At 36.3% G+C, this 57,671-nt stretch carries 52 protein-coding genes, 3 pseudogenes and 1 other annotated feature (1 of these 56 running past the window's edge); of the genes and pseudogenes, 37 read left to right on the plus strand and 18 right to left on the minus strand.

The annotated features are described in order from the left end of the window. Positions 1 to 209: 209 nt before the first annotated feature. A complete protein-coding gene (locus SAY88_RS09285; protein ID WP_332631261.1) occupies positions 210 to 962 on the plus strand; it encodes a phosphatase PAP2 family protein in 753 nt (250 codons plus the stop codon). A 195-nt stretch (positions 963 to 1,157) separates the two neighbouring features. Here the strand turns inward: SAY88_RS09285 and SAY88_RS09290 are convergent, their stop codons facing one another. The 4 genes from SAY88_RS09290 to SAY88_RS09305 all read right to left on the minus strand — a co-directional run bounded on the left by SAY88_RS09290 (position 1,158) and on the right by SAY88_RS09305 (position 5,287). Continuing rightward, positions 1,158 to 1,805 (minus strand): ThuA domain-containing protein, encoded by a 648-nt coding sequence (locus SAY88_RS09290; RefSeq protein WP_332631263.1) that lies wholly within the window; start codon positions 1,803 to 1,805, stop codon positions 1,158 to 1,160. Between the two features lie 12 nt (positions 1,806 to 1,817). Continuing rightward, positions 1,818 to 2,537, minus strand: a complete 720-nt coding sequence (locus tag SAY88_RS09295) for an SDR family oxidoreductase (RefSeq protein WP_332631426.1) — start codon at positions 2,535 to 2,537, stop codon at positions 1,818 to 1,820. A 388-nt stretch (positions 2,538 to 2,925) separates the two neighbouring features. After that, the gene (nspC, locus tag SAY88_RS09300; protein WP_332631266.1) at positions 2,926 to 4,053 is read right to left on the minus strand and encodes a carboxynorspermidine decarboxylase; all 1,128 of its coding nucleotides are present in this window, start codon (positions 4,051 to 4,053) and stop codon (positions 2,926 to 2,928) included. A 1-nt stretch (position 4,054) separates the two neighbouring features. Continuing rightward, positions 4,055 to 5,287: a saccharopine dehydrogenase family protein gene (locus SAY88_RS09305; RefSeq protein ID WP_332631269.1), complete on the minus strand. Its 1,233-nt coding sequence runs from the start codon at positions 5,285 to 5,287 to the stop codon at positions 4,055 to 4,057. Positions 5,288 to 6,113: 826 nt separating this feature from the next. Here SAY88_RS09305 and SAY88_RS09310 point away from each other — a divergent pair. Beyond that, the gene (locus SAY88_RS09310; protein ID WP_332631270.1) at positions 6,114 to 6,827 is read left to right on the plus strand and encodes a 5-formyltetrahydrofolate cyclo-ligase; all 714 of its coding nucleotides are present in this window, start codon (positions 6,114 to 6,116) and stop codon (positions 6,825 to 6,827) included. Between the two features lie 95 nt (positions 6,828 to 6,922). Here SAY88_RS09310 and SAY88_RS09315 read toward each other — a convergent pair whose 3' ends face one another. Beyond that, positions 6,923 to 7,768, minus strand: a complete 846-nt coding sequence (locus SAY88_RS09315; protein ID WP_332631273.1) for an AraC family transcriptional regulator — start codon at positions 7,766 to 7,768, stop codon at positions 6,923 to 6,925. A 372-nt stretch (positions 7,769 to 8,140) separates the two neighbouring features. Between SAY88_RS09315 and SAY88_RS09320 the strand changes: the two genes are divergently transcribed. The 3 genes from SAY88_RS09320 (at position 8,141) to SAY88_RS09330 (ending at position 9,983) form a co-directional block, all read left to right on the plus strand. Continuing rightward, complete coding sequence (locus SAY88_RS09320; RefSeq protein ID WP_332631276.1) at positions 8,141 to 8,326, plus strand: hypothetical protein; 186 nt, start codon at positions 8,141 to 8,143, stop codon at positions 8,324 to 8,326. 120 nt (positions 8,327 to 8,446) lie between these two features. Beyond that, positions 8,447 to 8,932 carry a GNAT family N-acetyltransferase gene (locus SAY88_RS09325; protein WP_332631279.1) on the plus strand — a complete coding sequence of 162 codons (486 nt, stop codon included), beginning with the start codon at positions 8,447 to 8,449 and terminating at the stop codon, positions 8,930 to 8,932. 265 nt (positions 8,933 to 9,197) lie between these two features. Further along, the gene (locus SAY88_RS09330) at positions 9,198 to 9,983 is read left to right on the plus strand and encodes a class I SAM-dependent DNA methyltransferase (RefSeq protein WP_332631280.1); all 786 of its coding nucleotides are present in this window, start codon (positions 9,198 to 9,200) and stop codon (positions 9,981 to 9,983) included. A gap of 190 nt (positions 9,984 to 10,173) precedes the next feature. On the opposite strand, the gene SAY88_RS09335 is transcribed toward SAY88_RS09330, so the two are convergent. Next, positions 10,174 to 11,361 carry a cystathionine gamma-synthase family protein gene (locus SAY88_RS09335; protein ID WP_332631281.1) on the minus strand — a complete coding sequence of 396 codons (1,188 nt, stop codon included), beginning with the start codon at positions 11,359 to 11,361 and terminating at the stop codon, positions 10,174 to 10,176. A gap of 583 nt (positions 11,362 to 11,944) precedes the next feature. Continuing rightward, positions 11,945 to 12,667, minus strand: coding sequence for a DUF421 domain-containing protein (locus SAY88_RS09340; protein WP_332631284.1), 723 nt, complete (start codon positions 12,665 to 12,667; stop codon positions 11,945 to 11,947). Positions 12,668 to 12,961: 294 nt separating this feature from the next. On the opposite strand from SAY88_RS09340, the gene SAY88_RS09345 reads away from it, so the two are divergent. The 8 genes and pseudogenes from SAY88_RS09345 to SAY88_RS09380 all read left to right on the plus strand — a co-directional run bounded on the left by SAY88_RS09345 (position 12,962) and on the right by SAY88_RS09380 (position 18,800). Beyond that, the gene (locus SAY88_RS09345) at positions 12,962 to 13,369 is read left to right on the plus strand and encodes a GNAT family N-acetyltransferase (protein WP_332631286.1); all 408 of its coding nucleotides are present in this window, start codon (positions 12,962 to 12,964) and stop codon (positions 13,367 to 13,369) included. Positions 13,370 to 13,546: 177 nt separating this feature from the next. After that, a pseudogene (locus SAY88_RS09350) lies at positions 13,547 to 13,919 on the plus strand (iron chaperone). Between the two features lie 524 nt (positions 13,920 to 14,443). Next, complete coding sequence (locus SAY88_RS09355; protein WP_332631288.1) at positions 14,444 to 15,370, plus strand: macrolide 2'-phosphotransferase; 927 nt, start codon at positions 14,444 to 14,446, stop codon at positions 15,368 to 15,370. A 504-nt stretch (positions 15,371 to 15,874) separates the two neighbouring features. Continuing rightward, positions 15,875 to 16,423, plus strand: a complete 549-nt coding sequence (locus SAY88_RS09360; protein WP_332631428.1) for a GNAT family N-acetyltransferase — start codon at positions 15,875 to 15,877, stop codon at positions 16,421 to 16,423. 192 nt (positions 16,424 to 16,615) lie between these two features. Beyond that, positions 16,616 to 17,068: a MarR family winged helix-turn-helix transcriptional regulator gene (locus SAY88_RS09365; RefSeq protein ID WP_332631291.1), complete on the plus strand. Its 453-nt coding sequence runs from the start codon at positions 16,616 to 16,618 to the stop codon at positions 17,066 to 17,068. 25 nt (positions 17,069 to 17,093) lie between these two features. Then, the gene (paiA, locus tag SAY88_RS09370) at positions 17,094 to 17,609 is read left to right on the plus strand and encodes a spermidine/spermine N(1)-acetyltransferase (protein WP_332631293.1); all 516 of its coding nucleotides are present in this window, start codon (positions 17,094 to 17,096) and stop codon (positions 17,607 to 17,609) included. 20 nt (positions 17,610 to 17,629) lie between these two features. Then, a complete protein-coding gene (locus SAY88_RS09375; protein WP_332631295.1) occupies positions 17,630 to 18,241 on the plus strand; it encodes an FMN-binding negative transcriptional regulator in 612 nt (203 codons plus the stop codon). Positions 18,242 to 18,356: 115 nt separating this feature from the next. Then, positions 18,357 to 18,800, plus strand: a complete 444-nt coding sequence (locus SAY88_RS09380) for a hypothetical protein (RefSeq protein ID WP_332631297.1) — start codon at positions 18,357 to 18,359, stop codon at positions 18,798 to 18,800. 69 nt (positions 18,801 to 18,869) lie between these two features. Here the strand turns inward: SAY88_RS09380 and SAY88_RS09385 are convergent, their stop codons facing one another. Further along, the gene (locus SAY88_RS09385) at positions 18,870 to 19,823 is read right to left on the minus strand and encodes an arsenic resistance protein (protein ID WP_332631299.1); all 954 of its coding nucleotides are present in this window, start codon (positions 19,821 to 19,823) and stop codon (positions 18,870 to 18,872) included. A 326-nt stretch (positions 19,824 to 20,149) separates the two neighbouring features. After that, positions 20,150 to 20,371 (minus strand): hypothetical protein, encoded by a 222-nt coding sequence (locus tag SAY88_RS09390; RefSeq protein ID WP_332631301.1) that lies wholly within the window; start codon positions 20,369 to 20,371, stop codon positions 20,150 to 20,152. Positions 20,372 to 20,699: 328 nt separating this feature from the next. Here SAY88_RS09390 and SAY88_RS09395 point away from each other — a divergent pair, with 328 nt between their 5' ends. The 5 genes from SAY88_RS09395 to SAY88_RS09420 all read left to right on the plus strand — a co-directional run bounded on the left by SAY88_RS09395 (position 20,700) and on the right by SAY88_RS09420 (position 23,558). Next, entirely contained in the window at positions 20,700 to 20,873 is a 174-nt protein-coding gene (locus SAY88_RS09395; RefSeq protein WP_332631303.1) for a Fe3+ hydroxamate ABC transporter substrate-binding protein, read from the plus strand. A 95-nt stretch (positions 20,874 to 20,968) separates the two neighbouring features. Further along, a complete protein-coding gene (locus SAY88_RS09400; RefSeq protein WP_332631305.1) occupies positions 20,969 to 21,508 on the plus strand; it encodes a DUF7010 family protein in 540 nt (179 codons plus the stop codon). Positions 21,509 to 21,583: 75 nt separating this feature from the next. Further along, positions 21,584 to 22,105 (plus strand): GrpB family protein, encoded by a 522-nt coding sequence (locus SAY88_RS09405; RefSeq protein WP_332631307.1) that lies wholly within the window; start codon positions 21,584 to 21,586, stop codon positions 22,103 to 22,105. 233 nt (positions 22,106 to 22,338) lie between these two features. Beyond that, positions 22,339 to 22,899: a sugar O-acetyltransferase gene (locus SAY88_RS09410; protein WP_332631309.1), complete on the plus strand. Its 561-nt coding sequence runs from the start codon at positions 22,339 to 22,341 to the stop codon at positions 22,897 to 22,899. A 263-nt stretch (positions 22,900 to 23,162) separates the two neighbouring features. Next, complete coding sequence (locus tag SAY88_RS09420; protein ID WP_336821704.1) at positions 23,163 to 23,558, plus strand: sugar O-acetyltransferase; 396 nt, start codon at positions 23,163 to 23,165, stop codon at positions 23,556 to 23,558. Between the two features lie 59 nt (positions 23,559 to 23,617). Here the strand turns inward: SAY88_RS09420 and SAY88_RS09425 are convergent, their stop codons facing one another. Then, positions 23,618 to 23,806 carry a BshB3 potential contributor to bacillithiol synthesis gene (locus SAY88_RS09425; RefSeq protein ID WP_332631313.1) on the minus strand — a complete coding sequence of 63 codons (189 nt, stop codon included), beginning with the start codon at positions 23,804 to 23,806 and terminating at the stop codon, positions 23,618 to 23,620. A 143-nt stretch (positions 23,807 to 23,949) separates the two neighbouring features. Next, entirely contained in the window at positions 23,950 to 24,483 is a 534-nt protein-coding gene (locus tag SAY88_RS09430) for a GNAT family N-acetyltransferase (RefSeq protein WP_332631314.1), read from the minus strand. A gap of 628 nt (positions 24,484 to 25,111) precedes the next feature. Here SAY88_RS09430 and SAY88_RS09435 point away from each other — a divergent pair. Further along, positions 25,112 to 25,663, plus strand: a complete 552-nt coding sequence (locus tag SAY88_RS09435) for a hypothetical protein (protein WP_332631316.1) — start codon at positions 25,112 to 25,114, stop codon at positions 25,661 to 25,663. A 139-nt stretch (positions 25,664 to 25,802) separates the two neighbouring features. Here the strand turns inward: SAY88_RS09435 and SAY88_RS09440 are convergent. Next, positions 25,803 to 27,131: pseudogene (locus tag SAY88_RS09440) on the minus strand (6-phospho-beta-glucosidase). A gap of 213 nt (positions 27,132 to 27,344) precedes the next feature. Here SAY88_RS09440 and SAY88_RS09445 point away from each other — a divergent pair. From SAY88_RS09445 to SAY88_RS09470, 6 genes and pseudogenes are all read left to right on the plus strand, one after another. Then, positions 27,345 to 28,106 (plus strand): MurR/RpiR family transcriptional regulator, encoded by a 762-nt coding sequence (locus SAY88_RS09445; protein ID WP_332631318.1) that lies wholly within the window; start codon positions 27,345 to 27,347, stop codon positions 28,104 to 28,106. Between the two features lie 179 nt (positions 28,107 to 28,285). Then, on the plus strand, positions 28,286 to 28,822 hold the full coding sequence (locus SAY88_RS09450; RefSeq protein WP_332631319.1) for a MarR family winged helix-turn-helix transcriptional regulator: 537 nt from the start codon (positions 28,286 to 28,288) through the stop codon (positions 28,820 to 28,822). A 17-nt stretch (positions 28,823 to 28,839) separates the two neighbouring features. Beyond that, positions 28,840 to 29,046 (plus strand) — a binding site (T-box leader). A gap of 47 nt (positions 29,047 to 29,093) precedes the next feature. Continuing rightward, positions 29,094 to 30,337, plus strand: a pseudogene (gene tyrS, locus SAY88_RS09455) (tyrosine--tRNA ligase). Positions 30,338 to 30,457: 120 nt separating this feature from the next. After that, entirely contained in the window at positions 30,458 to 31,291 is an 834-nt protein-coding gene (locus SAY88_RS09460) for a hypothetical protein (RefSeq protein WP_332631321.1), read from the plus strand. Positions 31,292 to 31,646: 355 nt separating this feature from the next. Then, positions 31,647 to 32,627, plus strand: a complete 981-nt coding sequence (gene trhO / locus SAY88_RS09465) for an oxygen-dependent tRNA uridine(34) hydroxylase TrhO (RefSeq protein ID WP_332631322.1) — start codon at positions 31,647 to 31,649, stop codon at positions 32,625 to 32,627. A 505-nt stretch (positions 32,628 to 33,132) separates the two neighbouring features. Next, the gene (locus SAY88_RS09470; protein ID WP_332631324.1) at positions 33,133 to 35,058 is read left to right on the plus strand and encodes a PTS mannitol transporter subunit IICBA; all 1,926 of its coding nucleotides are present in this window, start codon (positions 33,133 to 33,135) and stop codon (positions 35,056 to 35,058) included. Positions 35,059 to 35,176: 118 nt separating this feature from the next. Here the strand turns inward: SAY88_RS09470 and SAY88_RS09475 are convergent, their stop codons facing one another. Together SAY88_RS09475 and SAY88_RS09480 are read right to left on the minus strand one after the other, a co-directional pair. Further along, positions 35,177 to 36,103: an AEC family transporter gene (locus tag SAY88_RS09475; RefSeq protein ID WP_332631326.1), complete on the minus strand. Its 927-nt coding sequence runs from the start codon at positions 36,101 to 36,103 to the stop codon at positions 35,177 to 35,179. A gap of 218 nt (positions 36,104 to 36,321) precedes the next feature. Next, positions 36,322 to 37,182: a LysR family transcriptional regulator gene (locus SAY88_RS09480; protein ID WP_332631329.1), complete on the minus strand. Its 861-nt coding sequence runs from the start codon at positions 37,180 to 37,182 to the stop codon at positions 36,322 to 36,324. A gap of 505 nt (positions 37,183 to 37,687) precedes the next feature. On the opposite strand from SAY88_RS09480, the gene SAY88_RS09485 reads away from it, so the two are divergent. The 3 genes from SAY88_RS09485 (at position 37,688) to SAY88_RS09495 (ending at position 42,083) form a co-directional block, all read left to right on the plus strand. Then, positions 37,688 to 38,842 carry an iron-containing alcohol dehydrogenase gene (locus SAY88_RS09485; RefSeq protein WP_332631331.1) on the plus strand — a complete coding sequence of 385 codons (1,155 nt, stop codon included), beginning with the start codon at positions 37,688 to 37,690 and terminating at the stop codon, positions 38,840 to 38,842. Positions 38,843 to 38,854: 12 nt separating this feature from the next. Beyond that, positions 38,855 to 40,540 (plus strand): ATP-binding protein, encoded by a 1,686-nt coding sequence (locus tag SAY88_RS09490; protein ID WP_332631333.1) that lies wholly within the window; start codon positions 38,855 to 38,857, stop codon positions 40,538 to 40,540. A gap of 76 nt (positions 40,541 to 40,616) precedes the next feature. Next, the gene (locus tag SAY88_RS09495; RefSeq protein ID WP_332631335.1) at positions 40,617 to 42,083 is read left to right on the plus strand and encodes a sigma-54-dependent transcriptional regulator; all 1,467 of its coding nucleotides are present in this window, start codon (positions 40,617 to 40,619) and stop codon (positions 42,081 to 42,083) included. Positions 42,084 to 42,150: 67 nt separating this feature from the next. On the opposite strand, the gene adh is transcribed toward SAY88_RS09495, so the two are convergent. From adh to SAY88_RS09510, 3 genes are all read right to left on the minus strand, one after another. Further along, positions 42,151 to 43,671 (minus strand): aldehyde dehydrogenase, encoded by a 1,521-nt coding sequence (gene adh, locus SAY88_RS09500; RefSeq protein WP_332631337.1) that lies wholly within the window; start codon positions 43,669 to 43,671, stop codon positions 42,151 to 42,153. A 65-nt stretch (positions 43,672 to 43,736) separates the two neighbouring features. Next, positions 43,737 to 44,897, minus strand: coding sequence for an iron-containing alcohol dehydrogenase (locus tag SAY88_RS09505; protein ID WP_332631338.1), 1,161 nt, complete (start codon positions 44,895 to 44,897; stop codon positions 43,737 to 43,739). Between the two features lie 834 nt (positions 44,898 to 45,731). Continuing rightward, on the minus strand, positions 45,732 to 46,670 hold the full coding sequence (locus SAY88_RS09510; RefSeq protein WP_332631339.1) for a substrate-binding domain-containing protein: 939 nt from the start codon (positions 46,668 to 46,670) through the stop codon (positions 45,732 to 45,734). Positions 46,671 to 46,866: 196 nt separating this feature from the next. On the opposite strand from SAY88_RS09510, the gene modA reads away from it, so the two are divergent. After that, the gene (gene modA, locus SAY88_RS09515) at positions 46,867 to 47,616 is read left to right on the plus strand and encodes a molybdate ABC transporter substrate-binding protein (RefSeq protein ID WP_332631433.1); all 750 of its coding nucleotides are present in this window, start codon (positions 46,867 to 46,869) and stop codon (positions 47,614 to 47,616) included. 2 nt (positions 47,617 to 47,618) lie between these two features. Beyond that, entirely contained in the window at positions 47,619 to 48,281 is a 663-nt protein-coding gene (modB, locus tag SAY88_RS09520) for a molybdate ABC transporter permease subunit (protein ID WP_332631436.1), read from the plus strand. 431 nt (positions 48,282 to 48,712) lie between these two features. Here the strand turns inward: modB and SAY88_RS09525 are convergent, their stop codons facing one another. Beyond that, positions 48,713 to 49,654, minus strand: a complete 942-nt coding sequence (locus SAY88_RS09525; RefSeq protein ID WP_332631340.1) for a nuclease-related domain-containing protein — start codon at positions 49,652 to 49,654, stop codon at positions 48,713 to 48,715. Between the two features lie 316 nt (positions 49,655 to 49,970). On the opposite strand from SAY88_RS09525, the gene SAY88_RS09530 reads away from it, so the two are divergent. The 7 genes from SAY88_RS09530 to SAY88_RS09560 form a co-directional block, all read left to right on the plus strand. Further along, positions 49,971 to 50,879 (plus strand): AraC family transcriptional regulator, encoded by a 909-nt coding sequence (locus tag SAY88_RS09530; RefSeq protein ID WP_332631341.1) that lies wholly within the window; start codon positions 49,971 to 49,973, stop codon positions 50,877 to 50,879. 36 nt (positions 50,880 to 50,915) lie between these two features. Beyond that, positions 50,916 to 51,794 carry an AraC family transcriptional regulator gene (locus SAY88_RS09535; RefSeq protein WP_332631342.1) on the plus strand — a complete coding sequence of 293 codons (879 nt, stop codon included), beginning with the start codon at positions 50,916 to 50,918 and terminating at the stop codon, positions 51,792 to 51,794. A 464-nt stretch (positions 51,795 to 52,258) separates the two neighbouring features. Next, on the plus strand, positions 52,259 to 53,242 hold the full coding sequence (locus SAY88_RS09540) for a sugar phosphate isomerase/epimerase family protein (RefSeq protein WP_332631438.1): 984 nt from the start codon (positions 52,259 to 52,261) through the stop codon (positions 53,240 to 53,242). A 66-nt stretch (positions 53,243 to 53,308) separates the two neighbouring features. Beyond that, positions 53,309 to 54,511 (plus strand): Gfo/Idh/MocA family protein, encoded by a 1,203-nt coding sequence (locus tag SAY88_RS09545; RefSeq protein WP_332631344.1) that lies wholly within the window; start codon positions 53,309 to 53,311, stop codon positions 54,509 to 54,511. Positions 54,512 to 54,774: 263 nt separating this feature from the next. Then, positions 54,775 to 55,749 carry a sugar ABC transporter substrate-binding protein gene (locus tag SAY88_RS09550; RefSeq protein WP_332631346.1) on the plus strand — a complete coding sequence of 325 codons (975 nt, stop codon included), beginning with the start codon at positions 54,775 to 54,777 and terminating at the stop codon, positions 55,747 to 55,749. Positions 55,750 to 55,983: 234 nt separating this feature from the next. Continuing rightward, entirely contained in the window at positions 55,984 to 57,423 is a 1,440-nt protein-coding gene (locus SAY88_RS09555; protein WP_332631347.1) for a sugar porter family MFS transporter, read from the plus strand. Between the two features lie 159 nt (positions 57,424 to 57,582). Then, on the plus strand, positions 57,583 to 57,671 hold the 5' portion of the coding sequence (locus SAY88_RS09560; protein WP_332631349.1) for a sugar phosphate isomerase/epimerase family protein. The gene runs 775 nt beyond the window's last position; only the first 89 of its 864 coding nucleotides appear in the window; it begins with the start codon at positions 57,583 to 57,585; the stop codon falls past the right edge of the window.

Consider the following 57,671-nt stretch of genomic DNA (forward strand, 5'->3'; position numbering starts at 1 on the left):
AGAGCATCATGAGAAGAGTGAAGCCCCAAACAGCGAAGGAGGAGTTGGGAAAAGAGCATCATGAGAAGAGTGAAGCCCCAAACAGCGAAGGAGGAGTTGGGAAAAGAGCATCATGAGAAGAGTGAAGCCTCAAACAGCAAATAAGGAGTTGGGAAAAGAGCATCATGGGGAGGATGAAGATCCACACAGTGTAGGAGGAGTTGAGAAGCGTGCATCATGAGGGAGTTGAAATCAAGTGCATAAACCGAAAAAAGTATCTAACAATACATAGATACCTTTTCTTTTGGCAGGTGTTTATCATTGAATGTAAAGTTATTTTTGAAGCTTCTTTTTTAGGTGTAGTACCATTACTCAGCTTTATTGTCCTTACATATTTTGTTATGACCGAAACAACCCTTCGAATAGATGAAGAAATCATAACCTATGTTCGTACACTTAAACACCCTATTGTAACAAAAGGAATGAAAGCATTAAGCTTTGTTGGAAATACATGGCCCGTTATTATCATCTCCATCTTATTGCTCTCACTTATTTATAAGCTATATCGAAAACGAGATGAAGTCATTTTGTTCATTATTGTGTCGCTCGGGTCAACTGGAATCAATCAACTATATAAATATTCGTTTAAAAGAGAGCGACCTTTATTCGAGCCGCTCGTAATGGAATCAGGTTATAGTTATCCAAGCGGACACTCTATGGCTGCCCTTACTTTGTATGGAATTGTTACGTTTTTATTTTGGAGGCATATTAAAAGCGCGCTTGGGCGAACTTTGTTAGTCATCTTTAGTACAGTTATGATCCTTGCTATTGGGACAAGCAGGGTTTATCTCAGAGTGCATTTTCCAAGCGATGTGTTAGGAGCTTATTTATTAAGTGGCTTTTGGCTCTTTTTGACAATTTGGGTTTATCAATACATAAAAGAAAGGCAACACAATCGAAAAATAAAGAGGGACTTCGCATAATCAGTGAATAAGGTTCTGTATTGTTCAGGGGACGACCAATTTAATAGTCAGGATATGTGACTTAATTAAATTCTGAATCCTCCCAGAAAAAAGAGCAAAGATGATTGAATTTCATCCTTACTCTTTTCTTAGCTATGTTTTATTAGTTAATTAAAAAGGAGAGAAGGGGAAGGACCTCAATCCCATCCTAGTATCCTATTTTGATAACGTCCAAAGTATTTTTTCTACTAATAAATTCGAGACTTTTTTGTTCAACATGCCTTCCTTTGTATGGGCTGGAGTAAAGCAGCAAACCTTACCTTTTTCATAGAAATGCTTCCAGCCTGCGATAGAATCGCCATCAACACCTGTACTCCAAAGGTCGACTTCTGTGTTTTCTACATCACAGTGGACAAAATACTGCTCATCGGTAAGGAGGAATGTATTTCCCCCGCTCTTTTCATTTTCCTTCAACATGTATGTAACCTCTTGAAGTCCCGGTGGGTGATAGTCAAAAGATCCTCGTAACATTTGAATATAATTGCTTTCCCGTTTATATCCAGCCATCCCAGCATGCCAAGCTAGCACACTGCCTCCTTCTTTAACGTAGGTGGCAAGCTTCTGGTCCAATTCTTCTGTTAACCAAGTAATGACGTGTTCATCCTTAGGGTTTAGTTGATTCATTTTTGCATTGACCAATAAGTCGGGTTTCTCATCTAGAGCTTTGGAAACTTCCTCGTGAGTAATATACTGAAGGTGAACGTCTTTTTTGTTTGGCATTCTGTCAATTGCAGCTTCCAAACCAACTTTGGCATCATCTCCAGCATGCCAGTAATCGCCTACTAGTGCTATGATCCTAATCAATTTTATCTCTTCTTACCAGTTTAGTTTATTTCCTTGATAATCAATGTACATGTGTTCATTTATCGCAGGGGATTTTAAAATTTGCTCCATAATCCCAGTCGCTGATTCGATAGCATCAATCGTTGCATCAGGATTAAAGTCACCAAAAATATACGTCTTCACATAACCTGGATGGAAAGCTAATACTTTGATTCCATATTCCGCTAATTGGTTTTGTAAGATCGTTAATTGCATATTTAATGCAGTTTTTGACATGCAATAGCCATACTCTTTCTTTCTCCAAGAATCTGCTAAACTCCCAGCTTCTGAAGAAATATTTGCTAGGATCTTACTATCACCTTTCATTAATAATGGAACGACAGACTTGGATACACGTAACGGGCCTAAGGCATTGGTGTTATAATGAGCTATCATATCGTCATAATTAAACTCTCCGAATATATCTTCAGAGCGATCCTTATAAATAGCAGCATTGTTAATCAAAATATCTAATTGGCCGGCATGCTCTTTAATATAGTCCGCGGCCTGATCCACAGATTGCTGATCGGTAACATCTAATGTAAAAATATGTAAATCATCACAATGATCCTTCTTTAATTCATCAAGCTCAGTCCAATCCGTCATGTATCGACCAGCAAAAACTTTGAAATTAGATTTCAAGAAAACCTTTGACAGAGCTAAACCTAACCCTCTATCTGCGCCTGTTATATAAATTGTTTTTCCATTGAGTATGAAACCTCCTGCATTTTAAGTAAGTGCTTTCATCTGTGTAAAATTCTCCATTGATTACGGTAATTCCTTGTGGTTTTTAAGAATAGTAGGAAGTGGAGAAGAAGAATGGTCTAAAGGTTAATTAATAAAAAATAGTACTCGAAAATAAGAAAGTTCAGGTGTAACACTTATTGAATATATTTATAAACAGATAAGTTTTATGATTTAAATTCGGAAAAGAACGTAACGAACGTCGGAGATAGCAGGCACATGGAAGGGGGATGTTTATAATCGATTATTTATTTAACACAGCCAAAAGAAAAAGAACCAAATTCTCTTATAAGAATCTGGTTCTTTCAGATCTAATCTTTGAGGGGGACGACTATTGTGAGATCGTGCTTCCAATTAATTACGCAAGTCTCACCTTAAAGTCCTCATAGCCAAACTCACGCACAATACGGTAATCTCCATCTTTATCTTTCAGAGCAATCGCTGGTAATGGCATTCCGTTAAAGGTTGTGTTTTTCACCATTGTGTAGATCGCCATATCTCCGAACACTAATCGATCTCCGCTTTTTAATGGGTCGTCAAATGAATATTCTCCAATCACATCACCAGCAAGACATGTTTGTCCACCTAGTCGATATGTAAATGACTTTTCGCCTTTTTCACCTGATCCTAGAAGAGGAGGGCGATAAGGCATTTCAAGTACATCTGGCATATGACATGTAGCAGACGTATCAAGGATGGCAATATCCATACCGTTTTGAAGGGTATCAAGAACCGTTGTAACTAGATATCCAGCGTTTAGTGCAATCGCTTCTCCAGGCTCAAGGTATACTTCTAAATCGTATTTCGTTTGCATTCTCTTAATACATTCTTCTAATAATGAAATGTCATAATCTTCTCTAGTAATGTGATGGCCGCCGCCAAAGTTGATCCATTCCATTTGTGATAGCCAAGGGCCGAATTTTTCTTCAATTGCATTCAGCGTTGTTTCTAAATCGTCAGAGTTTTGTTCGCAAAGAGTGTGAAAATGAAGCCCAGAAACACCATCAAGCAACTCTGGACGAAAGTTCTTAATCGTAACACCAAAGCGGGAACCAGGAGAGCATGGATCATAAATCGCATGCCCAACCTGTGTAGAGTGCTCAGGATTGATACGCAAGCCGACTTTTTTACCAGCTTGAAGTACTTTGTCCTTAAACTTTTCTACCTGCGAGAAAGAGTTAAAGATAATATGGTCACAATATGAGATGATTTCGTCAATCTCATCATCACGATAAGCTGGGGCAAAGACATGATTTTCTTTCCCAAATTCTTCATGACCAAGTCTTGCTTCATATAACCCGCTTGCTGCTGTCCCGCTTAAATACTTCCCAATAAGGGGGTACATCGTCGACATCGAAAAAGCCTTTTGTGCAAGGATGATTTTCGCACCTGTCCGCTCCATGACTCCGTTTAAAGTCTTTAGGTTCTTTTCCAGAAGACTTTCATCTACTACATAACAAGGTGTTGGTAATTCTTCAAAACGCATCTTAACGTACAGTCTCCGCTTCTTTGATCGGCTCATTATCGACAAGTTCTGGGTTTAAGCTTTCTTTCCAAGGTAAGCCCCACTTGTTTAATGCTTCCATAAATGGATCTGGATCGAATTCTTCAATATTATAAACGCCAGCTTTATTCCATTTTCCAGTCAAAATCATCATAGCACCGATCATGGCAGGAACACCTGTTGTATAAGATACTGCTTGTGAGCCTACTTCATTGAAGCACTCTTGGTGGTCACATACGTTGTAGACGTAGTATGTCTTTTCTTTTCCATCTTTTTTCCCTTTGAAAATACAACCGATGTTTGTTTTTCCTTTTGTACGTGGGCCAAGAGTAGATGGATCAGGTAGTAATGCTTTTAAGAATTGAAGTGGAACAATTTCTTTCCCTTCATATTCAATTGGCTCAATTGAAGTTAAACCAACATTTTCAAGACATTTTAAATGAGTTAAGTAGCTCTCGCCAAATGTCATGAAGAAGCGAATACGTTTAATGCCAGGGATATTGACAGCAAGAGATTCAAGCTCTTCATGATATAATAAGTACATATCTTTTTCCCCGATTTCTGGAAAGTTGTAGACACGTTTGATTTCCATTGGGTTCGTTTCTACCCATTCGCCGTTTTCCCAGTAACGTCCGTTTGCAGAAACTTCACGGATGTTGATCTCAGGGTTAAAGTTCGTAGCAAAAGGATAGCCATGATCGCCTGCGTTACAGTCAAGAATATCGATGTATTCAATTTCATCAAAGTGATGCTTTAGGGCATGTGCTGAAAAGACACCTGTTACACCAGGATCAAATCCGCTTCCTAAAAGAGCAGTGATTCCAGCTTTTTCAAAACGCTCGCGGTAATCCCACTGCCATTTGTATTCAAACTTTGCCGTATCTTCCGGCTCATAATTCGCTGTATCCAAGTAGTGCGTTTTTGTTGCAAGGCAAGCATCCATAATTGTTAAATCTTGATATGGCAACGCTAAGTTCATAACGATATCTGGCTTTACCTCTTCAATTAATGCGATTAATTCATCAACATTGTTTGCATCAACTTGTGCAGTCGTAATTTTCGTTTTCCCGCCATCAAGTTTCGCTTTTAAATCATCACATTTTGACTTTGTACGACTTGCAATACAAATTTCTTCAAATACCTCGCTGTTTTGAACACATTTGTGGATGGCTACAGATGCCACTCCACCACAACCAATAATAAGCGCTTTTCCCATTATCCTATCTCCTAACTAAATAAATTTTACAAATGGAAGAGAAGTCTTAATAAACTCTTAGAATGTCTATACCCAAAGATTTTATGGGTATAACCTATCAAGAAACGTTTGAACAACAAAAAGCAAGTGCCAAACGCATGATTGCGCACAACACTTGCTAAGATATTAATAGTCATAAATATTAAAAAGCATAGGAATTCCTGACAAACGTCATCTGAATACGTCTGCTACCATAAAAGTCCAAGAACATTATGATAGAAAGCTCTTTAATATTTCAAATATCTTAATTGGATCAGAGTCTATATAGCAAATAATTACTTTTTAGCACTCTTATTGACCGTTTCACAAGTTGATGTGCAAAATGCACTGGTTGTAAAGTAACCAACTTATAAAATTTGAGCTTTTAACTCAATCAATAAGGCAACTAAGTTGCCAGTCGGCTTTGACCAGCTGTCCGTATGGCTTTAACTTACCGTTTGTAAGTGGTCAAAATTATCTGCTTGGAAAGACCTGATTTCAGTAAAATTTAGCTCTCCAAATAATGCTTCTCTAGCGTAGCAACATCTAATCAAAATATCAATAGGGATATTGAAAAAAAATAAAAAAATCCAACTGGGAATTTTATCCATTTAAAGCGTAAGTATTGCACAACTTGTTAATGGAACAAGTGATCATATATAGTTAAAGCTAGTCGTCTAAATGTTTGACGGCTAGCTTTATCTTTAAAATCATCCTGATACCAGCAATCGAGTTTCATTTTATTCATTCAAATTTCGTGGCTGGGGTTTTATTTTTTATAAATTATACTTAATGGTAGGTGTATTTAATGGTAACTAAGCAAGAAATTCGCGAGTTGAAATGGGAATATCTAACAGAGAATAAATTAGGGAGATTTCCCTTTCCATTACAAAATCGCATTCCAAATTTCAAAGGTGCAGAAAAGGCGGCGAATTTTGTAACAACTATGCCTGAATATGAAAAAGCAAAAGTAATTAAGGTTAACCCAGATGCTCCTCAACTACCAATCAGAGCACAAATTCTAAAAGACGGAAAGCTCCTACTCGTGCCTACACCAAGGCTAAAAGCTGGGTTTATCATGATCAGGCCAGAATGGGTTCCTGCTGGTGAAGAAAGAAAGGCAGCTAGTCTTTCTCACATGAAATCATACGGAAGAGAAATTGCGCTTACTGAAGTTCCAAAAATTGATCTATTTTTCGTTGGCTCTGTTGCGCTACATAAAGACGGTAGAAGAATTGGTAAAGGCGAAGGGTATGCAGATAGGGAATATGCCATTATGCGAGAACTCGGGAACCCGGATGTTCCAGTAATAGGCACTGTCCATAGTGCACAATTAACAGATGTCGATATACCAAGGGATCCGTTTGATCTAACAGTTGACTGGATAGCAACTGAAGACGAATTAATCAAAACCAACTCCCCTTATAAGAAGCCAACAGGAATCCAGTGGGAATTAGTAACTGAAAGTGAATTTGAAGAAATGCCTGTATTAAAAGAGATATGGGAGCTTACAAAAGGCTAACTTTTCTTTTTAAAAAAAGGTGGAATTGTCCTGCCCTTTTAAACAATTACCAAAATAACACAAGCCTAATTCCATTGGAACTAGGCTTAGCATTGTTACTTCTTAACCACAGGTATCCAAATTTCACTCTTCTCCTCTTTGCTTGCTAGTATTTCTGGAGCTTCTGCATGCTCATACCCAGAAGAAGGGAACCACTCTGAATATATTCGTCCCCACATATCTTGGACTCGATCCCAATCTCCTTCTATCTCGAATACAGCCCATGAGAGAGCAGGAATGTGTAGTTCGGCAAAATGAAGGGGAGATTCCTTTGTAGTTGCAGCGGCAATATAATAATCCAGTTCCCCCTGGTTTGTTTGGTCATCTGAAAAATTTGCGCAAACATTAAGCAAACCACGAGGTTCGATATTGGAGATTTGTTCAATCTCATTGATTGTGTGATCACTTATGGTTTCCCACATCTCAACAATCTCAGGATTCGTTCCACCCGGAACTAATTTGATCTTGTTTTTTACTCCTACTATTTTAAATGCACCCATTTCTTCCAAACGGTAATTCAATTCGGTTCCTCCCTTTATAGTTAATTGGAAGGTCATGCGAGGATAAGCTTTTAGTGAATGTCCATTCGCCCTAGCTTCTGATGGAGTGACTCCATGAAGGTTGAGAAATGCCCTCGCAAAGGAGTCGGGTGAATGGTAGCCATATGTGATTGCTACATCAATAACCTTCATGTTCCGGTCTTTCAAATCAAATGCTGCAAGTGTGAGGCGTCTTCGTCGAATGTATTCCGAAAGTGTCACCCCGGCAAGAAATGAAAACATTCGTTTGAAATGATATTCAGAGCATTGTGCTAACCTCGCCACTACTTTAAAGTTAATCTCGCCTTTTAAATGTGCTTCGATGTAGTCAATGGCTCTATTCAAGTTTTCTAGCGAATCCATACCGATGACCTCCCTTTCACAAAAAGAGTAACAAAATATCCATCTAGCAACCCGATCTTTCGTGCACAAATATGTAGGGTTATTATTTTAACATAATCTGATGTTGAAAAAGTGACATATGTGAAACCTGCTTCTTCTAAAAGCGTATATATAAGGTAATAAAAAGGGGGGAAAGGCACCCAATGGCAGCCCAAAATAGGGCCAGTAGAGAGGTGCGTTTTTTTCTTTAAGAGTTTTGTTTCCTTTTATACCCATTACTGGGACTGGGAATGTTAATATGAATAGAGTAGATCACACTTTTATGGGAGCTCATTATTTCACCTCTAAGTTCAATAGAGTTATTGAACTTAATTTGAAAGTTGGTGCTTGAATATGAATAAAAAAACAAGAGCGAAGATTGGATTAATAGGATCACTGATTATTTGTCTCTTTGGGGTATATCGTTTACTAGTAGAATTTCCAATTGATATTTCTCTAGTTGCTGTTCCAGTAGCATTTGCAGTTTCAGGGTTTATAGGTGTTATTACTAACCTTAAAACTTTAAAAAAAATTGAATGAGTCTATTTCCATTTTGTTTTAAAGAAGCAGCATTAAATTTTATTAGTTAATAAAAAACTAGCATTCTAACTAAGTGAAATTATAATATAATTCCAAAAAAAGTTGTGAGGGGGAACTTATTTGAATGTTATCATTCGTGAGATGCACCATGAAGATATTCATCAAGTACAAGATGTGGCGAAAACAACATGGAATATAACTTATGAAGGAATCATTCCTCTAGAGGTGCAAAAGAATTTCTTAAAAGCAGCTTACAATGATGAAAGGATGAAACACCGCTTAGAACACTCTGTTCTTCTTGTAGCCGAATCCAAGTGTAGAGTTGTTGGCTTTGCTAATTTTTCTACAGTAAGAGAAGATGGAAAAGTTGAGTTAGGTGCAATTTATGTATATCCAGATTATCAAGGCAAAGGAATTGGTTCAGCTTTGTTACAGCAAGGAATGAACGAGTTAGATGGTTTAAAAGAGATTTATATAGACGTAGAAAAGGAAAATGTGATAGGGAAGGTCTTTTATGAAGCAAAAGGCTTTGATGTTGTTAAAGAGTTTGAAGATGATTTCGATGGACATATTTTAAAAACAGTGCGAATGGTTTTAAAAGTCTAAGCTACCGGTGTGCGTTGATTCAATAAGGGGTGGCACTTATTCTGGCGTAGGTATTGTACTAGCAAGTCAGTTACTAAAAAAAGGCTTAAAAGTTAGCCTAAGTTACGAGAAACAATGGTACATATAATAGCATCATTTTTCATCAATTAAGTGCAATCCTTGAATAAGCATTGGATTGCACTTTCTTTAGTAAAGAAGCGGAAAAATTGAAGATGAGTAACTGGTTCTTTAGGAAGCAAATTAATTTTCTTTAAGGAGAGTTTTAATGACTGATAAAACGACATTAGATAATTTTGAAGAATATAATGACCCTATTTTATACGATAAGGAAAATAATATATATCTAGAGGATATTATTTTTTTAGAAAAATGGGCATCAAGAACAGAAGGACTAATTATTGATTTAGCTTGTGGTACAGGTAGAGCAACTATACCTTTAGCAAAGAAAGGATACAAACTAATAGGCGTGGACCTTCATAAAGGTATGCTAAATGAAGCAAGAAAGAAAACGTCTAATCTAAATTTACAAATAGATTGGATAACACAAGACTGCTCTAAGTTAGATTTGAATGTAAAAAGTAAGTTAATCTATTCCGTAGGTAATTCGTTTCAACATTTCCTCACAAATGATGCTCAAGATGGGTTGTTAATGTCAGTTAACAGGCATTTAGAAACTAAAGGGATATTTATTTTCGGTACAAGATTTCCAAGTGCGGAGGAATTATTTCAACCGAGTAAAGAGGAATATTGGAAGACTTATATAGATACGGAAACTCAAAATAAAGTAGATGTATATACGATTTGTAGCTATGATCCCTTAAATCAAGTGCAGCATAATACAACAATTAGAAAATTTAAAAATATGCATGAAGAGGTAATCAATGAAGTAAGGACAAGTATAAGCTTACGTTATGTATTTCCTAAAGAAATGGAACGGATTTTAACTGTTCATGGTTTTGAAATAATCAATGTTTACGCAGATTGGAATGAAACTCCTCTAACAGAAGATAGTTATCAAATGATTTACGTTTGTAGGAAAATTACAAGATAAATAAGTATTTTAGTTTTTTGTTGAAATGGGGAACGTTTATGAAATAAGAGCAGTTGCTTCTTTACCGAAAAAAATAACAGCCAATCAGATCTAACCTGATTGGCTGAAGGTTATTGCTTATAAAGATAAGGAATGTCCTGAGCTGTACCCGTAATAAGTATTATTTATTGAAAAAATTAGCTTCCCTTTCTCAAATAAAGCTTAAAGCATCTTTTAAATCATCAAGTAAATCATCGACTTCCTCAATCCCTACCGAATAGCGAACAAGTCCCTCTGGTATTCCTAATGCAGCGCGCTCTTCGGGGGTATTTTCAATATGGCTTGTTGTTCGAGCTGGACCTACTGTTGTTTCGACTGCACCAAGGTTAGCGGCCTTATTCGCAAATTTTAATCTAGGTAAAAATTTGCGAACCGAATCTAACTCTCCTTTAACAGCAAAGCTTAACATTCCACCGAAGCCCCGCATTTGCTGCTTAGCAATCTCGTGATTAGGATGTGTTTTTAATCCAGGGTAAAATACTTTATCTACCTTTTCGTGTTTTTGTAAAAAGCGTGCAATCTTCTCGGCACTTTGACATTGCTGTTTAACCCTTAAATGTAGCGTTTTCATTCCACGTAATAGTAAATAGGCAGCCATAGGATCAAGACTAGCACCGTTTATTTCACGATAATGAAAGATTCTTTCTATTAGAGTCCTATCATTACTACAAACTACCCCACCTAGTGCATCAGCGTGGCCTCCTAAGAACTTAGTCGCACTATGAATGACTAAGTCAACACCGAATTCAATAGGGTTTTGAAGGATAGGGGTAGCAAATGTATTATCGACAAATACAAGGGCGCCAATTTTATGAGCGACTTTGACCATTCGTTCGATGTCTGTAATTTTTACTGTCGGATTTGTAGGGGTTTCTAAGTAAAGAATTTTGCACCCTTTTTTCACTTCAGCTTCAAGGGTTTCGTGATTTCCTGTTTCGCAAAGGGTAACGTCTATGTTAAGTTTTGGGAGAAATTCTGAGAAAATCTTATTCGTTCCACCATACGTGTCTTTTATAGATACAATACGATCTCCTGGTGACAGCACTGTGGCTAAAGAGTTACTAATTGCAGCCATGCCAGTTGAAAAGCTAGTGACCGCTTGGGCATTCTCTAAATTTTTCACTTTGTCTTCAAAAGCTTGAACAGTTGGATTCGTGTTTCTTCCATAAATATGACCAGGCTTTTTACCAGTGGCAACTTGGAACCAGTGATCAATGTCATCATACCCGAATGAGACGCTATGGACAACTGGTACTTGTGTTGCTCCATGTACTAGGTAGTCTTTTTCTCCTGCCCAAACTGATCGAGTCCCCAAACTAACATGTTCTTGCCTTTTCATTGCAATCACTCCTTCGAAAAAGTAAAAGCTTCATAATTGGTAAGAAACTACTTTGCTATAAAGTCAATTCGTGAGGAAAGTGAATATAGCAAAACCAATTTCGGGTTAGGGGCTGGTTTTTGCCATCACTATCCTCACGAACGAACTCATAAAAAATAGGGCTTACAAATGGTAAGCTCTATTTTTATAAAAGCTGAATTCTATAAAAACGATATATATTCGTTGCTTTTTTTACAGGTTGAGAAGCAAGTTTTACTTAATATTAAATTTACTAATATGATATATCTTATTGCCTTATAAGTGTTCTTACCAATATAGAAGATAGATAATTTCTATGCTGAAATGAGATTGAAATCAATAAACCTTAGAAACAAGAGTAGTATTAAACTTAGTAAAATCAAATAAATAAAAGCAACCGAAAATTAATTGATATTTCGGTTGCTAATGCTTATCTGTTATTCAAAGATTCATGGGCACTGATAAACACAAAATAAAGCTTTCAAACAGCGTTGTTTTCTTGCCAAAAAGTCGCATTAATTTGTCTGGGATTAATCTTAGATGCGCGGTATTATTTAAATTTCTTTTAAACAATACTTTTCTTAGTATGACCACTTACAAAAATTCGTTTACTTCTACCATCCAAAGTTAGTAAGAATATTTCTTTAATACTTTTAAATCCGTGGCTTTCAGCTTGCCCCTGTAGCCATGCAGTAGTAAGGCCTAACTTTTCTAAATTTGCATAGTTGATCTTCCCTTCTAAGATAAGTACCGAAGGATATCCTTTCTCAGGGGGAGCTTTCATCATATCGTTAGGTGTTAAAGAGTCATATTTGGATTTTTTTATAACGCTAATCTGTCCATTAGGTTCTAAGATGGCATAATCAATCTCCGTTAAATCGCTCGCTTGGTTTAGTCTTAAATCCATCATAAGTGATTCAACCGTAATTTTTGCTTTACGCATTTCGTCTACCAAAATGTGGCCTTTATTAATGATAATAATTGGTTCCGCCTCTACGATACGCCTTATCCTTGCGTTTTTAAGAGCTAAGTAAGATAAGGTAAGGTGTAACCCAGCAATAAATGAAGCAGCAGCCAAGGGACCGCCGAGCGCAATATCTCCACTTGATAAAGGTTCGCCAACTACATCCCCTATAATAACTGCAAAAATAAAATCAATGGGATGAAATGAAACCATCGAGCGTTGACCTAGGATTTTTACTACCATAAAAATGTAAATATATATAATAGTAGCTCGTATGATAAATCCGTATATAGGCAAATCCTCTGCACCATTCCAAACCTCCACAACTTCCCCTTCTTTCTATTTAATTCATATTATTACCACCATGTCCCTTTTGCCCTTTTCTATACCAAGCAACTAAAGAAATTATCTTCGTAATTCAGGTAACGGGCTGATTTCTAGAAATAAGGTGGTAGAGGGTGTTTGAAAAGATATTAAAGTAAGCATTTAATTGTTAAAAATGATATTATTAAACCATTAAAAAATGAGAACAGAGAAAGAAAAGATGGTAACTGGAAAAGTATACAATCCTGTTGTGCTAAAATTATCAAAGGAAGGAAGAGAAGACAGGAAGGGAATATGGAAACCACGATTAGAAAAGTTGATAAGCAACAAGTGTGGGAATTAAGGCATCAAGTTATGTGGTCAGATAAACCTTTTGATTATATAAAATTAGAAGATGATGATTTAGGTTTTCATTTTGGTCTTATTAAGGAAAACAAATTGATTTCTGTTGTTTCACTTTTTATAAACAATGAAGAAGCCCAATTTAGAAAATTTGCAACTCTTCAACAGGAACAAGGGAAAGGGTATGGAAGTGCCTTGTTAGATTTTGTATTGAAGGAAGCGAAGATCCGTGGCGTCAAGAGAATTTGGTGTAATGCCAGAAAAAATAAGGTTGATTTTTATAGAAAGTTTGGTTTACAAGAGAGCAAATCCAGCTTTATAAAAGACGGGAAATCCTACGTTATAATGGAGAAATATTAGTAATTAATAATTAGTGGCTACCTTATAATTGAAGCAACTCCAGTTAAGGTTTTGGAAGTTCTTACTGAGCCGATATAGCAGAAAATCAACTACAATTGTAGTAATACCACCACTTAGTTTGTTTCGCTACGTGAATCGATAGCGGAACGTGGTAATTTTTTTAGGAGGGAACACAAAATGGAAGTCTTTGAAAAATATTTAGCAGGTATCGATAACCCTGACCATCGTGACCGATCAGAAGAAAATTTTGACGTGGGTTGCAAATGAATTCCCAAATTTGGAACCACAAATCAAGTGGAATACTCCTATGTTTTCCGATCACGGCACATTTATCATTGGCTTTTCCACAGCGAAGCATCATATGAGCGTTTCACCCGAAGAAGTAGGAATTGCGCACTTGGCTGATGACATTGCACAAGCAGGCTACAGCGCTACCAAAGGATTGTTTCGAATTCCGTGTAAGGAGCCGGTGAATTACGAATTGCTCAAGAAAATGATTAAATTTAATATTGAGGATAAAGCAGAATATACGAAATTTTGGCGGACATAGAAAAATTGGGGAAATGGTTACAGAAAACTAAAATAAGTTTTAGAGCCTTTTTTAATGCTGATTTTGAGTGTTTTATTCTTGATATATACTGATAAATAAGGTATAGTTTTGTTACATTATTGAAAGGAGGGTTATTAAAAATGATGCATGCAGGAAGATTACGCCAGAAAACTTTGAACAATAAGTAACTTAATATGTTCAAAGGCTCTGTTTTCATAAAGCAGAGTAAACGGGAGTAGTCTGCACATTTTTAATAATCTTCAACGGGAAAGTATACACTTTTTTATGTGAAGAAGGCAGAATACATCTGTCTTTTTTTCGTATGTCTTTTTTTGCTTACACAAAGAAGACGTCTATTGGATATAGCCTCGTTTACTCGTAACCACAGACAGTAGCCGGTCTGTGGTTTTTTGGTTACATTCCTTTAAATTCCACAAAAAAGGGAGTGTGAAAATGGAACAAAGATTGAAACTGATTTATTAATTGGACGACAACTATAAAATGAATATTTGGAGGGAATGAACATGAATACACTTAAAGTTAAACAATTAGCAAATTTTAAAGAACTAGATATTTTAGAAGACACGATAAAAATCAATGAGTCTGGTGTTGACTTTCGAGTAGCACATGCCAAAGATCAAAACGGAGATAAATGGATACTCAGGATTCCACGTAGACCAGAATCTATGAGACATTCCATACAAGAGAAAAAAGCGTTAGAACTCATTCATAATTATGCAAGCTTCGAAGTTCCCGATTGGTCTATCTTCTCAGAGGACTTAATTGCCTATAAACAACTAAGTGGAGTTCCGGCCGCTACTGTTGACATTGAACAACAAGGGTATGTATGGAGTTTTGATGAAACCAATGTACCATTTGAATATTATCAATCATTAGGAAGAGTTTTAGCCGATTTACACTCATTACCTCAACAAGAATTTAAAAATTTCGGTGTGGAAATTCTTAGTGCTAATGAGTTAAGGGTATCCATGAAACAGCGAATGGAACGGGTGAAAGAACAATACGATGTCAATCAAAATTTATGGGACCGCTGGCAATCATGGCTAGCTGAAGATTCTCTTTGGCCATCTCATGTAGGGGTAAAACATGGAGACCTCCATCCAGGTCATACCTTGATTGATAAGGACAATTATGTAACTGGCTTAATTGATTGGACAGAAGTGGGGATAGCTGATGTGTCTGTAGATTTCATGTCGCATCACCTACTCTTTGGTAGAGATGGACTAACTAAGCTAATCGACGCTTATGACAACGCAGGGGGAAAAACTTGGTCAAGAATGGATGAGCATATTGTCGAACTTCTTTCAACAAGTGGCATCACTGTTGCCGAATACGCTAATGTCTCAGGTATGAAAGACATGCATGATGTAGCTGCACAAATGCTTGCAAGTGAAAGTTATCTTGGCTACTGTCACACTATGCTAGAATGATTGAAGGTGATTCAGAATGAAGTGGGAAGATGTGTGTCAGGCATTCCTAGACAGGGATATTCAATAGTGGCTGTTCAAACTTAAATAAATGAAAATAGTAATTTCTTATGATGCCCTTCACAAAAGTGATGAATGATAAAACAAAATAGAGAAGATAGGGAAAAGTCCTTCATAAAGCTGATGAATGACAAAACAGACTAGAAATACAGGGGAAAAGTCCTCCATATAGCCGATGAATGACAAAACAGAACAGAAATACAGAGGAAAAGTTCTTCATAAACCAATATGAATTATTTATATTGTGGATAGCCACTTCTTCAACTAATGAATGCGTTCCTGCATAAAACAGGGACGCATTTTCTTTTTGTGACACACAAAAGGAAGTTAATGTTAAACTCAAAACAACGATGATGTAAGTAACGAGCAGATCTTTTTAATATGAAGGAGAATGTGGAAGTGAACAGGTTTCTTTACAAATCTTTAATAAATAAGAGAGGGGAAAGTATGTTTTATTTTAAAATTAATGATAATTCTGAATTACGTTTGTTAGAACTAAGGCATGCAGATAATCTTTTCAAGTTAACAGATAAGTCAAGAGATTATCTCAGGGAATGGCTGCCTTGGGTTGATTCCACAAAAGAGATTAGCAATTCAAAGGAGTTTATAGAAGGTACACTTAAGCAATTTAGTAATAATAATGGCTTTCAAGCTGGTATTTGGTATAAAGGCGAATTAGCCGGAGTAATAGGGCTACATGGTATAAACTGGGCTAATAAATCAACTGCAATTGGATATTGGTTAGGTGAAGGATTTCAAGGTAAAGGGTTAATGACCAGTGCTTGTAAATCAGTTATAGATTATTGTTTTAATGAACTGAATTTAAAAAGAATAGAAATTCGTGCAGCAACGGAAAATCATAAAAGCCAAGCTATTCCTGAAAGGCTTGGCTTTCAAAAAGAAGGTTGTATAAGAAGTTCTGAATTTTTATATGATAGATATGTTGATCATTTTGTATTTGGTTTAATAAAAGAAGATTATAACCGACTTATATAACAAAAGAGTGCGTTGATTAAGATAATCAACGCACTCTTCAACTCTGTGGCAACTGCATGACCTAGAAGATTAATGCAATTACTCGACATTTTTATATTGTTTTATTGTTGTAAATACAACAATAAAAGGTTAAATTTAACATGTGGCATCTATGTTGCATTTGCAACATAAATCTATGCTGAGGAGGTAATTATGAAGGAAATTCTTCGTGAAATTGGAATGATAGCAAGGGCATTAGATTCTATAAGTAATATAGAATTTAAAGAATATGACTTAACAAAGGGGCAGTATTTGTATCTTGTACGGATATGTGAAAACCCAGGAATCATTCAAGAAAAGTTAGCTGAGATGATAAAAGTAGATCGAACAACAGCAGCGCGTGCTATAAAAAAACTTGAAATGTTTGGCTTTATTGAAAAGAAAGAAGATAAACATAACAAAAAAATCAAAAAACTTTTCCCAACAGAGAAAGGAAAACATGTTTTTCCTTTTATAAAAAGAGAAAATGATTATTCCAATACCGTTGCATTAAAGGGATTTTCCGAAAGAGAAGTGGAAGCCATTTTCGATCTTCTTCAAAGAGTAAGAAAAAATATAGAGAAAGACTGGGAATTTGTAAAAAAGGGAAACAAGAGAAATTATTGATTATTGAAAGGGGCGATGTACGAAGATGACTGAAATAAAAAAGTGCAACCGTGAAGATTTACAAATACTCCAAGAAATAAGTATTGAAACATTCAATGAAACATTTAAAGATCAAAATTCACCTGAAAATATGAAAGCCTATCTGGAAAAAGCATTTAATTCTAAACAATTGGATAATGAATTATCCAACCTTTTCTCGCAATTCTTTTTTGTTTATTTTAATAGAGAGGTTGCTGGTTATTTAAAGGTTAATACCAATGACGCTCAGTCTGAAGAAATGGGTGATGAATCACTTGAAATTGAAAGGATTTATATAAAGAACAAATTTCAAAAACATGGGCTTGGTAAATATCTGCTAGATAAAGCTATGAAAATTGCGGTGGAACGTAATAAAAAGAAAGTTTGGTTAGGCGTATGGGAAAAAAATGAAAATGCTATTGCTTTTTATAAAAAAATGGGGTTTGTTCAAACTGGAGCCCACTCTTTTTATATGGGTGATGAAGAACAAGTGGACTTTATTTTGACCAATACACTCAAATAACTTTTTTGGAAGGTATTCTTATGTATATTCCCTCATATTTTAAAGCCACAGAAACAATGAATTACGAGATTATGAAAGAATTTAGTTTTGCGACTCTTTTTTCAGAGCATAATGGAATGCCTTTTGCAACTCATTTACCGTTACTTTTGAATAAGGAGAATACATACTTATATGGACACTATGCTCGTCCAAATCCTCAGTGGAAAGATATCGAAAATCAAACCGTTCTAGCTGTTTTCCACGGTCCTCATTGTTATATCTCCCCATCCTGGTATGAGACGAATAAAGCAGTACCAACTTGGAATTATGTAACCGTTCATGTTTACGGAGAAGTCGAGCTTTTAGAGGATGAAAATGAGTTAATGGATTCCTTACATGAATTGGTAGTGAAATATGAAACTCCTGACAGTTCATACAGTTTGAGAGATGTGGATCCTGAGTTCCTCGCTGGCATGAACAAAGGAGTTCAAGGTTTCAAAATAAAAATCAATAAGATAGAAGGAAAAGCTAAACTAAGTCAAAACCATTCATTAAAGCGACAAGAGCTAGTAATTAATCAACTAGAACAAATTTCAAATACTGATGAGCAACAGATTTCTTCATTAATGAAGGCAAATCTAAAAAAGCATTAGTTTCATGTTATTTACGAACGAGAGCGATGATTGAAAACAAAATAGTTTTTAAGAGGGGAGATTCATCAGTTTCCTTTTCGTATGTTAAAGTAATTATTGGAAGGAGGATGTGGAGATGAAAAGTTTAGTTCCGATTTCACTATTATTATTAACTCTGTTGCTTTCTGCGTGTTCCGATGAGGAAGTTATTAAGCACGATTATTTATTTACAGGAGAAGGACAATATTGGGAAGCTGAGTACATTTATGAAGGAACAGAGATATGGGGAGAAGAAAATAATAGAACTACCTACTCACATGAAAAAAAAGATACATTTGTACTTACATTTAAAGGTTCTTTAGATGAAATGCAATCAATAAAAAATCTTGATTATTCTTATCAAACATCAGCTGGAGGAAGTAGTGTTAGCAGGGAGTTTGACCAACGGCCTAATGATATTTCATTTAGAACAAGTGGTGGAGGCACTGGAGCTAAAATCAACAAAGATGAAACCATACCTGTAATTGTTAAATGGAATGGTTCTGAAGAATCATTTGAGCTGATAAATAAAGCAGATTAAAAAACAAGTCTTTTTTATCTATCAATATGATAGCACACATCAGTAGATAAGATTGATGTGTGCTAGTTTTTATGTACTTTTATTTTTAGAAATAAATAATAAAAGTTGAGTAAAGATAGCCAGAATAGGCAATTCCAATAATGGTCCTATAACTAATGTCAAAGATATTAATGGTTGGTCTGGAAATGCGGTCATAGCAATTGCTAAAGCGATTGGCGAATTTCTTGCTAAAGTTGTTAAGCTTAAACTTGTTTTGTCGGAGTTCGGGAATTTCATAAGCTGTCCAATTTTCTGACCAACGAAGAAGTTTACAATAAAAAATAACAGAATAGGTATGGTAATTTGCCACATTAAATCTAAATTATCAAGCAATAATTGCCCTTGTGAAGCAAACATAGCAACGATAGCAAGACTTAGAAAAATAATCGGTAATACGCTGAGATTGGATAAAAGATTATCTCTTAACTGCTGCTTATTTTTTAAAAACATTTTTGTTAGAAAAGCTAAAACTAATGGTATAAATAAAACAATTAAAATACTTTCCATTAGAAATGAAAGCTCTTTAACTCCTGTTGTTCCACCAAAAATAAGAAGATAAATAGGTAGCATAATGACTTGTAAGATTAAGTTTAAAGGTAAGATTGCCGTTGATAACGCAACATTTCCTTTTGCTATCCCTGTAAAGATTAAATACCAGTCAGTGCATGGTGTAACCATAAGCATAATAAATCCAATATACAATGCTGGGTTATCACCTAAAAATACCAGTGCCAGTAGCCATGCTAGGAGAGGTGTCCAGACAAAGTTTATAATGACTGAAGTGTAAGTAAACTTGATGTTTTTAAAAGCTTTTTTTATTTCTTCAATAGGAATTTGTAAGAAAATAATATAAAGCATCGCTACTAATAAAGGAACAATAAAGCTTTCAGCATTAGCTCTTATAAATTCTACTTGCCCTATACCTATACCAGTAATTACAGCTAAGAAAATAATAAGAGTATATAGTTTTTCAAATAAGTTCATTGTATAACACAACCGGCTAAAAATAATTTAATGCATATGTAATTTTACCATAGTTTTATTACAGTAAGTTTTGCTTATGGAAATAACGGTGCGAATAATAGACCAGATTCATAGGTTTTCCACGCTTGAAGTATAAATAATGAAATGGAAAACGGAGCTTCGTCTTTTAAAACCATACTAAATAGAATGGTTTTAACTACAGCAATAATTTATTAAGACAAACCCAACAAGCTAAGGGAAAATTCCAGGGTTCGGTAAGAATTGCCCTTACTTCAATAGTCATTTATTACGGTCATTGACAACTATTTTAAGGCTTTATTCCATACCTATTTTAATTTAGTGAAAATTTTTCCATTATTTAACTCACACCAATCTAATTCGGGATAAGTTTCCTTCTTTCCATATTTTTTATAAAAAGCTTCCTTATTTTCGAATACTTCCATTAAACCTTTTTCTAGTAAGGTTAGCATTCGATAAGTATTTAATTCGAAAACATTAGAAATAGCTATCAATTCACCTATATGAATATTATTGGTAATATCTTTCATTATGTCCTCTCCTTATAGAAAAGATCCAATGTGGCTCAACGACACATGCCTTCCTCTAACTGTTGTAGTGGATCGTGGAGTCGTCCAAGGTTCTTATCATCCATGATCACCATAATCAAATCTAATTAAAACATCTTAAAGTATTCACCAAAAGTGTCGAAGTTATTAGGATAATAATTACAAAAAATACATAAAGGTATGTCTTTCCAAAATAAGCGTTCGGTCATAAATGATGGGTAAAGTTTTTTGCGTGCAGGGTAGTTTAAGAAACTTTTAATAAAGGATTTACGTATAGGTAGTTAGAAGGTTTTTTGGGAGGGAGTTTTTAATGTTATGGAGTAAACCAAGCTGTACTTTTTGTGAAAAAGAAATAAAAGGGGATGACGTAGTTCTTGTGAAAATACGTTATCCAAAGCAAAAAGGCCTCACTGAAATTAAGGCAAATTTAAGAAATGAAGGCAAATTTATTTGGGAGGAGTGTTTTAATAGTCAATCAAAATAAACCTAATTAATCTAACGGATGTGATAGCGCATTAAGCCGTCAAAAGTCTCATTCAACACATTGCAGAATGCATAATAGAAAGTAGGGAGAAAAAATTGGAATTAACAAAAATTAGAAATGAACTATCTGTAAAAGGCAAAAATGGAATTGGATTTTTATTTTCTGCTGTTGTGATTTGGTCAATCATTACAATAATATTTTTACAACCAATAGAAATACAACAAAAAAATATATATATGTTATTTTCAACAGGTTTAATGTTTCCATTATCGGTTGGAATTTCTTCGTTAATTCGGGCGGATTGGAGACTTAAAAATAATCCATTAGGTGATTTAGGTTTATATCTCAATCTGGCTCAAATTATTTACTTTCCTATCCTTTTTTGGGGGATAGCAAGAATTCCAAATGATGCTATCATATTTTTTGCAATAATAACTGGGGCACATTTTTTTCCTTACGGGTGGTTTTATAATGCTAAACCTTTTTATATAATGGCACCAATAATCTCCATTGTAATAATGTTTTTGGGGTTATTTTTAAACGGAGAAGATTTATGGTTAATCCCATTATCTATGATAGTACTTATTCTGTTTTTGATTTTTTGGCTCATCTTAGACTATAAGAGGAAACCTTAAAGGCTATCTTGGACCTATGGTTAATAGATAGCATTTTACTGAGAGGCATTTTAAATGAAGAAAAGGGGGGGGATTTTGAGAAAGGTTGAAGTATGTTCATACAATGAAAAATGGGCTTTAATGTTTGCGGAAGAATCCGAAAAACTGAATCTCATTTTCGGAAGTGAAATTGTAGCCATTCATCACATTGGTAGTACTTCTGTTCCAGGTTTAAAAGCCAAACCAATAATCGACATTATGCCTATTGTTAAAGACATTCACATCGTTGAAAAATATAATGAAGAGATGCGAGACATCGGATATGACCCCAAAGGTGAGAACGAAATACTTGGACGAAGGTACTTTCAAAAAGGTGGAGACAATCGCTCCCATCACGTTCACATTTATCAGGTTGGAAGTTATGAAATAAAACGACATTTAGCTTTTCGAGATTACTTGCAAAGACATCCAGGTTTAAAGAAGAGTTATGGTGAGTTAAAAGAGAGATTGGCACAGCAATTTCCCTATGATATTAAATCGTATATAAATGGAAAGGAATGTCTTGTAAGAGAAATAGAAGTAAAAGCACTGGACTGGTATAAAGAAAATCAAAAATGAATCTGATAATGTTAGGCTTGAGTCAATGAGGAACAGCGCTCTTTCATTATTGTACAAAGAACTAAAGGAAGTAAGAAAAAAGAGTTGAACTACTTCACGAGATAAAGAGTTTTATTATTAAGAAAGTAGGAGAATAAGGTAGAGTACGAGTGCCTGGAATGCTGTTATGTAAACGATCATTCAAATGATATCATTACAGTAGTGTTTAATAAACCTAGATGGGAGACTTTGTAATGAGAACGGAAAAAGAAAAAATGTTAGCTGGAGAAATGTACAACCCTGCTGACCCAGTATTACTAAAAGAACGTGAGGAAGCAAGAAGAAAAGTTAGAATTTATAATCAAACATTAGAAACTGAAGGAGAAAAACGGACTAAATTATTAAAGGAATTACTTGGTTCAACTGGAGAAAACGTGTATATGGAGCCAAACATTAGATTTGATTATGGCTATAACACCTATGTAGGCGAAAACTTCTTTGCGAACTTTGACTGTACGATTTTAGATGTTTGCGAAGTACGGTTTGGGGATAATTGTATGCTTGCACCTGGAGTACAAATCTATACAGCGACACATCCCATAAACCCAACTGAACGTAATTCTGGTAAAGAATACGCAAAACCGATTACATTTGGAAACAATGTATGGATTGGTGGAAGTGTAGTCGTAAATCCAGGAGTAACAGTAGGAGACAATGTTGTTATCGCATCAGGTGCAGTAGTTACTAAAGATGTACCAGATAATGTTGTAGTAGGTGGTAATCCAGCCAAAGTAATTAAAAAGATTGAAATGTAAAGCTAATGTACTAAAGGGAGCGCCTGTTTCAATAAGGAACAGCGTTCTTTCATTATTCTGCTAAGGGTGCTTTAGCCTTAACAAAAACCAAAATAAACTAAAATAGGGGGAGAAGCTATGGGAGGTAATAGGAAAGAAAAAATTTATTATGAACGAGGAACAGGGGAACTAAAAAAAAGAACATTCGCGCACACAAACTTATTAAAGAATTTAATCATGTTGAAGTTGAGGAAGATGGAAAGAGAGAAGAGATTATTAGAAACTTGTTTGGAAGTGTAGGCAACAACCCAAGTATTGAGCATAATTTTCATTGCGACTTAGGCTATAACATTCATGTTGGTCAGGACTTTTACGCTGGCTATAATTGTACTATTTTAGATATGGCTGAGGTAAGAATTGGTGACAGCTGTATGTTAGGTCCTAATGTTGGAATCTATACTGCTGGTCATTCACTTGAATCTACAGGCAGGAATAAAAGTGGATATGCTATACCCATTAAAATCGGTAACGATGTCTGGATTGGGGGAAGTTGTGTCATATTAGCTGGAGTTGATATTGGTGAGAATTCAGTAGTTGCTGCTGGTTCTGTTGTTACCAAGGATGTCCCTGCTAATGTGGTTGTAGCCGGAAATCCAGCGAAGATATTAAGAAGTATTTAGGGTTGATGGATGCAAAGAGCAGGAGGGATTTCTTACCCGCTCTTTGCATTTTGTACGTATTACATAACAAACACCCACGCTAGCACTAAAATCACAGCGATAATGGGAATAAGTGCAAGATACATGATTAATTGATTATTGATACTTCGATTACTGCTATAGTTGGAGTCTTCAGCTCTTGTCAGTGATAATGTAATGACTAGAGCTGCGATACACACAATTGCAACTAATATAATTAAAAAAGTCATACGTCCTCCCCTGGCAACTTCTCTAATAAATTATCTTACAGTTAAAATAATTAAAATAAAACCATTTTATTTTGCTCCATTTTCTCATCTACTTTTTTATAAGAACTGAGAGAGCTTCTTTAAATTTCAGCATTTAGCAAGCATTACTCGGAAAAAGCTTTTGTATACTGAACGATACCATGCACATTTTTAAGAGAATGATCAGTTAATTCTAGAGCCATGAATACGTCATCAGGCACCTCAAATGGAGCTATTATATTCCATAAGCTAGCTGGTTTAAAACCAAATTTGGGATAATAGTCTTTATGTCCTAAAACAATAACGGAACGAAACCCGTGCTCCTTTGCTTTTTTTAACGCAGCATGAATTAACTGATTCCCAATTCCCTTTTTCTGATACTTAGGTAAAACAGAAACTGGAGCAAGTGCCAAAGAATCGACAGCGGCATCAGCGTCTATGATTTTTATTTTAGATAATAGAATATGCCCTATTATGTCGTGGCCTTTATTTGATGCGACTAATGAAAGTTCAGGAATAAATGCTTCTGATTTTCTAATCTTATTTACAAGTACGTGTTCTTTTTTATTGCTATATTCTTCATGTGAAAAGACTTTTTTAACCATTTCTTCAGTCATATGATAATCTTTAGTGAGCTCTTGTCTAATTAGAATTTCCATTTATAGTCTCCTGTTCTTTAGTTAAACGTTTCTTTATCCTATAAATGGCACCTCTTAATGTACTAGTCATTAAGAAAGGTTTACGCACCAAGTTCTAAACATAAGTTAAACAAACAAAAATCTCCATTTTAGTATATTTTTATTTTATAAAGTGATGGTGTAAAGGTCAATCTCAATATTTTACTACCTGTTAAACAAAGTAGGCAGAAATCCTTCAAATAGAGGGGGAATCTTGTTTAATTTTTGAAGAATCGAAAGTTAGTTGAACAAGCTATAATACTAATGAAGTACAAAACAAGGTGGAAAAGCTGGAAAAAAGTCTTTCATAATGCTGATGAAGGACAAAACAACGTGAAAATGCAGGAGAAAAGTCTTTCATAAAGCCGATGAAGGACAAAACAATACAGGAATGTAGAAGAAATGTTCATCATTAATGTATTAAAGTTCTCTTTTTAGTATGATAGAAAGTTTTAACAAAAAAATGTGAAGGGATTCACTTATGGTAACGAGCAATTGATTTAATATCAGTGTTGTCGTTAAGGAAGCCTTATAAATTGCTCACGAATGTTTAGAACAGCGAAGAAGGAAATGGTAAAATGAGTTATCGTTATACATAGGAGATGATCAGATGGAAGAACAAGTTCAAAGGTATTTTGCCGATTTAGAATCAACAGACAAAGAAACTCAATATCAGGCTTACAAGAATATATTAACTCTAGCAGAAAAAGAAGTTGACTGGGCATATGAAGTTTGGGATCAACTAGTACAAGATCTAACCGATCGCGACCATCATAAAAGATCTCGAGCAGTACAATTTCTTTCTTATTTAGCGATAAGTGATCCAGAAAAACGAATGCTTACGGATTTTCCAGCAATATGGGGGGTGACAAGAGATCCTAAGTTTGTCACTGCAAGACATAGCTTGCAATCGATCTGGAGAGTAGGATTAGCTGGGGATGAACAACTTGGATTAGTAATGAGCCACTTTGCTACTCGTTTTAACGACTGTGTAGAGGAAAAGAATTATACGTTGATTCGATATGATATGATCCAAGGTCTTAGAAACTTATACGATGAAGTAAAGAAAGAAGATATTAAACAAAAAGCCCTAGATTTAATAACTAAAGAAGAAGATAGTAAATACCAAAAGAAATATGCAAGTGTATGGAAAAATGCATAGGAATCCATTCATTTCATTTATGAGTACCTGACGCTGTACAAGGACAGGTCCCCCTTTCTTTAAGAAGTGGCGGACGGTCCCTTGTTGATCTAGTGTACATATATGGATAGGTCTTTCATGATTAGCATTCAGATGTTGTTTATGCTTCTACTTTTTGAAAAAACTGAGGTAAATGTTCTTTATGAGCTTCTAACATCTCATTGACAATTTCCTTGGCAATTGAATCAGACGGAGTTAGGGGATTGATCGTTAAAGCAAGAATGGCTTTTTCGTAATCTCCTATAACGGCAGCTTCTGCTGCTACTCTCTCAAATGATTTAATTTGCTGTACTAACCCTTGAACTTGTACAGGTAGTTCTCCTACGACAATTGGTTTCGGACCATCTTTTGTAATCATACAACTCACTTCTACGGCCGAGTCGGATGGAATGCCAGTAATCGCCCCATTATTTTGTGTATTAACTGGTTGAATATCGCGCTTATCATTATAGATAGAAGAAATTAATCGAACGGCTGCGTCACTATAATACGCTCCTCCACGTTCCTCGAGCTGTGGTGGTTTAATAGCTAGATCGGGATCTTTATAAAGCTCAAATAGTTCTTTTTCCAGCTTTTGTACAACTTCAGCACGTGTTTCTCCGTTTTCATAGTTTTTTAGTTCTTTTTCGAGCATTTGATCTTTTTTGTAGTAGTACATGTGATATGGACAAGTTAGAACATTTAAAGAGCGAATAAACTCGGGTTCCCAACCTAATCCGTCAATGTTTTTCACAAAGCTGCTATTTGCTAGATCTGTTAATAGATCTATGACCTTATCTTTTACACTGATTCCATCAACGTAGACATCTAAGCCGTATACCATATGATTTAGTCCAGCAAAGTCAATTCGAATTCGGGAGTGATCTACATCTAATAATTTTGCTACGCCCATTTCGATTCCAATTGGAACATTACATAGACCTACAACTTTTTTGATATTCGAATAACGTAATACGGCCTCAACAACCATACCAGCAGGGTTTGTAAAGTTAATTAACCATCCATTAGGACATAACTCTTCTATATCTTTGCAAATATCTAATATTACAGGTATCGTACGTAAGCCTTTGAATAATCCGCCCGGGCCATTTGTTTCTTGTCCAAGGACTCCATACTTTAAAGGAATTCTTTCATCTTTTGAACGAGCATCTAACAATCCTACTCGAAATTGAGTTGTGACAAAGTCCGCATCTTTTAAAGCTGCTTTTCGATCGAGAGTTAAATGCACGTCGATTGGTAGACCAGCTTTTTCAATCATACGTTTTGCTTAGTTTCCAACAATTTCTAATTTCTCTTTTCCTTCTTCTATATCTACTAACCATAATTCTCTTACTGGTAATTCATCATATCGTTTAATAAAACCTTCTACTAACTCAGGTGTATAACTCGATCCTCCGCCAATCGTTACAATTTTAATTCCTTTTGTCATTTTACTAGCACCTCCATAAGGATTTGTTTAATAAACTTTATAAGTTGATTCTATCTAGACAATGGAAGGGAGTAAATACATGTAGAGTATCTAGAGTTTTATAACAAGGAAAGGAACTTGTTTCACCTATGTAACACTATGTTTCCTTAAGTAGTTATAGTAATATGACATAAAAGAGGGTACTATCTAGTTGATCTTGGAGGTGGGATATACATGTTTACAGCTGAAATAATTGCATCATTAAATGAATTAGAAACATCCTTGTATAACTATATTATGAAAAATGAAGATAAAGTGGCGTATATGCGAATTCGTGAACTAGCAGATGAAACTCATGTGTCGACTTCGACCATTTTGCGTTTTTGCAGGAAGATGAATTGTGACGGTTTTTCAGAGTTTAAAACAAAACTGAAGTTACATTTGAAAGAGAATAAAAAGACTACGATTAAAAACATTGAACATTCGTTAATGGATTTTTTCGAGAGAATCTCACAGGGTAATATAGAAGAGCAGATTATGAAGGCAGCTTATTTACTAGCAAAAGCGAATAATGTCATCTTTATCGGAACAGGGAGCTCAGGTATTATGGCTGAATATGGGGCAAGATATTTTTCAAGCATAGGAAAATTCTCCATGTACATAAAAGATCCATACTTTCCCATTCATGCAAAATTACTTTCCGATAGTGTCGTACTTGCTTTATCTGTATCAGGAGAAACCCCTGCCATCATTACGCATATTAACCAACTAAAAGGGCAGGGAATTGAAGTCATTAGTATCACAAATAGCAAACACTCAACGATTTCTAAAATATCTGATATAAATATTCCATATTATGTAACAGAAGAGCGATTTGAAAATTCGCTTGGGATTGTAACAGAACCACAATTTAAGTATTCGGATATAACGACACAAGTACCAGTTGTTTATATTTTGGAATCAATTGCTCGTGAGGTTTATAAGGTAAGTAATTAAAAAATAATAAGCATTGGAGAAGTTAAGGCCAATGCTTAGTTGCTTATTAAAAACACATAGGTGATTCGTCATACAGGATCTAAGTTAACAGTTATAACAAACGCCAATCATTCTACTCTAGAAATCTCTTTGTTGCATCAGTTTATTTTTTTGCTAATATCGTTTCATAGCTAACGATTATGAAAATTAAAGGGGGAGTTACTATTCATTCATTTAATGAAGAGGGGGAGTTACTTCCTGAAGAGAAAGATACAATTAACCTCTTAACGAAATTGCCAATGGACTCACTAAATTTGGATGCAATAGCGGTTGTAACAAACATCTACCGAATTGCTCAGGGGTTAAGAAATAAAATGGGACGAGAGGTTTTATCTGAGTATGGTTTATCTTGGACGTCCTTTTCGCTGCTTTATGATTTATGGATCGGACAGTCGATCGAAACCAAAAAATTAGCAGAATCAGCTGGAGTAACGAAAGCAACGGTTAGTAATATTACGAAGACCTTGGAACGAAAAGAACTCTGTTATCGGAAAGTAGACAACAGAGATCGAAGAATTACCTACGTAATTATTACTGAAAAAGGAAGAAGAATTATGGAAGAGTTATATCCATTGTTCCATAAAGGTGAAGTAGAAATTGTTTCTAGCCTTTCTGTTAATGAGCAAAAAAACATCTCAGCACTATTAAGGAAAGTCATAAAAGAAAATCAGTTTTGACTTAATAAGTGAATATCATACAAGTATAGACGGGAAACCAAGTAGTCGTTATCTCCCTGTTTCAGAGAGTCGGTGGTTGCTGCGAACCGACACAAAGATAACACGAAATACATCCCCTGAGCTTTCTTTGTCATGGAGGCAAAGACGGACGAGCCGTTATTCGTTAAGTGGAAGAAATGATTCTTCAACAAGGGTGGTACCGCGTGCAAAACCACGTCCCTTTTATGTTAAGGGATGTGGTTTTTTATATTTATTTTTGGAGGAATGGAAAATGAACGACGTAATGAAACAACTAACAGAAGCACAAATAGCTGAAGTAAAGAGACAAATGGATATCTACACACAAGGTGTACAACATATTATTCCAGTGGAAGAGTTGGAAACAAAAGTGGCAAAATCCGTACTGGAAAATCGACCGATTAAATCAAATTAGGATTAGATCCATCAGCTCCAGATGTGCACCTTGGTCATACGGTTGTTTTAAAGAAAATGAGAAAGTTTCAGGAGAATGGGCATATCATCCAACTGTTGATTGGGGACTTTACAGGAAAGATTGGAGATCCAACAGGGAAATCCGTCGCTAGAAAACCATTAACAGATGAAGAAGTAACGTACAATGCCAAAACATACTTCGAACAGTTTGGAAAAGTGGTTGATATGGAAAAAGTTGAACTTCATTACAATTCAAAATGGTTATCAAAACTAAATTTTGAAGATGTGATTCAATTAGCTGGCAAAATCACAGTTGCGAGATTAATGGAAAGGGATGACTTTGAAGAAAGAATCGCTCTTGGCAAACCCATTTCGCTACATGAATTCTTCTACCCATTGATGCAAGGATACGATTCTGTCGTATTAGACTGTGATATTGAACTTGGTGGGACGGATCAGCATTTCAACGTACTGATGGGAAGACATTTTCAAGAGAAGTTTGGCAAAGAAAAACAAATTGCTATCCTCATGCCGTTATTAGAAGGACTTGATGGTGTGGAAAAGATGTCAAAATCAAAGAAAAACTACATCGGGATTGATGAAAGTCCACAAGAAGTGTACGGAAAAGCGATGTCGATTCCAGATAATTTAATGAAGAAATACTTCGAGTTAATTACTGACTTCTCTCCTGAACAACTTAACACCATCAAGAAAGAACTGGATTCAGGGGAACTGCATCCTCGAGATGCAAAAATGCTTCTTGGGAAAACGATCGTACGAATGTACCACGGAACAGAAGCAGCAGAAAAAGCAGAAAAACAATTTATCTCAGTCTTCCAAAAAGGAGCAATTCCTGATGAGATGCCAGTCGTTGAATGGAGCGGCATTAAGGAAATCCCGGTATTGGATTTTCTAGTAGAGCTTGATTTGCTACGTTCAAAAAGTGAAGTTCGCCGAATGATTGAAAATAGGGGAGTAAAAATAAATGGAGAAAAAATAGAAGTTACAGGATTACGTGTATCTCTTACTGATGGATTAGTCGTACAAGTTGGGAAGCGGAAGTTTGTGAAGGTGAAAGTGTAATGTGATGGTAATGGTAATGGTAATGGACCGGATAGAGTTAATAGCAGCTCAAAAGCAGGACGTATTTTTTCTCCTCTAAGTTGAAAACTAAAATAGGAAAATCAACTTAAGGAGAACAATGTGAATAACAAGAGAGATGCCAAAACCAAATCGTATTATATAGGTCTAATTATCATTCATATTCTACTTTTGAGTATGACTCTTACTAAAAAGAAAGACAGGAAAACGATTTTTCTTACATTATTATCTATCGTTGGATTCGCTTTTCACTTTGAATATCCTCTTTATATCTTAAAAGCTTATAGATATAGAACAGGGATACTTAATACAAAAGAAAAAGATAACTCATTTGGGTCCGTTTTATCTCAAGCTTTATTTGTTCCTTCTGTAGCCATATTCATATCAGCTTTCCAATTGGGTTGGAAAGTGAAAATATTGTTTACATTCTACTTTGTATTCATTGAAAGACTATTTATAAAAGTAAAGATTTTTAAAAATAACTGGTGGCATACCTCTTTTACGGCATTTGCTATATGTACCTTTTTTTTTGTAAGTGATGTTTGTTATAAGGGGATTAAAAAAAGTAATAAGTTGTTCTCGAACTTGACTTTGTACCATTCCATTCACCTCACTTATATGAGCTTATTATTTTCAGCTTCGTTATTTGGAATGTTTAGATTTACACCGACTTCCAACACAACACAGCCTTGGTATGAACACTATTCTTTTACTAAGGTGTATCTTGTGATTGAGACAGTCATTTCAACGTTTATATTAGAGCGGAAGAAGAAATGGTTGAAAGTATTGCCTCTATTCATAATTGTTATTGTTGACAGGTTTCTTTTGAAAATGGATCGCTTAAAAGTGAAAGGGAGCTATTGGCTTGGTTTGTTTCCAATAAGAATGATAGCTCATTTATTGTCATTTCAGTTGCAAAGATGGATAAAGAAATGAAATGTTAAATGAGCTCCTTTTTCTCAGATCAAATACAAAGAACTGTTGATACTGTCTTATTAAGCCAAGCAATATAGGGTGGTGCACCCCTTAAACAGTTTAAAAAGTAATAATCTGTTTAAGGGGTTTCTATATGTTTAATTAACTCAAAATCATTGGTAAACTTAGTTGCATTTTTCACGGCTATGTGTTGTAATTGAGATATATTTTTTATACTTTTATGTATAAAAAGTTCCTTGGTGTAACTTATAGGCGAATAATTCAAGGTGAATAGTTGTTTTAGCAACTATTTTTTTATTGTACCCTTATGGAAAAGGGTCTTTAGATTAAATTAGAAAGCATAGGTGAGAATAAAATGAACCATTCATATAGAGTGTTACTGTACTACATGTATGTACCAATTGAAGATCCAGAGACGTTCGCATCAGATCATTTAAACTTCTGTAATGACTTGGGTCTAAAAGGTAGAATTCTCGTTGCAGCAGAAGGTATAAACGGAACGGTGTCAGGCACGATTGCACAAACTGAAAAATATATGCAAACAATGAAGGCTGATCCACGTTTTGCTGATATGGTGTTTAAAGTGGATGAAGCTGATTTGCATGCGTTTAAAAAGATGCACGTTAGACATCGTGAAGAGCTTATTACACTGCGATTAGAGGATGACGTTAATCCGCTTGAAACAACAGGAAAATATTTAAAGCCTTCAGAATTCTATGAAGCTATGCAAGATCCAGAAACAATCGTCATTGATGCTAGAAATGATTACGAATATGATTTAGGACATTTCCGTGGAGCGATTAAACCAGAAATAACGAATTTCCGCGAACTTCCTGATTGGATTAAAGAAAATCGAGATAAGTTTGACGGGAAAAAGATCTTAACTTATTGTACCGGCGGGATTCGCTGTGAAAAGTTTTCTGGATGGCTAGTGAAAGAAGGCTTTGAGGATGTCTCTCAATTACACGGAGGGATTGTTACGTACGGAAAAGACCCTGAAGTTCAGGGGAAATTGTGGGATGGACAGTGTTATGTATTTGATGAGCGCATAAGTGTCCCTGTTAATCAAACCGAACACGTCATCGTTGGAAAAGATCACTTTACAGGGGAACTGTGTGAACGATATGTAAACTGCGGTAATCCTGAATGTAATAAAAAAATCATATGCTCAGAAGAGAATGAACATATTTACCTACGTGGCTGCACACATGAGTGTCGAGTACACCCAAGAAATCGCTATGTAGAAGAGAACAATTTGTCTGAGGAGCAAGTTAAAGATAGGCTTTCTCTATTAGGTGAGGAATTAGAAAACAAGGAACTAGAGGTCCTTTCATAACATGTGACGCATGGATTTTCGTAATTGAAAATCTCATGCGTTTTTTTGTTGTATAAACTCCCTCGTTTTGTTATTAGGTTAGCCATAGAAGCAGAAGAAAAGTTCGATCCCTTATTTTTATCACCTATTAATTGGTGATTATTTTTAGTGTTGAAAGTGAATCGAAACGGAAGAGTGCTTCATGTAGAGGATGAAGCCCGAATTGAAAGTGAATCGAAACGGAAAAGTGCTTCATAAAGAGGATGAAGCCCGAATTGGAATCGAATCGAATAGGAAAAGTGCTTCATGCAGAGGATGAAGCACATTTAAGACCGGCGCCAATTGGAAAAAGTCTTTCATAAAGAATCCCCCGATTGATAGACGTATACCTATAATTTTGTCTAGTATAACAGTGGCAAATTGAGAAACAATAGGTTTGTCATTCAACTGTGACTAAGATCGTTTTCATTGGCAATAATAATCGTTTTGTTAAAATCTTATCATTTTTACTGAAAGGAAGAAAAGAATGGCTCAATCAAATATTAAAGTTGCAGTTCAGAAATTCGGTAACTTCCTAAGTTCTATGGTATTGCCTAACATTGGTGCTTTTATAGCCTGGGGATTGATTACGGCATTATTCATTCCTACTGGTTTTTTTCCAAATGAAAACCTCGCCCAATTAGTCGGACCTATGGTAACTTATTTATTACCTCTATTAATTGGTTATACAGGAGGTAAATTGGTTCATGATCAGCGTGGTGGGGTTGTAGGTGCTATTGCTACGATAGGTGTGATCGTTGGTGCGCCTGATACTCCAATGTTCTTAGGTGCCATGGTGATGGGACCTCTTGCGTCATACGTTATTAAGAAGTTTGACCAAGCAATCGATGGGAAAATTAGATCTGGATTTGAGATGCTCGTTAACAATTTCTCTGCTGGTATTATTGGTGGGATCATTGCGATTCTTGCATTCTTAGGTATTGGTCCTTTAGTTCAATCATTTACACAAGTACTTGTCGCTGGTGTTGACTGGTTAGTGGATGCGGGATTACTTCCTATAACAAGTATTTTAATTGAACCTGCTAAAATTCTGTTTTTAAATAACGCGATCAACCATGGTGTTATGACACCAATCGGCTTAGAACAGGTTCAATATGCTGGACGTTCGATTCTCTTCCTACTGGAAGCAAATCCGGGACCAGGTCTTGGTGTGTTATTAGCATATTTACTGTTTGGAAGAGGAACGGCAAAACAATCCGCGCCGGGAGCAGCAATTATTCATTTCCTTGGTGGGATTCACGAGATTTACTTCCCGTATGTGTTGATGAAACCAATGCTAATTATTTCTGTTATCCTTGGTGGAATGAGTGGCGTTTTTACTCTTGTACTTCTAGGCGGAGGCCTAGTGGCACCAGCATCTCCGGGTAGTATTATAGCGATAACCGCTGTTACTCCACCAGAGGGAATGGTGTATGTAGCCAACTTCGCAGCAGTGATCGCAGCGATAGTTGTTTCCTTCATTGTATCTGCTATCGTGCTTAGAACAGGCAAACAAACAGAAGAAGATATTAACGAAGCTACAAAGAAAATGGAGCAAATGAAAGGTAAGAAGAGTTCTGTTGCAGGGAATGTAACTGGAAAAGCTACAGGAAATAAAGGTGTTTTGCCTGAAGATGTTAACAAGATCGTTTTTGCTTGTGACGCAGGAATGGGATCAAGTGCGATGGGGGCTTCACTTCTGAAAAAGAAAGTGAAAGAAGCTGGCCTAGATGTATCAGTAACAAATACAGCGATAAGTAATATACCAGCTGATGCTCAAGTTGTTATTACGCAGGAAGAATTGACGCCTCGAGCACAGAACAAGCTGCCAAGTGCCTATCACATCTCAGTTGATAACTTTTTATCAAGTCCTGAATACGATAAGCTAATTGCAAGCTTGCAAAATGGAGTAACAGAAGAACAGGCTGAGCTGGTTGAAGAATCTGAGAAAGATGCTGTAGGTGTAGAGCCTAATATGGCTGAAGATGATGATTTGTTACTTGAAGAAAACATCTTTATAGGTAAAGAATTCAAAACAAAAGAAGAAGCAATTCGTTTTGCTGGAACAGCGTTAGTAAAAGCTGGTTATGTTGAGGAGAGCTATGTAGATGCAATGATTGAACGTGAAGAGATCACATCTACTTATATGGGTAATAATGTAGCTATTCCACATGGCACAGAAGAAGCTAAGAAAGCAGTCATCAAATCAGGTTTTACAGTTATCCAGGTGCCCAATGGGGTAGATTTTAACGGGGAACAAGCAAAATTGATCTTCGGAATTGCGGGGAAAGATGGGACACACTTAGAGATCCTTTCAGGTATTGCCGTGATTTGTTCAGAACAGGCAAATGTTGATCAAATGGTACAAGCCAAAACTGCTACAGAACTAAAGGATATCATTAATAGTAAATGATCTACGGGAAAGGCGGGTTCTCCTGCCTTTCTATTCTGTTTTAAACTCTACGAAATATTTTGATAAGGAATGATAATGAAGCAAACCGTTCATCTTAGCGTAGAACGATTCGAAAAATTCATGGAAAAAAGATCTTCGCTAAATAAACGACGCTTGTCACTGTAACCATACTAAACACAGTAGACACTAGAACGGTTTGTGCCGCGTACTCTGGGTGATTGCCGTACTCTAATGCAAAGATTGAGCTGTTTCTAGAAGTAGGGAAAGCACTTGCAATAAATAACGCCTGTGCTGTCGTTCCTTCAAGATTAAGCATAAGAATTACGATGATCCCAATACAAGGCGATAGAATAAGACGACCTATTAAACTCAAAATCAAAGGCTTTGAAAATCGATAAATTTTAATAAAGGCACTTTGCGCTCCAAGTGTAATAAGGGCGATAGCAAGAAACGCATTCGCAATGTTTTCAATCGGTGTCCAAAGATAACTTGGAATGGTAATCGCAAAGGCTTGCAGAACAACGGCTAGCAAAAAGGCATAAATAACAGGATTTTTAAGAAACAGTCCTATTGCATGAATTCCTTTTTTCTCGGCTGACACAGCATTGAATAAACCATATGTGAAGGTAAGGAGATTTTGGAAAATCATGACTATGATTTGTACCGTTAATCCCAGTGGGTTATGCTGAAAAACAAGTTGGCTAATCGGAATTCCAAAGTTCCCATTATTGCTTAAAACAACACTGTTTTTAAAGGTAGAAGCTAAGCGACTCTCGAATTTCGCAGCTTTAGCCATTCCGGCACTTACGATCATTAGGCAAATATTTTGGATAACGAGAAAACTAAGAATGAAAAATAGAGTATCGCCCCTCATTTCACTTTGATACACATTCGCAAAGCACACCGCTGGTATGAGTAAGTACGTATTTAATTTTGATAATGTCTTCATATCAAAGGCAAATTTACGGTGAAGAAATGCACCAACTGCTATAAGTGAAAAAATGGGCAACATCACATTAACAACGATCACTACTAAAACGTCCATGAACGATCACTCCTTATTTATAGCTTATAAATGAATGAGTCGTTCGTAAAATTCAATTTATCTATGAAGCGCTATGCAAAAAGAGAATGATCCGGGTAAAACAAGGGGACTGACTCACAAATGTGCGTGCCTTAGGAGGAGAGAGAGCCCCACTACTCTCAGGGCATATAGCGAGCGTTCATTGCTTGGTGTTGTCCCAAAAGATACAGATTTAAGGGCTAAAAATTCAACCGTTCAACAAACTGGACAAATTCTTTCATCACCTTCATTTTTAAAGAATCCTCATGATAGAAGAGCCAGGTTTTTCTAACAAGCGGATTCCCTTGTTCATCTGTTAGATCAATTTTATAAAGGCCCTGATGATCATCGACTAGCGCACTAGGAAGAATCCCGTAGCCTAGCCCGTTTAGTACCATTTCTTTACAGGTAATCCCCTTATCGACCTCCATCCCAATGAATGGGGGCTGTGAAAAGGTCCGGCTCCACCACTGATCTATGGTTTGCAAAAGCAAGGTGTCCGTTTTATAGTCGATCCTCGGTAGCGAAGGTAAATCGTGAAGTTCAATCTTGTCCTTTGAAGCGATACAAATGTTTTCTTCAAAAAGAAGGAGTTTTGGTTCGGCCCACTGATAGTCGCCACGTACAATGCCAATTTGCACATCGCGGTGATAGACTTGATGAAACACTTCTTGACTCCATCCTGTTGTCACCTTGTAACTCACGTTAGGGAATTGTTCTTGAAACTGGCCTAATAGGCGCGGGAGCTTGTGTGTCGCTATGTAATTTGAGACGCCTAAACGCAAGGTGCCGCTAACCTCTTCCTCCATATTTAGGACCGTTTCTTTAATGCTTTGAAAACGCTCAAGCATCTCCTCTGCACATTTAGCCAAATACTCACCCTGAGGGGTAAAATGAACTCCTTTTGTACCGCGATTAATGATTGCAGTCTTGTATTCTTTCTCGATTTGTTGAATTCGTTTCGTTAATGTCGGTTGTGAGATATAAAGACTTTGAGCCGTTTTCGTGATGTTCTTCTTTTCATAAAGCTTCATTAAAATGAGCCAATCCCGTTCATCCATTTTTCTTCCTCCGTTAATACTGTTTTTCCGATTCCTCAAATTTTCTCTATCAAATTATAACGCCTTTTTACAAAGAGTGTATATAGAGGGCAGAATTCACTTAGTCAAATTGTGGATTATTTAAATGGTTTTGGAGAGTATATTAATAAAATACTGCTGAAAGTGAAGGAAGGGTATGGCTCATATAAATCAGGAATATCATTCGATATGGAGACTTTAATTGAAAATTTAAGTATTATTTCCTGATTATTTGGTGAAAGTTCAGATTTGATAATAAGAGAGATAAATGTGGATGAAATTAACAAAGTCGGGTTATTAATGCCTTTACTTCTTTTAATATTTGATAAGATAAAACATGCAATTAATTCTTGAGTCTAGCTTCATAAGTGTGGGTGAAGACGTGACAAACTCTCATGAAATATTGTTTATAAAAGAACACTTTTATAGTAAAATTATTGGAAGCGATTACAAAAATCGAGATTATAAGATAGGTAGTTGATGATAGATGATTAAAAAGTTTATGTCACCAGAGATTATTTTTGGCAAGGGGGCACTTGAACAAGTTGGGGAGAGCTTTTTACGTTTAGGTGCCAAGAAAGTGTTAATAGTGAGTGATAAAGGTGTGTGTGATGCTGGATGGGTTGAAAACGTGGCTCAAAATTGTCTGAGTGCTGGACTAGAGTATTCAACTTTTTTTAATTTAACAACTAACCCAAAGGACTTTGAGGTTACACTCGGAGCTCAAGTATTTGAAGAAACGGACTGTGAAGCAGTACTTGGAATTGGTGGCGGAAGTGTCCTTGATGTTGCAAAGGCAATAGCGGTTGTTGCTACAAATGGAGGGAAGATCAATGACTATGAGGGGGTAGATAAGTTGTTTGCGCCATTGCCACCTATGATCATGGCTTCGACTACAGCTGGATCAGGTTCTGATGTTTCTCAATTTTCAGTTATTGTCGATTCGGAAAAGAAAAAGAAAATGACGATCATCTCGAAGTCGCTCATTCCTGATATTTCAATTACTGATCCACTTACTTTATCGACTAAGGATGCGAGTTTAACTGCGTCGACTGGGTTGGATGTTTTAACTCATGCGATTGAGGCATATGTGAGTATAGCGGCTACATCTCTGACAGATGTACAGGCAAAGAATGCGATTCAATTAGTCGGTAAATTTTTAAGGCCGTCTGTTGCTTCAAGATCGAATGAAGAGGCGAAAGATGCTATGGCAATGGCCAGTCTTCAAGCTGGGTTAGCTTTTTCCAATGCTATTTTAGGTGCTGTTCATGCCATTTCACATGCCGTTGGCGGGAGATACGATTTGTCACACGGAGAAGTCAATTCGATACTTTTGCCACATGTGATGGATTTTAATCTCATTGCTAAGCCAGACAGGTATGTTGAGATTGCGGAGTTCCTTGGGGTGGACACGAGATCGCTACAGCCTACTGAAGCAGGATATAAAGGTATTGAGGTTGTTCGGCAGTTAGTAAAGGAAGTAGGGGCACCACAACATTTTTCAGATTTAAATTTGATGGGTCCAGACGAAGAAAGTATTAACGAAATGGCACTTACTGCAATTGAAGATGCATGCATGATTACGAATCCTCGTGATATAACAACACAAGATATTAAGGATATTTTCTCACGAGCGATGTAGGAGAGAAGTAGAATGAATCAAAAACAGCTTTTGATTGAGAGGTTAACAGGAGTCAAGTCATCAAAGAAAAGCTACTATACTGAATTAAAGAAAATGATTGAACAACTGGAAAAAAAGAATATGAAACTAGAAATCATTAATGAAGTAACCAAGAGTTTTACGATTGATATGACGATGGATGAAATGCTGAAAAACATTATGGATAAGCTTGTAAAGCTTTACAAATTTGATCGAATTAGTCTTTCCATCTACAAAAATGAACAACTAGTGTTAAAAAATGTATATCCAAGAGATTCGTTTTTCTTGAAAGTGGAGGAAGTTCTCCCAAATGAAAACTCACTTTATTACCGTGCAGCAACAGAAAAAAAGGTTCTGATTAATGATGCTCATGAAACATTTGGCCAATTATCAGATGTTGAGAAGAATACAATGAAGTCATTAGGAATTGAAACCATCTTATGTTTGCCTTTATACAGAAAGAACCAAGTGATAGGAGTATTGGCTTTAGGTAGTAAAACGATGATTGATTATCCGAATGACGACTTTTCTTTTCTTGAACAACTAGCTGATCAAATGGCTGTTTGTATGGAAAATTCATCCTTATATAATGAGGTATTAAATGGGAAAAAAGAGTGGGAAGAAACGTTTCGTGCTGTTCAAGACTTGCTCGTTTTCGTTGATTTAGATTATAAAATTATTCGTTTTAATGATCCAGTGAAACTTTTTTTCAAGCTTAGCGAAGAACAATTATATGGAAGAAAGACGGATGAAGTAATTCACTATCAAGACCCAATTGATTGTCCATTGGCAGAAAGTTATCGAACCAAAAAGACGGCTTTTCGCCAATCGAGGTTAGATAACGAACGGACTTGTGATATTTATACTTATCCAGTTTTTAACGAAAAGAAAGAAATGTACGGTGTCATTATATATTTAAAAGATGTAACTAAAAAATTGTATACAGAAGCACAATTAATGCATTCTGGGAAACTCGCAGCAATTGGTGAAATGGCAGCAGGAGTGGCCCATGAACTTAATAGTCCTTTAACAGCTATTATAGGAAATAGTCAATTACTTTTACGAGATTTTAATCCAGAAGATCCAACCTGCAAATTATTAAAAGATATTCATAATTGCGGGATTCGTAGTAAAAATATTATCCGCAATTTATTGACGTTTTCGAGACAGGATGAATATGAATTTGAACAATGTTCGTTAAATAAAGCGGTTGAACAAGTGTTGAGCTTAATTAGCTATCAAATAGAAAGGCAATGTATATCGTTACGTCTAGATCTCGATCCAGAGATCCCAATGATTGCAGGCAATTTACAACAGGTTGAGCAAATAGTGATCAACTTTTTACTAAATGCTAGAGATGCTCTTGATGAATGTGATCATTTACAAAAAGAGATTATTGTTAGAACAGGAATCAAGGAAAACGAAAATGAAAAATATGTTTTTATGTCTGTTGAGGATAATGGGATTGGAATTGGCACGAAAGAAATCACCGAAATTTTCCGACCTTTTTATACGACAAAGGATAGAATGAACGGGACCGGTTTAGGATTATCAGTCAGTTTAGGGATTGCAAAGGAACACGGAGGGGCGATCGAAGTAAAAAGTAAAAAGGGAAAGGGAAGTACGTTTATTTTCTTAATACCTATTAAAGGTACTAAGAAGGAGGATGTAATAGACTGATACGGATTTTCCTTTTCATGTGCGAATAGACAAAGGAATGAACTCTTTGAACATGACCTAATAAAGGAATGGTTAAATGACAACGAAATTACTAATTGTAGATGATGAAGTTGAAATTGGAAATTTTTTAAGTTATTTGTTTACGAAAAAAGGCTATGAAGTGTGTGTGGCCAGAACGCTCCGTGAAGTGGTCGATCATATTGATCAAACCGAGTTTCATTTAGCCATGGTTGATTTAAAAATGCCTGATACAAATGGATTGCACGTATTACAACTGATTAAAACTAACCAGCCATCTTGTAAAGTAATTATCATGACAGGCTATAGTACAGTAAAAACGGCAGTTGATGCGATAAAAAATGGGGCGAACGATTATATTGAAAAACCATTTGATGATATTGATGAACTTGAAAGTCATGTAGACAATTTATTGCATGTTCCAGGTACTTTTCTAGACGAGGAAATTGATAAAGTAGCCCGAAATATTGGAATGGTAACGGGTAACTCTTCATCGATGAAAACGATGCTGAAGATGGCTTATAAATTTGCGAGTAAAAATATCAATATTTTAATTGAAGGGGAGACAGGTACCGGTAAGGAAGTATTGGCCCGTTTTATTCACGAAGCGAGTAGCCGCTCCAAACATTCGTTTATTGGGTTGAACTGTGGAGCACTAACTGAAACCTTATTGGAAAGTGAATTATTTGGACATGAGAAAGGGGCTTTTAGTGGAGCGAATCAACTTAGGAAAGGTTTGTTTGAAATTGCGAGCAATGGAACCCTTTTCTTAGATGAAATTGCAGAAGCTTCGCCAGCCATTCAAGTGAAACTGTTGAGAGTGTTAGAAACACGTGAATTTATGAGAGTTGGTAGTGAACATACGTTAAAAACAAATGTAAGAATTATTGCCGCATCGCATGTGAACTTATACGAAGCGGTTCGTAATCGTTTGTTTCGAGAAGACTTACTCTATCGACTAGATGTTGTGAAATTACAGATCCCTCCTTTACGAGAAAGAAAAGAAGATCTCCCGCTTTTTATTAATAAGTTACTTGAGCAGTATCCCGGAATGGAATTTACAAGCGAAACGATTTCCATTATGGAAAACTATGATTGGCCAGGGAATATTAGAGAACTGTCAAATGTTGTTACAAGAGCGGCTGCTTTGGCGGAAGGGGAGACAACACTAATAACGCCTAATTACCTGCCAAATAATATAACGGAGTCTAAACACACTCTTCCAGTCCAAAAAGAAATGATGGAGCTAGAACATCAGCCTGTTGTTAAAGATTTTTCTAAATCCGAATTTGAGAGGTATTTAGAACGGTGGAATGCAGAAATGATTCATCTTCTAGAAGAACAAAATGAGGTTGATTTAGAAAAGGTAAATGAAAACCTAAGAAGTTTAGAGGGAATCGTTGAAAAGGCATTTATTTTTAAGGCGCTACGTGAGACATTAGGTAATCGAAAAGAAGCCTCGAAAAAGCTTAATATTAGTGTAAGAAAATTACGTTATCTATTAAATGAAAAAGGACAAACGTAAATATGTCCTTTTTCATTTTTTTATTTAGTTAGGTACGATTTTAGAAGTAGATAGTTTCTCTATGCTATTAAAAGAACCCTAATGAATCCTCGCTGTAGCTGACAAGCAAGTTCTTCGTTTGCTGGTAATGGCTAAGCATCATTTTGTGGTTTTCACGGCCGATTCCTGATTGTTTGTATCCACCAAATGCTGCATGAGCAGGGTAAGCATGGTAACAATTTGTCCAGACACGCCCCGCTTGAATATTCCTACCAAAACGATACGCTGTGTTAATGTTACGAGACCATACACCGGCTCCTAGGCCATATAATGAGTCATTAGCAATTGCAAGGGCTTCCTCTACATCTTGAAAGGTTGTAACGGCAACAACAGGTCCGAAAATCTCTTCTTGGAAAATCCGCATACGATTGTCCCCTTTAAACACAGTTGGTTTGATATAGTAGCCATTTTCAAATTCGTTCCCAAGTTCGTTTCGCTCACCACCAATTAAGCACTGGGCCCCTTCTTGTTTACCGATTTCTAAATAAGAAAGGATTTTCTCAAGTTGCTCTTTGGAGGCTTGAGCCCCCATCATTGTATCAGTATCAAGAGGATTCCCTGTTTTGATGGATTCGACACGTTGAAGAACGCGCTCCATAAAAGGCTCATAAATCGACTCATGTACGAGCGCGCGAGAAGGGCATGTACACACTTCACCTTGGTTTAAGGCAAACATCACGAAGCCTTCAATCGCTTTATTAAAGAATGCATCGTCTTTTTCCATAATATCAGGGAAGAAGATGTTCGGAGATTTCCCCCCTAACTCGAGTGTGACAGGAATAATGTTCTCTGAAGCATATTGCATTATTAAACGTCCAGTCGTTGTTTCACCTGTAAACGCGATTTTGGCAATTCGATCACTAGAGGCAAGTGGCTTACCAGCTTCAACGCCAAATCCGTTGACAATATTGACAACTCCTTTTGGAAGAAGATCACTGATTAACTCGATAAGAACTAAAATCGAAACCGGAGTTTGCTCGGCAGGCTTTAAAACAACACAGTTTCCAGCTGCTAAAGCCGGAGCTAGTTTCCAGACTGCCATTAAAATAGGGAAGTTCCAAGGAATAATTTGCCCAACGACGCCAAGTGGTTCATGGAAATGATACGCAACCGTGTCGTTATCTATTTGCGAAAGGCTTCCTTCTTGACTTCGAACAACTCCTGCAAAATAACGGAAGTGATCAATAGCAAGGGGGATATCTGCATTAATCGTTTCACGAACGGCTTTTCCATTTTCCCATGTTTCGGCAACTGCTAGCATTTCTAGTTTTTCTTCCATACGATCTGCAATTTTATTTAAAATATTGGATCGTTCAGCGGGGGACGTCTTTCCCCAGCTTTCCTTAGCAGCATGAGCTGCATCGAGTGCAAGTTCAATATCTGCCGCAGAAGAACGGGCCACTTCACAAAAAACTTTTCCTGTAACTGGAGTCTTATTTTCAAAGTATTGCTGGTTTACCGGGGCTGTCCACTCACCGTTAATATAATTGTCGTACCGTTTTTTAAATGTAACTGTTGAATTTATTTCTCCTGGATTTGCATAGATCATTGTTATTCCCTCCATCAGCTATAGAAAATTAGGATGGGCTGACCCATCCTAGTGAGTACGATTGATTAAAAAGAAGCACGAATGATTTCTTGTAATTCATCCAATGTTGCTTTGCGAGGGTTCGTTAATGCACAAGCATCTCTCATTGCATTTTCAGCAAGTAACGGAATATCTTCTTCTTTAGCACCTAGTTGTGCAAATCCAGTAGGAATTCCAACATCTTTGGTTAAAATCTCAATGGCAGTAATTGCTTTTTCAGCAGCTTCCCTCGTAGATAAACCGCTTACATTTTCACCTAAAGCAACTGCGATCTCAACAAAGCGTTCTGGTTTTGCAATTAAGTTATATCGTTCAACGTGTGGCAAGAGAATAGCATTACACACACCATGAGGTAAGTTATAAATCCCGCCAAATTGGTGTGCGATCGCATGCACATATCCTAATGATGCATTATTAAATGCCATACCAGCTAAAAATTGTGCATAAGACATTTGATTTCTGGCCTCTACATCTTCTCCGTTGGCAACTGCTGCTCGAAGATTCTTGCTAATGATTTTCATCGCTTGTATTGCACAAGCATCGGTGATTGGTGTTGAGTTTGTAGAAACATAAGCTTCAATTGCATGAGTAAGTGCATCGACTCCAGTAGCTGCAGTTAATCCCTTGGGTTTCTTTACAGTTAAAATGGGATCATTGATCGAAATGGTAGGAGTCGTATGTTTATCGACAATAGCCATCTTTACTTTTCTCTCTGTGTCAGTAATAATACAAAAGCGAGTCATTTCACTTGCAGTACCTGAAGTTGTATTAATAGCAATAAGTGGCGGCATCGGTGAAGCTGACTGATCAACACCTTCGTAATCATGGATTCGCCCACCATTTGCAGCAACCAGACCAATACCTTTAGCACAATCGTGAGAGCTTCCGCCACCGAGTGAAACAATCGTATCGCATCCCTTTTGTTGATAAATGCGTAAACCCTCTTCAACATTTAAATCTGTTGGATTCGGCTCAGCGCCTGAGAAAATTTCTACTTCCACTCCAGCTTCACGAATAAGTTTAGCGACGCCGTCGGCAACACCCAATTGCAATAAACCTTCGTCAGTTACAATTAACGCTTTTTTGCAACCTAAATTTTTCACTCGAGGACCTGCTTCCTTAACAGCCCCAATGCCCATTAGATTTACACTTGGAATAAAGAATCCATATACTTGTTCGTTAGTCATTTAAATTCCCCCTTATAATTGAATACACTAACTATATTGCAAATGTTGTGCCAACTTTTTGAAGTTATGGTTTAAAAAATATGATAAAGCAGATAGATACTTTGTAAATCTTGATCTATTACCTATTTTCATAGTTGTTATAGGTAAATCAAATTAGGTTTTTTTAAAAAATGAACGTAAAAAAAGAAATAATAGAGCTGAAAGTTGCCGAATTTCCGGCTCGATTTGACGATGATTTGTCTTGTTTGGCCAAGTAACGGTATAGCATTCTGCATTGTTCATGGAAAAGGACTGCAACGATTGTTACCTTTGACTTGAATGTGTAGTGGAGAAAAACGATCTCATTTGATCTTCTGAGCTTGCTTCACGGAATGCTGGTTGCCAGAAAAATTTCATGTATGTGAAAAAGTATTGCGAATAGGGAAGGATATTTAAAAATTAGGAGTGTTCGAGAGGTATTTCAGACATGATTTCTCGGTATTTAAGGGGTTTACGTTTAATGGTGATTCCACTCGGAAGCCCATCACCGGCTGTCCTTTAAGGGCTATAGCAAGAAACGCATTCGCAATGTTTTTAATTGGTGATTTATTCCATTTGGCTAAGATTCAACCGTTTAATGGATTAAGGCCTGAATGGAGGCGAATGCATCGGAAAAGTGCTTCAAAGAGGGGATGAAGAGCGAATTGAAAGCAAAAAGAATTGCAAAAGTGTTTCATAAAGGGGGATGAAGGCCCATTTGAGGCCGAAGCCAATCGGAAAAGTCCTTCATAAAGGTGACAATTCCAAATGGAGGGAATATTATCATTTCATATTCGTAAGGTGGGGGAGCCCACCTTACTGTGAATCAAATACTATTTCACCTGTTTTAGATATATCATAATCACTTAAGGAATTTATTTCTTCTTTGAAGGAATGTGATTGAAGAATCTCTTTTAATAAGTTCACTAAGTCCTTGTTTTGTTCATTATTTATCACAACAAGGTCATACCTTTCCATAATTAACGGGACAAAATCAAGACCTACCATTTTTGCAATTTTTTCAATACCAATTCCTATATCTGCCTGACCAGAAGAGATGCAGGAGGCTACACTTAAATGGCTTGTCTCTTCTGTTTGATATCCTTTTATAATAGATGAGGAGATTTGGTTGATTCTTAATTGTTCTTCAAGTAAAATTCTTGCCCCTGATCCTTTTTCTCGATTGATTAAGCGAATATTTTCTTTCTTTAAATCCTCCCAATGATAAAGGTTTAGAGGATTCCCTTTTGGAACTATAAATCCAGCTTTGCGAGAAACAAGGTTAATAACGGTATAGGGAAAGCCAATTAAAATCTTTCTTACAAAAGGGATATTATATTCTCCTGTATCACCATCAAACATATGTAGACTGACAATGTCACATTCCCCTTTATACATTGATAGGAGGCTATTTAAACTTCCTTCATGTGATCGTAAAGCTTTGTAATTCCCTTTGTTTTCAAGATGCTTCCCTAAAATGTCTAACACCATGTCCTGGCCACTAATTAATATATTTCTTATGTAATCTGTCTTTTGTTTACGGTTTTCGAAAGTTGATGAAGCAGATAAATCGGTTGTTAGCTTTTGGTTCTTTCGATGTATTAGTAAGTCTATATCTTCTGAACTGATTCTCATTTGCCTGCCAACTTTAAAAGCAGGTATTTTTCCCTTTTTAATTAGGTCATACACCGTTAGTTTCGAAACCTTTAATAAATTTGCTACTTCTTCGACTGTGTAAGAGATCTCATTATTCATAGAGGTACCCTCCCTTTCTTTTATTTTAACTTTAAATGAGTCATTAGAGAACAATAGTAGAGATAAAATTTATCAATTTAATATTATATCTAGTTATAATTAGTTATAATTAGATATATCTTTTTGGGGTTAGGAGGGGTTAATTTTGAGAAAATCATTTTTGATATTATCTATATTTATACTTTTATTAAATGTTATGGGCTGTTCTACTCAAGAAGAGGGCGGTAGTGAACGAAATGAGGCAGTAGGGGAAGATGTAGAAATCATCGTTTCAGCCGCTGCGAGCTTAACTGAAGTGTTAAATGATATCAAAGTTTCGTTTGAAGAAGAGTATCCAAACATTAACGTGACATTTAATTTTGGAAGTTCTGGTGCACTGCAACAACAAATTATACAAGGTGCACCTGTAGATATTTTTTTCTCAGCGGCTCAGGATAAATTTGAAGAGCTAGTGGAACAAGGTTTTATTAACGAAGAAGTCGGGTTCGATTTGGTTGGTAACCAAATCGTCTTAGTTACAACAATTGATAACGAGCAAATTCAATCGTTTGATGATTTGAAGGAACATGCTCAAACGATTTCGATAGGTACGCCTGAATCAGTCCCTGCTGGAAAATATGCGAAAGAAATGCTAGAGAATGTAGGTTTGTGGAATGAGATTGAAAACAAGATCGTCTTTGCTAAAGATGTGAGGCAAGTGCTAACCTATGTTGAAACGGGTAATGTTGATGCAGGAATTGTCTATCTTACCGATGCATTGATTTCTTCGAAGGTAAATATTGTCACAGAAGCTGAGGAAGGAACTCATGAGCCGATAATCTACCCGCTAGGCGTCATAAATGAGAGTGAAAAGCGTAATGAGTCAATGATCTTTTATGAGTACTTACAATCTGAGAAGTCATTGAAAATTTTTGAGGAGTATGGTTTCCTAAATTTACGAAAATGATGATGAATGATATGTTCTGGTCACCTGTCATCCTTTCAATAAAAGTTGCCTCTATCTCTCTCATAATCGTCTTTGTTTTTGGTTTACTTATGGCAAAAGTCATGACAAATAGGACGTTTAAAGGAAAATCAATCGTAGAAACGATGCTGCTTTTACCTTTAGTTCTTCCACCGTCTGTTGTCGGATTTCTTTTAATTGTTATTTTTGGAAGGCAATCATTTATTGGTGACATTATCCAGTTTTTGTTTAATCAGTCAATTATCTTTACATGGTGGGCTGCGGTTATAGCAGCTACGGTTGTTGCCTTTCCACTTATGTATCAGTCAGCGAAAGCAGGGTTTGAAACGATCGATAAAAATATTGAAGAAGCATCAAGGGTAGACGGCGCAAGTGAATTAAAGGTCTTCTTATTTGTTACGATGCCCCTAGCTTCCAAAGCAATAATGACTGGTACGATATTAAGTTTTGCACGAGCATTAGGAGAATTTGGTGCCACGTTAATGTTTGCAGGTAACATTCCTGGAAAAACACAAACGATTCCAACAGCTATTTACCTTGCCATGGAATCTGGTAATATGCAGTTAGCATGGCTTTGGGTCCTATTGATCATGCTGATTTCATTCACAATGTTATTTTCCATTAATATGATGAAACGAAGTTATTAGATGAAGATTTATTAGTTAGTAAAGATCAGTGCGCATGGATTCGTGATGATATCCATGCGTTTTTCGTGATTTTCATAGGGTGTTGATTGGTTTAAGAGATTAGAGGCTCGCCAGACACCTTTGATTCGATTAGTGTCTGGCATTACCTATAATTTAGCAAAAGAAAGTGGGAAAGCTTTTAGAGGAGAAGTCGATGAAGACCGAAATGCAGTAAAAGAAGGGTGAAAAGGACGTCATAGAGGTAATGAAAACATAAATGTTACAAAAGAAAGGGGAAAAGGTCATCAAGAAGTCGATGAAGACCCAAATGCAAAAATAGAATAGAGAAAAGATCATCATAGAGGTAATGAAGGCATAAAGACAGCAAAAGAAAGAAGGAAAGGTTCTTCATAGAACTATGCTACAAAAAAGATCGCTATTATGAGAGTTTCTTATTCATAATAAGTCCATTGCCGAACGCCAACTCTCTTAAAATTTCTCTGTAGAATTTTACTAATTCTCCTTTTGGAGTCTATGGCTATACACCAATTATACATTTCGTTTGTTGTAATCCTTCGATTAGGGAATAGAAGTTTATACTCTTTTGCACTTCGCAGTACGGCGCCAGTAACTACTTCTTCATGCCAACATTCTTTACAAACACATTTTCTTCCTTCGATCGCAACTGAGAACGAGGTGCACTTGGCACAAGTAATTCCTTTTTGAAGTATGTCATAATCATAAGTTGGTAGCATTTTAAAGGGAGAGTCTGTAATATGCAAGGAAACTAATTTATCAGCTAGCATCTTGTGTTTAGCATTTAGCTTTGATGGTGTCGTATTTAGTTTACTTAAATATCTATTCATTTGGGTTGGAAAAATAAATGGGATGTTGAGAGGTGTTTGATATAATGTGAATTCGGGGTTGATGAAAACGACGGACGCATGAATAGGTAGGTTAAATCCAAGGTTTTGAAATAACCGACGTAATAAAGATTCACTTCTAATCAGTTGATTGAAGGGATTCGTTATTTCAGAATTGGAGATCTTGTAAAATCCTTCTGAATCGTAATAATAATCACCTTCATAATTTTTAACTTCAAATAAGTAAACAGATTCTTGAGTAATAATCAGTGAGTCGATTTGGAATAAAGTGTTGTTTTGTTTGAGTAGCAAATCATTTACTATGAGGCATTCACACTGAAGGTTTTCTGTTAATAAATCAAATGTTTTTTCCCCATCAAAACCCTTTTCAAGATAGAAGTAGTACTGCTTATCTTTGTCGGATAAATTCATCCTATTGTTTAAGGATCTAAGAATAAGCAATTCATTAGATTCAGTGCGTGATTTATAAGGGCATAATCGTCCACATCCTTTCTTTTTTAATACTAACAAGTCTATTATACATAATAGTGTGAATATTTTGGGTGTTTTTTAAATTATAGAGGGGATGAAAGCTGTATTAGAGTAAAAGTGATGAGGAAAAGCCATTCATAAAAGGGATGAAAGCCCAAAGGAAGCAAAAGCAAAGAGGAAAAGCCATTCATAAAAGGGATGAAAGCCCAAAGGAAGAAAAAATAAATAGAAAAAGTCGTTCATAAAACCAGCATCCTCTATTCCAATCCTACTAAGCTCTCCCAGTGCTATATGCTATAATTCATGCTAGAGATACCAGTACTTATCGAAAAGGTCGGTGAAAGGAGGGTTTTCCTTGGATCTCAATCAGTTAATCCTCGGTAAGATCATACTAAATAAATATGTTCATAGCTTAAATCAGGATGGAGCGACTTTTCATATTCATTATTGGGGTGCTATACCAAAGCATCATGATAATCACCTTCATAAACATTCCTATTTTGAAGTGTGTTACATTGTCGATGGGGAAGGGACTTATATAGATAATGAATGTACATATAAGTTACAAAAACATACGATTTTCCTTTCAAAGCCGGAAGTGGTACACCAGATAAAAAGTGAAAGTGGATTATCGATTGTCTATGTTGGGTTTGAATTAGTAGAGTCAGAATCCAGGGTGGAATGGATAAAGTTAATGGAAAAAGCTATGAAATGTTCAGAAGTCGTAATTAACGTAGAAGATGACAACCCAAGTGCGTTACTTTGGAAGTCTCTGATGATAAAAGCAACAAGGATGGAACATGCTTTTGCTGTAGGAATTCTAAGGAGTATAGCTTCGTCCCTTATCCTTTCATTGCTTCAAGCGTTCGTCCCTCATTCAGGTAAAGAAGATCAGAGGAATCCGAGTAAACGAGGTTCACCACTTTTGCATCAAGCGGTATTATTTATTAAGGATAATTTATCACATTCCATAAAACTAGCCGACTTAGCTAATTATTTGAATTTATCCAGTCGTCACTTGTCTCGGCTTTTTATATCAGAATTAGGTGTGAGTTTTTCTGATTATGTTCGAAATCAGAGAATCCGAAGAGCTGCCATCTTACTTAAAGAAACAGAAATTTCTATAAAAGAAATCGCAGAGCAAACGGGTTTTCCTAATGTTCATTACTTTACTCGGGTTTTTACTTCGGCAATGGGGAGTTCACCAGGTCTTTTTCGATCACTTTATATAAGCCAAAAAACAACAACTTATCAAGAAGATTAACCTTACCATAGAGAGAAAGATCAAGGAGGGCTTTTTTTGACATTACTAAATACTGTGTCGGGAATCACCCCTATGAATGAATATGTTCACCTATTAAATCACAACGGTGCATGTTTTCGTATTCATTACTGGGGTGCGATGCCAAAGCATTATAATAATATATTTCATAAACATTCTTTCTTTGAGATCTGTTATGTGCTTGAGGGTGAAGGTTATTATGTAGAAGAACAAGGTAAAAAGTATTCTCTTTATGCTAATACCATGTTTCTATCAAGACCAGATGTTTTGCACCAAATAGAAAGTGAAGAAGGGCTTTTTATTTTATATGTTGCGTTTGAACTAGTTGAGTCAGAATCAAGTGAAGAGTGGGTCAAGATTATCGAAGAAGCAAAGCAAAGTTCAAAAGTCATGTTGCATGTAAACGAAGAGACCATTGCTGTATTGCTCTGGAAGTCGTTGCTTCAACAGGCTGCAAAAACGGACTGTGTTTTGTTTAAGGAAACCATTACTAGCTTAGCTAGTTCATTAATCCAGTCATTATTAGAAGTGTTCGCGCCATTTCCACAAAATAAAATTCAAGAGGCTCTGCCTAATCCCAATTCTTTACTTCTATATGAAGTGAAATTACATATTCGAGATAATCTATCTAATCCTTTAAAATTAATCGATGTAGCAGATCATTTTCATGTTTCGGGGAGACATCTGTCTAGAATATTTGTCTCTGAATTAGGTGTTAGTTTCTCTGAGTTTGTTCAAAATGAAAGGATACAAAGAGCTGCTACGTTACTGAAAGCAACGGATCTTCCCATTAAGGATGTGGCAGAAGAAAGCGGCTTCTCAACGGTTCATTATTTTACAAGTGTATTTACTTCTATTATGGGGAAATCACCAGGACGTTTTCGTGACTTAACATAAATTTAAAAACATCCATATTTGTATTAGCGCTCTTATAAGATGGAAAAAGAGGAGCGCTTGGGCTGATTTCTAAATCGTCTTCAAAGAGTAAACCTAGTAATATCAATACTTTCATAAGATTGATCAAATCAATAATTCCTTTAAGGGTGTGCCAAAGGTTTGTTTTTGTCCTTTGGCACATCCTTCTTTTTTAATGCCGTAATTTCAACTATGTCCTTAAAAGACAAAGAGTAGTCTTGATATTAGAAATACAAAGAATCTACATTTTCCTATAATCAACTTAAGAAATCGTTTTCAGTGGTTTACAACTAAAAGCAGGTTACTGAAGCTAAAAGGAGGGGATTTTCTTAGAGCTACTAGGTTTCTCTCCCACAAGTCGACTGAAAAGTGTTTCGAAAAAATAGTGAGTATTGATAACGATTTCATTGCTTTAATCTATATTGAATTGGAGGAAGAATCTCATGATGAAAACAGGCTTAGTTACAGATATTTTAGGCTATATGCCATTTGAAAAAATGCTAGACACTTGTCAGGAATTAGGTATTGAAACTTTAGAGTTAGGTTGTGGAAACTGGTCAAAAGCTCCACATCTTGATTTAGACGGTTTATTAGAAAGTGCAGAAGCGCGTAAACAATTCTTAGATGCTATTCAAAGCAGAGGGATTGAAATTGCGGCTTTAAATTGCTCAGGAAATCAGCTTGAATCAACAGAACAAGGGAAAAAGCACGCAGAAGTCGTTGAAAAGACGTTTAAGCTAGCTGGACTATTAGGGGTAAAAACTGTTGTTATGATGTCTGGATGTCCAAGTGCTGGACCAAATGACACCATTCCAAACTGGATTACACATCCAATTTTGCCTCCTCATTTTGAACAATTAAAATGGCAATGGAATGAAGTAGCATTCCCATACTGGGAAAAAGCTGTAAAGGTTGCAAAGGAACTGGGTGTAGAAAAAATTGCGATTGAAAACCTTGGCTTCAATCTAGTCCACAATCCAGAAACGTTGTTCAAGTTAAGAAATGAAGTCGGAGAAATGGTTGGGATGAATTTCGATCCAAGTCACTTATTCTGGATGGGTGGAGATCCAATTGCTGCAGCAAGAGCATTAGGAAGTGCCATGCACCATGTTCATGCTAAAGATGTTCGAATTGAGAGAGGAGTTAATGATGTACACGGATTAATTGATATTAAGCCAATGGAAGACTTTGCAACTCGTTCTTGGAATTACGTAGCACTAGGACATGGACATGATGTTGGTTATTGGAAGGAATTCTTTACAGTTGTGAAGATGATGGGCTATGAGGGACCGATTGTTCTTGAAATGGAAGATTTAACAATGGATCCACTCACAGGCGTGAAAAAGTCTATGGATGTTCTTAAAGAATCTTTGCCAAGAGATTTCAAGAAAATTAACTCAGTGTTTAATCCTGTAACCGCAGGGGTTTAAGGCATTATCAAATTGTAAGATTAACTTCAGTTATAAATATATTCTGAGATGAGAGGGGATTTTACTATGTTAAATGGTGAGAAAAGAATCGCAAGACCACTTCGCTGGGCTATGGTTGGTGGAGGAAGACACGGACAGGTTGGTTACAAACATCGTACTGGGGCATTAAGAGATAACACAGCTTTTCAACTCGTAGCTGGTGCTTTTGATATCGATGCTGAAAGAGGGAAAGACTTTGGAATTAAACTAGGCGTAGACGAAAACCGCTTGTACCCTGATTACAAAACAATGTTTGCAGAGGAAGCAAAACGCGAAGATGGAATTGAAGTAATTTCCATTGCAACACCGAATGGAACGCACTATGAAATTTGTAAAGCAGCATTAGAAGCAGATCTTCACGTTATTTGTGAAAAGCCGCTATTCTTTACAAGTAAAGAAGTTCTAGAAATTAAAGAACTTGCAGAAGAAAAACGAAAAATTGTTGGCGTAACATATGGTTTCTCTGGTAATCAAATGCTACTTCAGATGAGAGCGATGATTGAAAAAGGAGAAATTGGGGAAGTTCGTGTTGTTGATCTACAGTATACTCATGGATTTAGTGCAAATGATGAGGCAGATAAATTTAGTGATGCGCAAAAATGGCGTGTTGATCCAAAAATTGCAGGGCCAAGCTTTGTACTAGGCGATCTATCTACACACACTTTTTACATGTCACAGCTAGTGATGCCTCACATGAAAATTAAAAAGTTATTATGTGACCGTCAAAGCTTCATACCTAGCCGTTCCCCGTTAGAGGATAACGCACATGTCCTAATGCATTATGAAAATGGCGCTGTCGGAACTATGTGGACATCTGCTATCAATGCGGGATGTATGGATGGCCATAGAATCCGTATTGTTGGATCGAAAGCGAGTTTAGAGTGGTGGGATAGCAATCCGAATGAGTTACGATATGAAGTTCAGGGACAACCTTCACAAATTTTGGTTCGTGGTATGTCTTATTTAGATGAAAGCTGCATGGCCGATGAGCGTTTAGGGGCTTTACATTCAGAAGGGCTTTCTGAATCATGGGCTAATATTTACTTGAAGTTTGCGATTGCGATTGATGCAAAAAATCGCGGAGACGAAGAAACATTACGTAACCTTGTTTACCCTGATATTAATGCTGGATTGGATGGCGTTCGCTGGGTTGAGAATTGTGTACGCTCAGCAGCAAATGGTGCAACTTGGGTAGATTTTAAAGAAGTGGAAGAGAGTCTTTCAGTATAATAACTTTCCTTTTTCATTGACAATTCTAACGTGTTATTAAGGAAAATTGAAATCAATAGTAGGTTTCATACTCTACTATTGATTTCAAAGTACCCCCCAAAGTTGTCTGGGACTTTGAAGCTTTATTAAAAAAACTCTATAAGCATTAGTAGTCTGATGTTTCCTCTTTAATATTTAAAAACGCATACTTTTGATTCTCTGAAAGGGGGGAGAAAAAGAAAAGTTTCAGTTTCTACATGCAATGAAAAAATATTAGGGGGATTATGATGACAAAGAAAAAAATGTTCTCAATGATTCTTAGCTTAGTCTTAATGTTCACACTCGCTGCTTGCGGTGGAGGAGGAGAAGGGGCATCAACGGGTGCAACAGACGGCTCTAGTGGAGACAAAAAAGTAATAGGGGTTTCCCTTTCTAGTGTAAGTGATACATTCCGTACATTTATCTATGACGCAATGAATGAAGAAGCAGCAAATCACCCAGACTTTGAATTTGTTTATTCTGATGCACAAGAAGATAGTTCAAGACAAATGAACCAAGTTGAGAACTTTATTTCTCGGGGTGTAGATGCCATCATCTTTATGCCGGTAGATACAGTTGCAGCTCCTGATATCGTCGCGAAAGTAAATGAAGCTGGCATCCCTATTGTTGTTGTCAACCAGACATTTAATGGAGTTGATAAAGCAACGGCCTTTGTTGGATCATCTTCGATTGAATCTGGACTGATTCAAATGGAAGAAGTAGTGAATTTGCTTGATGGAAAAGGAAACATTGCCATTATGGATGGAATGTTAGGACATGAAGCACAAATTAAAAGAACAGAAGGAAATATGGAAATTATTGAGGAACATCCAGATATGGAAGTCGTCTTACAAGGAACAGGGGAATGGTCTCGTAATCAAGGCATGAACCTAATGGAAAACTGGCTTCAATCTGGAAAACAAATTGACGCTGTTGTCGCTAATAATGATGAAATGGCCATTGGTGCCTTATTAGCAATTGAAGCGGCAGGCAAATTAGATGAGATTATCGTAGCAGGAATTGATGCGTCACCAGATGCGTTAGAATATATGCAAGCTGGTAAAATGGACGTAACGGTGTTCCAAGATGCGAAAGATCAAGGTTCTACTGGAGTACAAGTAGCTGTTAAAGCAGCAAACGGCGAAGGTGTTGAAACGGTGATCATTCCGTATCTTTTAGTAACTCCTGAAAATGTAGATGAATTTGTAGGGAAAAATTAAAGAGGGAAAACCCCATTTCATTTTATTCTATTTGTTGAAGAAAATACGAATAGTATTAGCTGAAAAATAAAACAATAGTAAATGGGTGCATAAATATGTACCCTTCCCTTTCTCTATATAGTATAAAATAATTTTTAAAAAATTATTTTATGAAACTAGCATTGATCGTTGATGTTGAGATAGAGAATCATTGAAAAAAAATAAGGGGGGATAGAAGGAACTTCCTTCACCTTTATGATGAATAACCAGCGATATTACATTTTTTTTATAGCAGCAGTGGCTTCTTTAGGTGGACTTCTTTTCGGTTATGATACAGCGGTTATTGCAGGGGCAGAACAATCCATACAACTATACTTAGTGGACAGTTTAGGGTTAAGTTCGTTCGTTCATGGTTTTACTGTATCTAGTGCATTAATCGGATGTATTATAGGAGCAATCATTTCTGGAATGTTGTCCAACAAGATCGGACGACGTAATACACTCGTGATTGCAGCTGTTTTATTTTTTCTATCAGCACTAGGCTCAGCTTACCCGGAGTTACTATTCTTCACTTATGGTGAACCTAGCCTTGCATTGTTGGTTACCTTTAACATTTATAGAATCATAGGTGGTATTGGAGTAGGTTTAGCTTCAGCCATAGCGCCAATGTATATTAGTGAAATGAGTCCTGCGAATATTAGGGGGAAATTGGTCGTTTTATATAATATGGCTGTTGTTTTTGGGCAAACAATTGTATACGTTGTCAACTGGCGCATAGCTTCTGGACAAACCAGCGCTTGGATAAATGATATTGGATGGAGATATATGTTTGCTTCAGAATTGATCCCAGCTGCCTTATTTTTCGGCCTTCTTTTATTTATTCCGGAAACACCTAGATATATGGCCCTTAAAAAGGACTATGATAAAGCATATACCCTATTAGAAAAGATAAATGGATCTAAACAAATAGCTAGCGAAACTCTGCAACAAATCAAACATTCTTTAAACACTTCAACAGAAAAAGTAAACATTTTCTATTATGGAAAGCGAGTTTTGATCGTAGGTATGACATTGGCTATTTTATGCCAATTTATTGGTATAAATATCATTCTTTATTATGCGCCACGAATCTTTGAAAGCCTTGGTGCTGATTCGTCAACATCCATGTTTCAAACGATATTTGTTGGAGTGATAAGTGTTATTGTTTCATTAATAGCTGTAAGGCTCATTGATAGACAAGGAAGAAAGTTCTTACTGCTTTTGGGTTCTGCAGGATGTGCAATTAGTTTAATTGCAGTAGCGACAACATTCTTTTTGAACATCGAAGGAATTAGTACACTGATATTTATATTAGCATTTGTAGCTTTATTTCAAATGACTTGGGGACCTGTTGCCTGGGTTGTAATATCAGAGTTGTTCCCTACTAAGATTAGAGGCCAAGCCGTTGCGATTGCTGTTACATTAGTGTGGGGAGCGAATTTAACAGCTTCATCTACATTTCCTCCACTAAATGAAGTTTTGGGTACAGGAACGTTTCTTATTTACGGACTTATTAGTGCTTTCGCCTTTTTCTTTGTATTGAAATTTGTTCCAGAAACAAAAAATAAATCACTTGAAGAAATTGAAGAGGTATGGCTCGCTGAAAAAAAAATTGAACTAGCAACAACAGATATGGCTGATAAAAAGGCGAATTAGAAATGACGAGAAATCCGAGTAAAACAACTCACTAGAAGATGAATGACGTCTAGGGAAGAATGGTTTTCTAGAGTTTTCATCTAACAGGTTGGAGTTCATAGATAAAAATTTTTTTACAGTGGGAATACTTTTTCCACAAATGAAAGGAGAATTTTAATAATGCGTTTAGCTTATGATCCGTCACATTATCGTGATAATACCAATTTAAAAGAGACGATCGATGCCGTTGCCAGGTTAGGGTATGAATA

The sequence above is a fragment of the Halalkalibacter flavus genome (genome assembly GCF_036663575.1).
GTDB lineage: Bacteria > Bacillota > Bacilli > Bacillales > Bacillaceae_D > Halalkalibacter > Halalkalibacter flavus.

What these genes read in the sequence shown, in the direction of transcription:
- nspC (WP_332631266.1), bottom strand. Translation starts at nt 4,053, where the DNA reads ATGCGTTTTGAAGAATTACCAACACCTTGTTATGTAGTAGATGAAAGT.
- SAY88_RS09305 (WP_332631269.1), bottom strand. Translation starts at nt 5,287, where the DNA reads ATGGGAAAAGCGCTTATTATTGGTTGTGGTGGAGTGGCATCTGTAGCC.
- SAY88_RS09310 (WP_332631270.1), top strand. Translation starts at nt 6,114, where the DNA reads ATGGTAACTAAGCAAGAAATTCGCGAGTTGAAATGGGAATATCTAACA.
- SAY88_RS09315 (WP_332631273.1), bottom strand. Translation starts at nt 7,768, where the DNA reads ATGGATTCGCTAGAAAACTTGAATAGAGCCATTGACTACATCGAAGCA.
- SAY88_RS09320 (WP_332631276.1), top strand. Translation starts at nt 8,141, where the DNA reads ATGAATAAAAAAACAAGAGCGAAGATTGGATTAATAGGATCACTGATT.
- SAY88_RS09330 (WP_332631280.1), top strand. Translation starts at nt 9,198, where the DNA reads ATGACTGATAAAACGACATTAGATAATTTTGAAGAATATAATGACCCT.
- SAY88_RS09335 (WP_332631281.1), bottom strand. Translation starts at nt 11,361, where the DNA reads ATGAAAAGGCAAGAACATGTTAGTTTGGGGACTCGATCAGTTTGGGCA.
- SAY88_RS09345 (WP_332631286.1), top strand. Translation starts at nt 12,962, where the DNA reads ATGGAAACCACGATTAGAAAAGTTGATAAGCAACAAGTGTGGGAATTA.
- SAY88_RS09355 (WP_332631288.1), top strand. Translation starts at nt 14,444, where the DNA reads ATGAATACACTTAAAGTTAAACAATTAGCAAATTTTAAAGAACTAGAT.
- SAY88_RS09360 (WP_332631428.1), top strand. Translation starts at nt 15,875, where the DNA reads ATGTTTTATTTTAAAATTAATGATAATTCTGAATTACGTTTGTTAGAA.
- SAY88_RS09365 (WP_332631291.1), top strand. Translation starts at nt 16,616, where the DNA reads ATGAAGGAAATTCTTCGTGAAATTGGAATGATAGCAAGGGCATTAGAT.
- paiA (WP_332631293.1), top strand. Translation starts at nt 17,094, where the DNA reads ATGACTGAAATAAAAAAGTGCAACCGTGAAGATTTACAAATACTCCAA.
- SAY88_RS09375 (WP_332631295.1), top strand. Translation starts at nt 17,630, where the DNA reads ATGTATATTCCCTCATATTTTAAAGCCACAGAAACAATGAATTACGAG.
- SAY88_RS09380 (WP_332631297.1), top strand. Translation starts at nt 18,357, where the DNA reads ATGAAAAGTTTAGTTCCGATTTCACTATTATTATTAACTCTGTTGCTT.
- SAY88_RS09385 (WP_332631299.1), bottom strand. Translation starts at nt 19,823, where the DNA reads ATGAACTTATTTGAAAAACTATATACTCTTATTATTTTCTTAGCTGTA.
- SAY88_RS09390 (WP_332631301.1), bottom strand. Translation starts at nt 20,371, where the DNA reads ATGAAAGATATTACCAATAATATTCATATAGGTGAATTGATAGCTATT.
- SAY88_RS09395 (WP_332631303.1), top strand. Translation starts at nt 20,700, where the DNA reads ATGTTATGGAGTAAACCAAGCTGTACTTTTTGTGAAAAAGAAATAAAA.
- SAY88_RS09410 (WP_332631309.1), top strand. Translation starts at nt 22,339, where the DNA reads ATGAGAACGGAAAAAGAAAAAATGTTAGCTGGAGAAATGTACAACCCT.
- SAY88_RS09425 (WP_332631313.1), bottom strand. Translation starts at nt 23,806, where the DNA reads ATGACTTTTTTAATTATATTAGTTGCAATTGTGTGTATCGCAGCTCTA.
- SAY88_RS09430 (WP_332631314.1), bottom strand. Translation starts at nt 24,483, where the DNA reads ATGGAAATTCTAATTAGACAAGAGCTCACTAAAGATTATCATATGACT.
- SAY88_RS09435 (WP_332631316.1), top strand. Translation starts at nt 25,112, where the DNA reads ATGGAAGAACAAGTTCAAAGGTATTTTGCCGATTTAGAATCAACAGAC.
- SAY88_RS09445 (WP_332631318.1), top strand. Translation starts at nt 27,345, where the DNA reads ATGTTTACAGCTGAAATAATTGCATCATTAAATGAATTAGAAACATCC.
- SAY88_RS09450 (WP_332631319.1), top strand. Translation starts at nt 28,286, where the DNA reads ATGAAAATTAAAGGGGGAGTTACTATTCATTCATTTAATGAAGAGGGG.
- trhO (WP_332631322.1), top strand. Translation starts at nt 31,647, where the DNA reads ATGAACCATTCATATAGAGTGTTACTGTACTACATGTATGTACCAATT.
- SAY88_RS09470 (WP_332631324.1), top strand. Translation starts at nt 33,133, where the DNA reads ATGGCTCAATCAAATATTAAAGTTGCAGTTCAGAAATTCGGTAACTTC.
- SAY88_RS09475 (WP_332631326.1), bottom strand. Translation starts at nt 36,103, where the DNA reads ATGGACGTTTTAGTAGTGATCGTTGTTAATGTGATGTTGCCCATTTTT.
- SAY88_RS09480 (WP_332631329.1), bottom strand. Translation starts at nt 37,182, where the DNA reads ATGGATGAACGGGATTGGCTCATTTTAATGAAGCTTTATGAAAAGAAG.
- SAY88_RS09485 (WP_332631331.1), top strand. Translation starts at nt 37,688, where the DNA reads ATGATTAAAAAGTTTATGTCACCAGAGATTATTTTTGGCAAGGGGGCA.
- SAY88_RS09490 (WP_332631333.1), top strand. Translation starts at nt 38,855, where the DNA reads ATGAATCAAAAACAGCTTTTGATTGAGAGGTTAACAGGAGTCAAGTCA.
- SAY88_RS09495 (WP_332631335.1), top strand. Translation starts at nt 40,617, where the DNA reads ATGACAACGAAATTACTAATTGTAGATGATGAAGTTGAAATTGGAAAT.
- adh (WP_332631337.1), bottom strand. Translation starts at nt 43,671, where the DNA reads ATGATCTATGCAAATCCAGGAGAAATAAATTCAACAGTTACATTTAAA.
- SAY88_RS09505 (WP_332631338.1), bottom strand. Translation starts at nt 44,897, where the DNA reads ATGACTAACGAACAAGTATATGGATTCTTTATTCCAAGTGTAAATCTA.
- SAY88_RS09510 (WP_332631339.1), bottom strand. Translation starts at nt 46,670, where the DNA reads ATGAATAATGAGATCTCTTACACAGTCGAAGAAGTAGCAAATTTATTA.
- modA (WP_332631433.1), top strand. Translation starts at nt 46,867, where the DNA reads ATGGGCTGTTCTACTCAAGAAGAGGGCGGTAGTGAACGAAATGAGGCA.
- modB (WP_332631436.1), top strand. Translation starts at nt 47,619, where the DNA reads ATGAATGATATGTTCTGGTCACCTGTCATCCTTTCAATAAAAGTTGCC.
- SAY88_RS09540 (WP_332631438.1), top strand. Translation starts at nt 52,259, where the DNA reads ATGAAAACAGGCTTAGTTACAGATATTTTAGGCTATATGCCATTTGAA.
- SAY88_RS09545 (WP_332631344.1), top strand. Translation starts at nt 53,309, where the DNA reads ATGTTAAATGGTGAGAAAAGAATCGCAAGACCACTTCGCTGGGCTATG.
- SAY88_RS09550 (WP_332631346.1), top strand. Translation starts at nt 54,775, where the DNA reads ATGATGACAAAGAAAAAAATGTTCTCAATGATTCTTAGCTTAGTCTTA.
- SAY88_RS09555 (WP_332631347.1), top strand. Translation starts at nt 55,984, where the DNA reads ATGATGAATAACCAGCGATATTACATTTTTTTTATAGCAGCAGTGGCT.